General features: G+C 66.4%; 57 protein-coding genes (1 of these 57 only partly in view). 38 read left to right on the forward strand and 19 right to left on the reverse strand.

Annotated elements, in window-relative coordinates; translation table 11 throughout:
- Positions 1-402: 402 nt before the first annotated feature.
- Both queD and norR read right to left on the reverse strand, forming a co-directional pair.
- A complete protein-coding gene (queD, locus tag WFQ67_RS23745; RefSeq protein ID WP_043247051.1) occupies positions 403-759 on the reverse strand; it encodes a 6-carboxytetrahydropterin synthase QueD in 357 nt (118 codons plus the stop codon).
- Between the two features lie 100 nt (positions 760-859).
- Positions 860-2413 (reverse strand): nitric oxide reductase transcriptional regulator NorR, encoded by a 1554-nt coding sequence (gene norR, locus WFQ67_RS23750; RefSeq protein WP_337058387.1) that lies wholly within the window; start codon positions 2411-2413, stop codon positions 860-862.
- Between the two features lie 154 nt (positions 2414-2567).
- Between norR and hmpA the strand changes: the two genes are divergently transcribed.
- From hmpA to WFQ67_RS23765, 3 genes are read left to right on the forward strand one after another with little or no spacing between them, the layout of a single operon-like run.
- Entirely contained in the window at positions 2568-3749 is a 1182-nt protein-coding gene (hmpA, locus tag WFQ67_RS23755) for an NO-inducible flavohemoprotein (RefSeq protein WP_337058388.1), read from the forward strand.
- 52 nt (positions 3750-3801) lie between these two features.
- Positions 3802-4047 carry a transmembrane sensor/regulator PpyR gene (locus WFQ67_RS23760; RefSeq protein WP_173180174.1) on the forward strand — a complete coding sequence of 82 codons (246 nt, stop codon included), beginning with the start codon at positions 3802-3804 and terminating at the stop codon, positions 4045-4047.
- The gene (locus tag WFQ67_RS23765) at positions 4034-5224 is read left to right on the forward strand and encodes an NnrS family protein (protein WP_337058389.1); all 1191 of its coding nucleotides are present in this window, start codon (positions 4034-4036) and stop codon (positions 5222-5224) included. Before WFQ67_RS23760 ends, WFQ67_RS23765 begins: the two co-directional genes overlap by 14 nt.
- A 3-nt stretch (positions 5225-5227) precedes the next feature.
- Here WFQ67_RS23765 and WFQ67_RS23770 read toward each other — a convergent pair whose 3' ends face one another.
- From WFQ67_RS23770 to WFQ67_RS23780, 3 genes are all read right to left on the reverse strand, one after another.
- A complete protein-coding gene (locus WFQ67_RS23770) occupies positions 5228-5485 on the reverse strand; it encodes a DUF5329 domain-containing protein (RefSeq protein WP_244863012.1) in 258 nt (85 codons plus the stop codon).
- Positions 5445-6371 (reverse strand): hypothetical protein, encoded by a 927-nt coding sequence (locus WFQ67_RS23775; RefSeq protein ID WP_337058390.1) that lies wholly within the window; start codon positions 6369-6371, stop codon positions 5445-5447. The genes WFQ67_RS23770 and WFQ67_RS23775 overlap by 41 nt, the downstream gene beginning before the upstream one ends.
- A 66-nt stretch (positions 6372-6437) precedes the next feature.
- Positions 6438-7517 (reverse strand): patatin-like phospholipase family protein, encoded by a 1080-nt coding sequence (locus tag WFQ67_RS23780; RefSeq protein ID WP_173180168.1) that lies wholly within the window; start codon positions 7515-7517, stop codon positions 6438-6440.
- A 223-nt stretch (positions 7518-7740) separates the two neighbouring features.
- Between WFQ67_RS23780 and WFQ67_RS23785 the strand changes: the two genes are divergently transcribed.
- From WFQ67_RS23785 to WFQ67_RS23805, 5 genes are all read left to right on the forward strand, one after another.
- Positions 7741-8049: a PepSY domain-containing protein gene (locus WFQ67_RS23785; protein WP_213629189.1), complete on the forward strand. Its 309-nt coding sequence runs from the start codon at positions 7741-7743 to the stop codon at positions 8047-8049.
- A complete protein-coding gene (locus WFQ67_RS23790; protein ID WP_173180166.1) occupies positions 8049-8363 on the forward strand; it encodes a PepSY domain-containing protein in 315 nt (104 codons plus the stop codon). Before WFQ67_RS23785 ends, WFQ67_RS23790 begins: the two co-directional genes overlap by 1 nt.
- Positions 8363-9031 (forward strand): response regulator transcription factor, encoded by a 669-nt coding sequence (locus WFQ67_RS23795; protein ID WP_337058391.1) that lies wholly within the window; start codon positions 8363-8365, stop codon positions 9029-9031. The genes WFQ67_RS23790 and WFQ67_RS23795 overlap by 1 nt, the downstream gene beginning before the upstream one ends.
- Positions 9028-10347, forward strand: a complete 1320-nt coding sequence (locus WFQ67_RS23800; protein WP_213629190.1) for a sensor histidine kinase — start codon at positions 9028-9030, stop codon at positions 10345-10347. The genes WFQ67_RS23795 and WFQ67_RS23800 overlap by 4 nt, the downstream gene beginning before the upstream one ends.
- Positions 10348-10412: 65 nt before the next feature.
- Entirely contained in the window at positions 10413-10889 is a 477-nt protein-coding gene (locus WFQ67_RS23805) for a DUF3429 domain-containing protein (protein ID WP_213629191.1), read from the forward strand.
- Here WFQ67_RS23805 and WFQ67_RS23810 read toward each other — a convergent pair.
- The 5 genes from WFQ67_RS23810 to WFQ67_RS23830 all read right to left on the reverse strand — a co-directional run bounded on the left by WFQ67_RS23810 (position 10869) and on the right by WFQ67_RS23830 (position 14887).
- Positions 10869-11393: an AAA family ATPase gene (locus tag WFQ67_RS23810; protein WP_337058469.1), complete on the reverse strand. Its 525-nt coding sequence runs from the start codon at positions 11391-11393 to the stop codon at positions 10869-10871. The two genes, WFQ67_RS23805 and WFQ67_RS23810, sit on opposite strands and share 21 nt — an antisense overlap.
- Complete coding sequence (gene pnuC / locus WFQ67_RS23815; protein WP_337058392.1) at positions 11390-11953, reverse strand: nicotinamide riboside transporter PnuC; 564 nt, start codon at positions 11951-11953, stop codon at positions 11390-11392. The genes WFQ67_RS23810 and pnuC overlap by 4 nt, the downstream gene beginning before the upstream one ends.
- A 39-nt stretch (positions 11954-11992) precedes the next feature.
- Positions 11993-12532 (reverse strand): hypothetical protein, encoded by a 540-nt coding sequence (locus WFQ67_RS23820; RefSeq protein WP_337058393.1) that lies wholly within the window; start codon positions 12530-12532, stop codon positions 11993-11995.
- A 100-nt stretch (positions 12533-12632) separates the two neighbouring features.
- Positions 12633-13247: a hypothetical protein gene (locus WFQ67_RS23825; protein ID WP_213629194.1), complete on the reverse strand. Its 615-nt coding sequence runs from the start codon at positions 13245-13247 to the stop codon at positions 12633-12635.
- 8 nt (positions 13248-13255) lie between these two features.
- Positions 13256-14887: a methyl-accepting chemotaxis protein gene (locus tag WFQ67_RS23830; RefSeq protein WP_337058394.1), complete on the reverse strand. Its 1632-nt coding sequence runs from the start codon at positions 14885-14887 to the stop codon at positions 13256-13258.
- Between the two features lie 243 nt (positions 14888-15130).
- Here WFQ67_RS23830 and WFQ67_RS23835 point away from each other — a divergent pair, with 243 nt between their 5' ends.
- Together WFQ67_RS23835 and WFQ67_RS23840 are read left to right on the forward strand one after the other, a co-directional pair.
- Complete coding sequence (locus tag WFQ67_RS23835; protein WP_337058395.1) at positions 15131-15961, forward strand: undecaprenyl-diphosphate phosphatase; 831 nt, start codon at positions 15131-15133, stop codon at positions 15959-15961.
- A gap of 95 nt (positions 15962-16056) precedes the next feature.
- A complete protein-coding gene (locus WFQ67_RS23840) occupies positions 16057-17031 on the forward strand; it encodes an alpha/beta fold hydrolase (RefSeq protein ID WP_337058396.1) in 975 nt (324 codons plus the stop codon).
- Between the two features lie 188 nt (positions 17032-17219).
- On the opposite strand, the gene acnA is transcribed toward WFQ67_RS23840, so the two are convergent.
- On the reverse strand, positions 17220-19961 hold the full coding sequence (gene acnA, locus WFQ67_RS23845) for an aconitate hydratase AcnA (RefSeq protein WP_337058397.1): 2742 nt from the start codon (positions 19959-19961) through the stop codon (positions 17220-17222).
- Positions 19962-20175: 214 nt separating this feature from the next.
- On the opposite strand from acnA, the gene rlmM reads away from it, so the two are divergent.
- The gene (rlmM, locus tag WFQ67_RS23850) at positions 20176-21231 is read left to right on the forward strand and encodes a 23S rRNA (cytidine(2498)-2'-O)-methyltransferase RlmM (protein ID WP_213629199.1); all 1056 of its coding nucleotides are present in this window, start codon (positions 20176-20178) and stop codon (positions 21229-21231) included.
- Positions 21232-21320: 89 nt separating this feature from the next.
- Complete coding sequence (gene tusA, locus WFQ67_RS23855; RefSeq protein ID WP_021216828.1) at positions 21321-21560, forward strand: sulfurtransferase TusA; 240 nt, start codon at positions 21321-21323, stop codon at positions 21558-21560.
- Positions 21561-21720: 160 nt separating this feature from the next.
- Here the strand turns inward: tusA and WFQ67_RS23860 are convergent, their stop codons facing one another.
- Positions 21721-23118, reverse strand: coding sequence for an MATE family efflux transporter (locus WFQ67_RS23860; protein ID WP_244863014.1), 1398 nt, complete (start codon positions 23116-23118; stop codon positions 21721-21723).
- Positions 23119-23398: 280 nt separating this feature from the next.
- Between WFQ67_RS23860 and pdxB the strand changes: the two genes are divergently transcribed.
- Positions 23399-24541, forward strand: coding sequence for a 4-phosphoerythronate dehydrogenase PdxB (gene pdxB / locus WFQ67_RS23865; RefSeq protein ID WP_337058398.1), 1143 nt, complete (start codon positions 23399-23401; stop codon positions 24539-24541).
- A gap of 71 nt (positions 24542-24612) precedes the next feature.
- Here pdxB and WFQ67_RS23870 read toward each other — a convergent pair whose 3' ends face one another.
- Positions 24613-24789 carry a PA1571 family protein gene (locus WFQ67_RS23870; RefSeq protein ID WP_213629201.1) on the reverse strand — a complete coding sequence of 59 codons (177 nt, stop codon included), beginning with the start codon at positions 24787-24789 and terminating at the stop codon, positions 24613-24615.
- 194 nt (positions 24790-24983) lie between these two features.
- Here WFQ67_RS23870 and WFQ67_RS23875 point away from each other — a divergent pair, with 194 nt between their 5' ends.
- The 6 genes from WFQ67_RS23875 to WFQ67_RS23900 all read left to right on the forward strand — a co-directional run bounded on the left by WFQ67_RS23875 (position 24984) and on the right by WFQ67_RS23900 (position 30863).
- Entirely contained in the window at positions 24984-26123 is a 1140-nt protein-coding gene (locus tag WFQ67_RS23875) for an ATP-NAD kinase family protein (protein ID WP_337058399.1), read from the forward strand.
- Between the two features lie 292 nt (positions 26124-26415).
- Positions 26416-26814, forward strand: coding sequence for a GFA family protein (locus WFQ67_RS23880; RefSeq protein ID WP_337058400.1), 399 nt, complete (start codon positions 26416-26418; stop codon positions 26812-26814).
- Positions 26815-26816: 2 nt separating this feature from the next.
- Positions 26817-27395, forward strand: a complete 579-nt coding sequence (locus WFQ67_RS23885) for a DUF1287 domain-containing protein (RefSeq protein ID WP_337058401.1) — start codon at positions 26817-26819, stop codon at positions 27393-27395.
- A gap of 50 nt (positions 27396-27445) precedes the next feature.
- Complete coding sequence (locus tag WFQ67_RS23890; RefSeq protein ID WP_337058402.1) at positions 27446-27886, forward strand: thiol-disulfide oxidoreductase DCC family protein; 441 nt, start codon at positions 27446-27448, stop codon at positions 27884-27886.
- A 72-nt stretch (positions 27887-27958) separates the two neighbouring features.
- Positions 27959-29731 carry an ABC transporter transmembrane domain-containing protein gene (locus WFQ67_RS23895; RefSeq protein ID WP_337058403.1) on the forward strand — a complete coding sequence of 591 codons (1773 nt, stop codon included), beginning with the start codon at positions 27959-27961 and terminating at the stop codon, positions 29729-29731.
- A gap of 22 nt (positions 29732-29753) precedes the next feature.
- The gene (locus WFQ67_RS23900; protein ID WP_337058404.1) at positions 29754-30863 is read left to right on the forward strand and encodes a saccharopine dehydrogenase family protein; all 1110 of its coding nucleotides are present in this window, start codon (positions 29754-29756) and stop codon (positions 30861-30863) included.
- 153 nt (positions 30864-31016) lie between these two features.
- Here WFQ67_RS23900 and ppnP read toward each other — a convergent pair whose 3' ends face one another.
- Entirely contained in the window at positions 31017-31298 is a 282-nt protein-coding gene (gene ppnP, locus WFQ67_RS23905) for a pyrimidine/purine nucleoside phosphorylase (RefSeq protein WP_111262861.1), read from the reverse strand.
- Positions 31299-31387: 89 nt separating this feature from the next.
- Complete coding sequence (locus WFQ67_RS23910; protein ID WP_173179534.1) at positions 31388-31936, reverse strand: exonuclease domain-containing protein; 549 nt, start codon at positions 31934-31936, stop codon at positions 31388-31390.
- Positions 31937-32056: 120 nt separating this feature from the next.
- Here WFQ67_RS23910 and WFQ67_RS23915 point away from each other — a divergent pair, with 120 nt between their 5' ends.
- On the forward strand, positions 32057-32929 hold the full coding sequence (locus tag WFQ67_RS23915) for an NAD(P)-dependent oxidoreductase (protein WP_213629208.1): 873 nt from the start codon (positions 32057-32059) through the stop codon (positions 32927-32929).
- A 48-nt stretch (positions 32930-32977) separates the two neighbouring features.
- Here the strand turns inward: WFQ67_RS23915 and WFQ67_RS23920 are convergent, their stop codons facing one another.
- Complete coding sequence (locus tag WFQ67_RS23920; RefSeq protein WP_043247147.1) at positions 32978-33319, reverse strand: DMT family protein; 342 nt, start codon at positions 33317-33319, stop codon at positions 32978-32980.
- 151 nt (positions 33320-33470) lie between these two features.
- Between WFQ67_RS23920 and WFQ67_RS23925 the strand changes: the two genes are divergently transcribed.
- The 3 genes from WFQ67_RS23925 to WFQ67_RS23935 all read left to right on the forward strand — a co-directional run bounded on the left by WFQ67_RS23925 (position 33471) and on the right by WFQ67_RS23935 (position 36717).
- Positions 33471-35636, forward strand: coding sequence for an alpha-glucosidase (locus WFQ67_RS23925; RefSeq protein WP_337058405.1), 2166 nt, complete (start codon positions 33471-33473; stop codon positions 35634-35636).
- Positions 35637-35780: 144 nt separating this feature from the next.
- On the forward strand, positions 35781-36056 hold the full coding sequence (locus WFQ67_RS23930; RefSeq protein ID WP_213629210.1) for a YkgJ family cysteine cluster protein: 276 nt from the start codon (positions 35781-35783) through the stop codon (positions 36054-36056).
- Between the two features lie 46 nt (positions 36057-36102).
- Positions 36103-36717, forward strand: a complete 615-nt coding sequence (locus tag WFQ67_RS23935; RefSeq protein ID WP_337058406.1) for an START domain-containing protein — start codon at positions 36103-36105, stop codon at positions 36715-36717.
- Between the two features lie 215 nt (positions 36718-36932).
- Here the strand turns inward: WFQ67_RS23935 and gltA are convergent, their stop codons facing one another.
- Positions 36933-38222 carry a citrate synthase gene (gene gltA, locus WFQ67_RS23940; RefSeq protein ID WP_111262869.1) on the reverse strand — a complete coding sequence of 430 codons (1290 nt, stop codon included), beginning with the start codon at positions 38220-38222 and terminating at the stop codon, positions 36933-36935.
- A gap of 361 nt (positions 38223-38583) precedes the next feature.
- On the opposite strand from gltA, the gene sdhC reads away from it, so the two are divergent.
- The 12 genes from sdhC to WFQ67_RS24000 all read left to right on the forward strand — a co-directional run bounded on the left by sdhC (position 38584) and on the right by WFQ67_RS24000 (position 52855).
- Positions 38584-38958 (forward strand): succinate dehydrogenase, cytochrome b556 subunit, encoded by a 375-nt coding sequence (gene sdhC, locus WFQ67_RS23945; protein WP_111262870.1) that lies wholly within the window; start codon positions 38584-38586, stop codon positions 38956-38958.
- Positions 38952-39320 carry a succinate dehydrogenase, hydrophobic membrane anchor protein gene (gene sdhD, locus WFQ67_RS23950; RefSeq protein WP_111262871.1) on the forward strand — a complete coding sequence of 123 codons (369 nt, stop codon included), beginning with the start codon at positions 38952-38954 and terminating at the stop codon, positions 39318-39320. The genes sdhC and sdhD overlap by 7 nt, the downstream gene beginning before the upstream one ends.
- A gap of 3 nt (positions 39321-39323) precedes the next feature.
- Positions 39324-41096, forward strand: coding sequence for a succinate dehydrogenase flavoprotein subunit (sdhA, locus tag WFQ67_RS23955; RefSeq protein WP_213629212.1), 1773 nt, complete (start codon positions 39324-39326; stop codon positions 41094-41096).
- Positions 41097-41122: 26 nt separating this feature from the next.
- A complete protein-coding gene (locus WFQ67_RS23960; protein WP_111262889.1) occupies positions 41123-41830 on the forward strand; it encodes a succinate dehydrogenase iron-sulfur subunit in 708 nt (235 codons plus the stop codon).
- A gap of 248 nt (positions 41831-42078) precedes the next feature.
- Complete coding sequence (locus WFQ67_RS23965; RefSeq protein WP_173179517.1) at positions 42079-44910, forward strand: 2-oxoglutarate dehydrogenase E1 component; 2832 nt, start codon at positions 42079-42081, stop codon at positions 44908-44910.
- A gap of 44 nt (positions 44911-44954) precedes the next feature.
- Positions 44955-46184 (forward strand): 2-oxoglutarate dehydrogenase complex dihydrolipoyllysine-residue succinyltransferase, encoded by a 1230-nt coding sequence (gene odhB, locus WFQ67_RS23970; RefSeq protein ID WP_173179515.1) that lies wholly within the window; start codon positions 44955-44957, stop codon positions 46182-46184.
- An 89-nt stretch (positions 46185-46273) separates the two neighbouring features.
- Positions 46274-47710: a dihydrolipoyl dehydrogenase gene (gene lpdA / locus WFQ67_RS23975; RefSeq protein WP_111262875.1), complete on the forward strand. Its 1437-nt coding sequence runs from the start codon at positions 46274-46276 to the stop codon at positions 47708-47710.
- Positions 47711-47914: 204 nt separating this feature from the next.
- Positions 47915-49081: an ADP-forming succinate--CoA ligase subunit beta gene (gene sucC, locus WFQ67_RS23980; RefSeq protein ID WP_111262876.1), complete on the forward strand. Its 1167-nt coding sequence runs from the start codon at positions 47915-47917 to the stop codon at positions 49079-49081.
- Positions 49081-49968, forward strand: a complete 888-nt coding sequence (gene sucD / locus WFQ67_RS23985) for a succinate--CoA ligase subunit alpha (protein ID WP_111262877.1) — start codon at positions 49081-49083, stop codon at positions 49966-49968. Before sucC ends, sucD begins: the two co-directional genes overlap by 1 nt.
- Before the next feature lie 277 nt (positions 49969-50245).
- Positions 50246-51559 carry a branched-chain amino acid transport system II carrier protein gene (gene brnQ, locus WFQ67_RS23990; RefSeq protein WP_337058407.1) on the forward strand — a complete coding sequence of 438 codons (1314 nt, stop codon included), beginning with the start codon at positions 50246-50248 and terminating at the stop codon, positions 51557-51559.
- 157 nt (positions 51560-51716) lie between these two features.
- On the forward strand, positions 51717-52469 hold the full coding sequence (locus WFQ67_RS23995; protein ID WP_173179511.1) for a DUF599 domain-containing protein: 753 nt from the start codon (positions 51717-51719) through the stop codon (positions 52467-52469).
- On the forward strand, positions 52466-52855 hold the full coding sequence (locus tag WFQ67_RS24000) for an MAPEG family protein (protein ID WP_173179509.1): 390 nt from the start codon (positions 52466-52468) through the stop codon (positions 52853-52855). The genes WFQ67_RS23995 and WFQ67_RS24000 overlap by 4 nt, the downstream gene beginning before the upstream one ends.
- Before the next feature lie 103 nt (positions 52856-52958).
- Here WFQ67_RS24000 and WFQ67_RS24005 read toward each other — a convergent pair whose 3' ends face one another.
- Positions 52959-53249: a hypothetical protein gene (locus tag WFQ67_RS24005; protein WP_213629215.1), complete on the reverse strand. Its 291-nt coding sequence runs from the start codon at positions 53247-53249 to the stop codon at positions 52959-52961.
- A gap of 130 nt (positions 53250-53379) precedes the next feature.
- On the reverse strand, positions 53380-53613 hold the full coding sequence (locus WFQ67_RS24010; RefSeq protein ID WP_337058408.1) for a hypothetical protein: 234 nt from the start codon (positions 53611-53613) through the stop codon (positions 53380-53382).
- A 137-nt stretch (positions 53614-53750) separates the two neighbouring features.
- Between WFQ67_RS24010 and WFQ67_RS24015 the strand changes: the two genes are divergently transcribed.
- The 3 genes in view from WFQ67_RS24015 to WFQ67_RS24025 are tightly spaced (at most 47 nt apart) and all read left to right on the forward strand, a layout consistent with a single transcriptional unit that may run on beyond the window.
- Positions 53751-54206, forward strand: a complete 456-nt coding sequence (locus WFQ67_RS24015; RefSeq protein ID WP_173179504.1) for a PaaI family thioesterase — start codon at positions 53751-53753, stop codon at positions 54204-54206.
- Entirely contained in the window at positions 54203-54646 is a 444-nt protein-coding gene (locus WFQ67_RS24020; RefSeq protein ID WP_111262884.1) for a PaaI family thioesterase, read from the forward strand. The genes WFQ67_RS24015 and WFQ67_RS24020 overlap by 4 nt, the downstream gene beginning before the upstream one ends.
- 47 nt (positions 54647-54693) lie before the next feature.
- Positions 54694-55341 carry the 5' portion of an MFS transporter gene (locus WFQ67_RS24025; protein ID WP_337058409.1) on the forward strand. It continues 600 nt past the right edge of the window, so the window shows 648 of its 1248 coding nt (coding positions 1-648); the start codon lies at positions 54694-54696; its stop codon lies off the right edge, out of view.

Raw genomic sequence — 55341 nt, forward strand, 5'->3', positions numbered from 1 at the left:
GATGCATCGCCGATGGTAGTGTGGAGTTTCTCCATGTGAGAGTAGGTCATCGTCAAGCACCTATACCAAACCCCCGATCTTCGCAAGAAGGTCGGGGGTTTGACTTTGCGCCCAAGAAAAATCCGCCGGGCGATGTGAGGTGTCTGCGGCGCTGGCTTGGAACAACCCTTGATCTAGCCAGGTGCAGCGGCACAGCTCGCCGGGGCGACTGTAGGGGCGACTTCAGTCGCCAGGCAGACCGTAGGGCTGCTATTTCAATGGACCCACATGGTTAACCTTGGAGCAGCCCCCGAACTGAAGTCCGGGCTACGTCCAGGCTATACAGCCAGTGTGATCGACAGGAACTGCGCGCAACAAAAAGGCCACCCTAGGGTGGCCTTTTGCATTTATGCAGCAGAAGAATCAGTCGCCCCGGTATTCGCAGCCACTGGTGCAGGTCTCATGGATGCGCACCCGGGAGAGCTCCGGAAGCAGCGGCTTGAGCTGTTGCCAGATCCACTTGGCCAGCACTTCGCTGGTGGGGTTCTCCAGCCCAGGGATGTCGTTCAGGTAGTTGTGATCGAGCTGCTCATAGAGCGGCTTGAAGATCGCCTTGATCTCCGAGAAATCGCGTATCCAGCCGGTATAGGGATCGACTTCGCCTTCGATGTAGATGGCGACGCGGAAGGAGTGGCCGTGCAGTCGCCCGCACTTGTGGCCGGCGGGGACATGGGGGAGGCGGTGAGCCGCCTCGAAGATGAATTCCTTGAACAGTTCCACGAATGACGCTCTGAAGATGACGGCCCGGTACCGGCCTGGAAGGGGCGGGAGTTTATCAGTTCCCCCCGCCCTTTACCGCTGACCGGACGAGCCGCCCCTGTCACTTGATGCCCAGACGCTTGGCCAGGCGTAGCAGGTTGGCGCGATCCAGCCCCAGCTCCCGGGCCGCTGCCGCCCAGTTGCCCTCATTGCGTTCCAGTGCCGCGTTCACCAGGCGCTGTTGATAATGATCCACTGCCGTACGCAGATCGCCGATCGAGACCGGCTGCTCTTCCTCGATCTCCTCATCCGCCTGAACGTGGGCCCCTGCTCGTGGCAAAGCCAGGTCTGCCGCCGTCAGGGTCAGGATCCTTGGCCTATCCGGCTGCGCCACCCTTGCCTTGAGCCCGGCCCGTCCGATCAGGTGTTCCAGCTCACGCACGTTCCCGGGCCAGTCGTAGCCGAGGAGGGCGGCTTGCGCATCCTGGCTCAGCCTCAGGCTGCGCAGCCCCAACTGGGCACGGTTGTTCTCGAGGAAATAGCCCGCAAGCAACAGCACATCGCGGCCACGGTCGCGCAATGGCGGCACGCGCATGGGATAGACGCTGAGACGGTGATAGAGGTCGGCGCGGAATCGGCCATGGCGCACCTCCTCGGCCAGGTCCCGGTTGGTGGCGGCGATCACACGCACATTGACCCGATGCTCCCGATCCGATCCCACCCGTTGCAACTGGCCGCTCTGCAATACCCGCAGCAGCTTGGCCTGGATCGCCAGAGGCAGCTCGCCCACTTCATCCAGGAACAGGCTGCCGCCATCGGCCAGCTCGAACTTGCCACGCCTGTCACCCACGGCGCCGGAGAAGGCGCCACGCACATGGCCGAACAGTTCGCTCTCCACCAGGGTGTCCGGCAGGGCCGCGCAGTTGAGGCTGATGAGCGGCTGGTTGCTGCGGGGAGACCTGGCATGGATCGCCTGGGCCACCAGCTCCTTGCCGACGCCCGTCTCACCGCTGATCAGCACCGTCAGCTCGCTGCCACCGACCACGGCGATCTCCTCCACCAGCGCCTTGTGCGCGGCGCTCTGGCCGATCATTTCCTGCGGCCGCGCCTGCCCGGCGGCCTGGCGATAGACCTCCGCACGCTGCTGTTCATCCGCCGCCAGGCGCTCCAGGCCATGCATGCGCTCGGCGGCCTTCACCGTCGCCGCCGCCAGTACGGCGAAGTTCTCCAGGGTCTGCAGGTCCTCGCTGGAGAAGCGCGCCGGGTTCAGCGCGTCCAGCGTCAGCAGGCCCCAGGGGCGATCATCGAGGAACAGCGGGCAGCCCAGGCAGTCGTGCACCTCCAGGTGTTCCAAATGCCCTTCCACCAGGCCGTCATACGGGTCGGGCAGATCGCAGTCGGCAGGGAAGCGCGTCGGTCCACGATTCTCCAGGAGTGCCCGTAGGCGTGGGTGCTCGCTGACCTTGAAGCGCCGCCCCAAGGTGTCCGCGCTCAAGCCGTCCACCGCAAGGGGCACCAGTTGCTCGCCTTCCAGTCGCAGCAGCGCGGTCGCGTCGCATGGCAGCAGATCCCGCAGCGCGCCGAGAAGGCGGCGATAGCGCTCCGGCTCCGGTAGATCGCGGGACAGGTCGGTGACCAGCGGGATGAGCGTCTGCAGCAAAGAGGGAGTTGTCATATTGACTTCTTGATGTCGGATTGACTCGGGGAGGATTGTAGTCAGAAAAACTCGTAAATTAATAAGTGACTGATTCATAAGAAATAAAAATGTGGCACGGGAAATGAAATACCCAGGACGAGATCCAGACCACCTAGAAAAACGGAGTCCAACCATGCTGTCCAGCCACGTGCGTGCCATCGTCAAGTCCACTGTCCCCCTGCTGGAGACGGGGGGCGAAGCCCTGACCACCCATTTCTACAAGATGATGCTCACCGAATACCCGCAGGTCCGCCCGCTGTTCAACCAGGCTCACCAGGCCAGCGGCGACCAGGCCCGCGCCCTCGCCAACGGCGTGCTGATGTACGCCCGCCACATCGACCAGCTCGAGGTCCTGGGCCCGCTGGTCAGCCGCATCGTCGCCAAGCACGTCGCCTTGCAGATCCTTCCCGAGCACTACCCGATCGTGGGGGACTGCCTGCTGCGCTCCATCCGCGAGGTCCTGGGCGAGGACATCGCGACGGACGAGGTGATCGACGCCTGGGCCCAGGCCTATGAGCTGCTGGCCGGCCTGCTGATCGGCTCGGAAGAGGAGGTCTACGCCGCCAGTGCCGAGGCCCCCGGCGGCTGGCGCGGCGCACGTGGCTTCATCGTCGAGCGCAAGGTCGCGGAAAGCGAGGAGATCACCTCCTTCCACCTGGTGCCTGAAGATGGCGGCGCGGTGCTGGACTTCGCCCCCGGCCAGTTCATCGGCCTGCGCCTGGACATCGATGGCGAGGAGGCACGCCGCAACTACTCCCTCTCCGCAGCCGCCAACGGCCGCTCCTACCGCATCAGCGTCAAACGCGAGCCAGGCGGCAAGGTTTCCAACTTCCTCCACGATCGTGTCGGCGAAGGTGACCGCATCGAACTGTTCGCGCCGGCCGGCGACTTCGTGTTGCGCCCCGGCAGGAAGCCTCTGGTGCTGATCACCGCCGGCGTCGGTATCACCCCTGCGCTGGCCATGCTCGAAGTGGCGCAACACAGCGATCGGCCGATCCACTTCATCCACTGCGCGCGTAACGGCGCGGTCCACGCCTTCCGTGACTGGGTGGAGAACATCGCCGCCCAGCGCCAGAACTTCCACCACTTCGTCTGCTACAGCGAGCCGTCCCGGAGCGATCGTGCCGACGCCACCGGCTTCCTCACCCTCGATCGCCTGTCGGGCTGGCTACCCGCCGAGCGTGACCTGGACGCCTACTTCCTCGGGCCCAAGCCCTTCATGGCCCAGGTGAAGAAGCACCTGAAGACCCTGGGCGTACCCGACGGGCAATGCCACTACGAGTTCTTCGGCCCTGCCAGTGCCCTGGACAGCTGATCGACCCCGCCCGGCGCTCACGAGGCGCCGGGCCTTGAACGAGGAAACCACCATGACCTTCTTCAACTCCCCCGATGCTCTTCTGCGCTTCGCCAACCAGGTGCTCTGGATCGGCCTGGTCATGCTGCTGGTCGGCATCCTCTGCGGCTATCTGCTCGACCAGTTCTTCGGGCTGCTGCCGCTGATCGCCTTCCACGGCATGGTCATCTTCGGGCCGACCCTGCTGAAGCTCGGCTATGTCATGCGCCTCACCGCCCAATACCAGCTGCGCAAGGAGGCGCTCCATGCAGTTGCGTGACCGTCAACGGGAACTGGCCATCGCGCCGCTCTGGCGCCTTGGCTTCCGTCCTTTCTTCCTGGCTGGCGGGCTCTTCGCGCTGATCGCCATGGCGTTCTGGATCGTGGCGCTGACCGGCCACCTCGGCACCTGGCAACCGGCTGGTGGCTGGCTGGCCTGGCATCGTCACGAAATGCCTTTCGGCTTCGGCATCGCCATCATCGCCGGCTTCCTGCTCACTGCCGTGCAGAACTGGACGGGCAGGGCCGGGCTCTCCGGGCGCCCGTTGATGGGGCTCGCAGCCCTCTGGCTCGCCGCGCGCCTGGCCTGGTTGCTGCAGGCGCCGCTGCTCGTGCTGATTCCCCTGCAGGTCGCCTTCCTGCCGCTGCTGGCCTTCGTCATCGGCCGCAGCCTCTGGCAGGTGCGCCAGCGCAACAATTATCCCGTGGTGGCCGTGCTGCTCCTGCTCGGCAGTGCCGATGCCCTGGTGCTGGCCGGCCTGGCAGGGGGCGAGGAGGGTATGCAACGCCAGGGCGTGCTCGCGGCGATGTGGTTGATCGCGGCACTGATGGGCCTGATCGGCGGACGGGTGATTCCCTTCTTCACCCAGCGCGGGCTGGGGCGCACCCAGCAGGTGAAGGCCGTGCCCTGGCTGGACCGCGCCACCCTCGGTTGCGCGTTGCTGGTGGCGGTGCTGACCGCCTCGGGCGTTGCCCTGGAAGCCAGAGCCTGGATCGCGTTGCCATTTGCCTGCCTGGCCCTGGGCAACGCCGTTCGCCTGGCGCGCTGGTACGACGCGGGCATCTGGCGCGTGCCGCTGCTCTGGTCCTTGTACCTGGCCTTCGCCTGGCTGGTGGTGGCGCCCCTCGGCCAGGCGCTCTGGCACCTGGGGCTCACGGGCAACCCGAGCCTGCCGTTGCACGCGCTGGCGGTCGGGGCGATGGGTGGGTTGATCCTGGCGATGCTGGCCCGCGTCAGCCTGGGCCACACCGGCCGGCCGTTGTCACCGCCTAAGACGATGGGCATCGCCTTCGCACTGGTCAACTGCGGAGCGCTGGCGCGGGTGTTCCTGCCGGGGCTGCTGCCCAGCGTGGCGCTGCCCCTGGCGGGCGTCTGCTGGCTGGGCGCCTTTGCGCTGTTCCTCGGGCACTACGCGCCGATGTTCTGCCATGCGCGGGTCGACGGCCAGCCTGGTTGAGGTTCAGGGCCGGGCGGTGCGCAGGCGCGCCAGCTCGGCCTTCAGCCATTCCGCGGAGAGCTGTTCCTGGCCGTTGCAGCGCACCTTGTAGGGCTTGCCGCTCATGCTGCTCTCGGTGGCGGCGCGGGCGATGAAGTCCTCGCTGGAGTCGACCAGGCCCTTCTTCTCCAGGTAGTCGAGCTTCTTCTGCAGGTGATCGCGGGCTTCGGTCGCCGGGTACTCACTGCCGTTGCGGATGAACAGGCAGCCACTCGACGCCACGAACCTCAGCAGCCCCTCGATCTCCTGCTGGCTGCGTGCGTCCGGCGCCGCCTGGCTCGGGTTCATCGCAAGCAACAAGCAACTGGCGCAGATGGCCTGCCAGGTAACGGTGAAAACGCGCATCTTCCCAATACTCCATATGGCTCAGGGGGGTGTGCCGCTTGTACCAGGGGCCGACCGGCATGGCACGGTCCTCCTGCACGACGGCGGTGTAGTTCTGCAGGGGCCGCAGCGGGTAGCCGAGTGGGTCCGCCGGGGCGTAGACGTTCAGCCAGCGCGCCTGTTCGCGCACCCGCTCCTCCAGGCAGTGGCCGGGGAAGCGGATGGGCTGGACGGGGTCGTAGGCGAAGGTGAACAGCGGGATGTTGCAGCCGAAGGTGACCAGCCCGGCGAGGGTCTCCAGCGCGATGAAGGGGTCGCGCGGGCAGCTCGGGGTGTCGTTGAGTTTCTGCTGGTCCCAGACGAAGTTGGAGAAGATGTGCCCGCCGAGGGAGTGCGCGAGCACCACCAGCGGCGTACTCGGGCCCACCCGGGCGCGCAGGGCGTTGAGGCCGTTGCGCAGGCACTGGTGCACTTCTTCATAGGTGGTGTCGTAGGCCTGGCTGACCTTGCGATAGCCGCTGGCGTCGCCGAGGAACAGCGTCACCGCCTCGCGCAGCCAGCGCCAGGTAACCGGTTCGCGCTCCAGGCGGTCCAGGTAGGCCTGCTCGCGCTTGTCCAGCACGCTGGCCCAGTAGAGGCTCTGGAAGGCGATCTGTTCGGCGTCGCTGCCCAGGCGCTTGCGCAGGCCGCGGATCAGGCCCTGGGCGAAGCCGTGCTGGCCGTCGTCGTCGCGCAGGTCCTGCTGGTTGCCAATGCCATGGATGATGGCGACGGCGAGCTTCATCGGTTCTCTCCCTGAATCGTCGCGCGGCAGCCTACCCCGAGGCAGGCCGCGCGGCAATCGGGCCGATCAGAGCGGCTGCAGGCGTTCGGCCAGGCGGCCGCCATCCACCAATTCGAGGAATTCGTCACCGAGGCGCTGGCTCTCGCTCATCGCCTTGCGCCAGTAGCGCTCGCGGCCGGCGTCGTCACCCAGGTAGCGGGTGAAGTCCTTGCGGTCCGGCAGCTTGCCGTGGGGCAGGGTGGCCAGGTACTCCCGCGAGGGGGCGAGCAGCAGCACGTCCTGCAGGCGCACTGCATCGCCACGGCGCCAGGGCAGGCCCTTGTCGAACCAGCCGGGGATCACCTTGTCGGTGAAGTGCGGGTAGAGCACCACGCCGTCGCCGCTGTAGGGCAGGTCGAGGTGGTAGTCGAGCAGGCCGCCGTCGCGGTAGGTGCCGGGGCCGGCGCCCGGGATGTCGCGCACGCCTTCCATCACCATGGGGATGGAGCCGGAGGCCAGCAGGGCGTGGCGGAGGTTGCCGGCGTCCAGGGCCAGGCAGCGCGAGGGGAAGTCCTCCAGCGCGGCCAGGGGCGGGGCCAGGCGGCTGTCATGCAGGATCACCCGCTCGAAGTGCCGGGCCAGGCGCGGGCGCCCCAGCAGGTTGGAGCCGATCACCGAGCCCAGGCCGAGCCCCAGCGCACCACGGCGGTCATGGGCGAGCAGGCCGTGGCTCTTCACCACCACCACGTTGAGGCGGTAGTGCGGGTTGCTCAGTACATGGGCGTCCTGGCCTTCCAGCAGGTGGTCGAGCATCTGCGCGCAGAGGCGGCTGACCTCGGCCATGGTCACGCCCTTGGGGAAGCGTTGCGCGGTGTACAGCTCGCCCAGGCGGCTGATGCCCTTGGCGGCGTCCGGCAGGCAGGCGCTGGCGAAGCGCCAGGAGCCGATGGAGGCGCCGATCAGCGAGCGCTCCTGGGGCGCGCGGGGCAGCCAGTCGCCGAACAGCGCCAGGTCCAGTCCCTGGATGCCCAGCGCCTTGGGGCCGCCGGCAGCGCCGGGGAGGATCTTCACGTCGGCCGGCTGCAGGCCGCGCTCGCGGATGCGTGCCAGGGCACGGCTGCCTGCGCGCAGGGTCAGGGCGGGCGACTTGATGTGGATGGCGCTCATGGGGGCCTCCGAAAAAAGCGAGGCAGCGATTATAGTGGCCCGCGCCGCCAGTCCAAGCGCCTTCATCCTGTGAATGATGCATCCATGCCGAGTCCGGGGAGTGATTGGCGGGATTCGGGGTATCGATGGCACCGACCGGAGCGGCCGGAAATTCAGCTTGAGTTAATTGGCCTTCGCTAAGGTGTACCCATCCAAGACAGATATCCCCACAAGGAGATGCACCATGAAAAAACTCACTGCCCTGCTCGCCGTCGCCACCCTCGCTGCCACCGCCGGTATCGCCCAGGCCCGTGACCTCGGCCCGGACGAAGCCCTGAAGCTGCGTGACGCCGGCACCATCCAGTCGTTCGAGAAGCTCAACGCCGCCGCCATCGCCAAGCACCCCGGCTCCACCGTCAACGAGACCGAGCTGGAAGAGGAATACGGCCGCTACATCTACCAGGTCGAACTGCGTGATCCCCAGGGCGTGCAGTGGGACCTGGAGCTGGACGCCACCAATGGCCAGATCCTCAAGGATCACCAGGACGACTGATGCGACTGATCATGCGCTACAGCGGCATCCTCGCCCTGGTCCTGGCGGTCTTCGCCCTCGAGGCGGTGGCCCGTGACCTGGACCAGGACGAAGCCCTGAAGCTCCGCGAGGAAGGGGTGATCATGCCCCTCGAACAACTGCTGCACCGGGCCCTGGGGTTGTACCCCGGGGCTCGCCTGCTGGAGGCGGAGCTGGAAGAGGAAGACGATGTCTATGTCTACGAAGTCGAACTGCTGACCACCGAAGGCGTGGTGCGGGAGCTGGAACTGGACGCCCGCGACGGGCGCATCCTGAAGGACGAGGAGGATGACTGATGCGCCTGCTGCTGGTTGAGGATCATGTGCCCCTGGCGGACGAGTTGCTGGCCGGGCTCGGCCGCCAGGGCTACGCCGTGGACTGGCTGGCCGACGGCCGCGATGCTGCCCACCAGGGCGCCAGCGAACCCTATGACCTGATCGTGCTGGACCTCGGCCTGCCCGGTCGCCCGGGCCTCGACGTGCTCCGCGAATGGCGCGCGGGCGGGCTGGCGACGCCGGTGCTGATCCTCACCGCGAGGGATTCCTGGGCCGGGCGCATCGAGGGCCTCAAGGCCGGTGCCGACGACTACCTGACCAAACCCTTCCACCCGGAGGAACTGGCCCTGCGCATCCAGTCGCTGCTGCGCCGCGCCCGGGGCCTGGCCAACCAGCCGCACCTCGAAGCGGCTGGCCTGCAGCTGGACGAAGGCCGCCAATGCGTCACCCGTGGCGGTGAGGAAGTGGACCTGACCGCTGCCGAGTTCCGCCTCCTGCGCTACTTCATGCTCCACCCGGGCCAGCTACTGTCCAAGAGCCACCTGGCCGAGCACCTCTATGACGGCGAGACCGAGCGCGACTCCAACGTCATCGAGGTCCACGTCAACCACCTGCGGCGCAAGCTCGGGCGCAGCGTGATCGAGACCCGCCGTGGCCAGGGCTACCGCTTCACCGGTGCCACCGAGTGAGGTCCATCCAGCGGCAGCTCAGCATCGGCCTGGTGACCCTGTTGCTGGTGGTCGGGCTCTTGCTCGCCCAGGTGAGCCTGTGGCTGTTCGATGACGGCCTGCGCCGCCACCTCGAGGGCAACCTGCGCAGCGAGGCGGAAAGCCTGCTGGCCGCCCTGGTGCGCGGCCCGAAGGGCATCCAGCTGGACGAGCAGAAGCTCAACCCGGCGCATCAGCAGCCCTATTCGGGGCGCTATTTCCTGATCCGCATCGATGACACCCCCTGGCGCTCCCGCTCCCTGTGGGACGCCGAGTTCGCCATGCCCGAGCGCCCGGGCCTGACCGCCGAGCTGCTGCCCGGGCCCAACGACCAGCAGTTGCTCACCTACCGGGGCGACTACCGCCGCTTCGGCCGCCAGGTGAGCATTGCCGTGGCCCAGGACTACACGCCGGTACTGGACAGCTTCCGCCGCGTGCAGTGGACCGGCGTCGCCCTGGGTGTAGCCGCGCTCCTGCTGGTGCTCGCCCTGCAGCGCTACACGGTGCGCCGTGCGCTGCGCCCGCTGGAACGGGTGCGTCGACAGATCGCCCAGCTGCAGCAGGGCCAGCGCAGCGAGCTGGATGCCCGCGTGCCCCTGGAACTGGAGCCGCTGGTGGGCCAGATCAACCACCTGCTGGCCCATACCGAAGACACCCTGCGCCGTTCGCGCAATGCCCTGGGCAACCTTGGCCACGCACTGAAGACGCCCCTGGCGGTGCTGGTCAGCCTGGAGTCCCGCGACGAGTTGCGTGAGCACCCGGAGCTGCGCGCCGCCCTGGCCGAGCAACTGGAGCAGATCCAGCAGCGCTTGTCCCGCGAGCTGGGCCGCGCGCGCCTGGCCGGCGAAGCCTTGCCAGGGGCGCATTTCGATTGCGATGCGGAGTTGCCGGGGCTGTTCAACACCCTGTCGATGATCCATGACAGCGGGCTCGACCTGGACTGGGATGTCGCCCCCGGCCTGCGCCTGCCCTGGGATCGCGAGGACCTGCTGGAGCTGTTGGGCAACCTGCTGGACAACGCCTGCAAGTGGGCGGAAACCCAGGTGTTGCTGTCCATCTCCCTGCAGGCCGGCGGTTATCGCCTGAGCGTCGACGACGACGGCCCCGGCATCGCCGAGGAGCAGCGCGAGACGGTGCTCGACCGGGGCTCGCGGCTGGACGAGCAGGTTGCCGGCCATGGCCTGGGCCTGGGCATCGTGCGGGACATCGTCGACGCCTGGGGCGGCCGTCTCAGCCTGGACAGCAGCCCCCTCGGCGGCCTGCGGGTGCGCATCGACCTGCCCGTGCCTCGCCGTTGACGGCGCACAATGCGGTTGGTATCAGGCCTGTCTAGTCTGAAGGCAACCCAACAAGGACCCGCCCCATGCATGCATTCGATGCTCCCCATCCGCCGCAACTGGCCCGGCTGCTCGGCTACGCCGGGCTGGTGCCCTTCGTCACCGGTGCACTCGGTATCTGGCTGACCCCGATCGGTTGGCGCCCCCTGGTACTGGCGGCGTTGCTGGACTACGCCGCCGTCATCCTCGCGTTCATGGGTGCCATTCACTGGGGGCTGGCCATGCGCGCCGGCCAGGACGACACTCGCGCGCGCCTGCAACTGGGCCTTTCGGTGATTCCCGCATTGTTCGGCTGGGTCGCCATCGCCGCCGGGCTGCCCACCGGCCTGGCGGTGGCCGTGTTCATCCCGGCTTTCATCGGCCTTTACCTGGCCGACCTGCGTGCCGTGCGCCTGGGCCTCGCACCGGGCTGGTACCCGGCCCTGCGCCGGCCTCTGACCATCGGCGTCGTCACCAGCCTGCTGGTGGCCTGGGGCGGCCTGCTATTCGGCCAGCCAGGCTGACACCGTGGCCAGCGCCGCGTCGCGGCGCTCGGCCCAATTCCCCGTCACCACCACGTAACGCTGCCCCTGTGCCTTCAGCCACGCCTCGCTGGCGTGGAAGAACGCCAACCGCTCGTCCAGCGCCGGCTGGCAGCGCTGCCCATCGCCCACCCAGGGCACGCCTTCCGGGCTCAGCAGCAGGTGCAGGTCGTAGCGGCGTTCGGCCAGGGCCGTCTCCAACCAGGCCGGGCAGTCGCCGAACAGCGTGCGGCTCCACAGGATGTTGCTCAGCAGGTGGGTATCCAGCACCAGCAGCGCCGGCCGCTCGGCCCGCGCCGCGTCCTCGCGCTGCAATTGCCCCCGGGCGATCAGGGGGATGTCGGCGTAGCAGGTGTCGCGCTGCTGCTCGTCGATGAACTCGCGCACGTACTCCCCCACCACCTGGCCGCCGAAGCGCGTAGCGATCTCGCCGGCCAGCCAGCTCTTGCCACTGGATTCGGGCCCCGCCAGCACCACCACCTTCATGCCGGGCTCGCCTGCGGTTGCCGCCATTGCCGCCAGCCGTGCACGGCCAGCAGCGTGAACAGCGCGTAGAGCGCGGCGGTCAGGTACAGCGCCTTGCTGAGGAACAGGCCGACGAAGATCACGTCCACCACTATCCACAGTGCCCAGCATTCCAGGCGCTTCTGCGCCATCCACACCTGGGCCACCAGGCTGAACGCGGTGAGGGCGGCGTCCAGCCAGGGCGCGGCGGCGTCGGTGTGGGTAGCCATCAGGTAGCCCAGGCTCAGGCTGCCGGCGGTGCCGAGCGCCAGGCCCAGCAGCAGCCCGCTGCGTGCCAGGCGCGTCACCTCGCGGCCCTCGTGGCGCTCGCCGCCCCGGGTCCACTGCCACCAGCCGTAGAGCTGCAGCACGGCGTAGACCACCTGCAGCAGCATGTCGGAGTAGAGCTTCACCTCGAAGAAGATCCAGGCGTAGATCAGCACCATGCCCAGGCCGATGGGCCAGCACCAGCGGTTCTGCCGGGTGGTGAGCCAGACGGCGAGCACGCCGAGCGCGGCGGCGAAGAGTTCAAGTGGCGACACGGGCGACCCTCGTGGAAAGAGCCGCCGATTGTAGCGGCTTCAGCCGGCGGCGGGCGCCCTGGCCGCCAGGCGTTGCCGGTCCTGGCGCTCGCGCTCGGTGCCCAGGTACGGCTCGCGGGTGCCCAGCAGGTGGTCGAACCAGGGCCGGGTCACGCACCAGTTGGCGTGGGGGTTGGGGCCCATGTGGTGGTCGTAGTGCCAGGGCAGGTGGTGGCGCGCCCAGTCCGGGTCCTCGTGCGAGCGGCGGTGGGTGCGGTAGTAGTTTGCCGCGCCGTACCAGAGGGTCGCGGTGAACCAGGGCGCCACCAGCCACAGCGGGCTGGCGGCCAGGCTCGCCAGCAGCAGCGCCCAGGCTTCCTTGCCCTGGGCGTGCCAGCCCAGCGGGAAGCGCTCGTAGCAGGGGTCGCGGAAGGCGTGGCGGCGGGCTTTGCCGTGGTGTTCGTGGAAATGGAAGCTCCAGAAGCGCCCGCGCACCCGGCCCAGACCGTGGAGCACGTACTTGTGGAAGAACCATTCGATGAAGTTGGCCAGGAGCAGGCCGGCGATGATGCTCAGCGGGGCTTCGAGGTACCAGGGCATGGCAACGGAATCCTTGGCGGGTCGTGATCCGACTCTAGCCAGGAGGAGGGCGCCCGGTCTTGTCCGTGCTGCCCGGTTCGCCGGGCATCCGGGACAAGCCTCAGCAGACTAGGCTGTCGGCCTGGCGGTAGAGGATCAGCAACTTGCGGGTGATGCTCTGCTGGATGTCGTCGCGCTCGAAGGTGGAGAGGTGTGGCAGCTTCTGCACCTGCAGGCGGTGCAGGTGGATGTAGGGCATCTGCTGGTCGAACTCGCGCAGGTCGCCCTTCATCAGGATCGGCAGGAAGACGTCGCCGCGCTTGCGCTGATTGCTGATGATCTGCGCCAGTGCCGGCTTGAAGGGCATGGTCTTGGGCTTCGGGCCGCCTTCCTCGATGCGCGTGCTGAGCAGCAACCCCGGCTTGCCGAGGACCACGCCGGGCAGCACGAAGAGGCCGGTCTTGAGCACCGCGGCGGCCTCGATCCCGTGCAGGGTGTCGTGGAAGGCGTAGGGGTTGGGCAGCACCACCATCTTGCGCCCGAGGTCGGCGGGGAAGTGCAGGCTGTAGTTGGTGTACAGCTGGCGCGTGGACTCGGAGTACACGCACAGGCGGTTCTCGAACAGGCGGATGAAACGCTCGGCCAGCTCGCGACGGGCGATGCTGTCCAGGTCCCAGATCAGGTCCTGGTTCTGCTGCTGGCCGAGGTCGACCTCCTGGTGTTCCATGTTGCCCATGCCGGTCCTCAAACGCGGAATTGTCTCAGCAAGCGGTTCAACTGCTCTGCCAGTTGGCTGAGCTGCTGGCTGGCGGCGCTAGTCTGCTCTGAAGCCATCGCGTTGTCATGGGCCAAGCTGGCTGCCTGGGTCACATTCTGGTTGATGTCCTCCACCACGTGGGACTGCTGCAGGGTGGCACTGGCGATGGAGGCGTTGAGCCCGGTGAGGTTGCGCAACGACTGGGCGATCTGCCCGAGGCTCTCGCCGGCCTGGCTGGCCTGCTCCACGGTCAGCTGCGAGGCGCGGCTGCTTTCGTTGATCACCTTCACCGCCGCTTCGGAGTTGCCTTGCAGGCGCTCGATCATGCCGTGGATCTCGGCGGTGGATTTCTGCGTGCGCTGGGCCAGCAGGCGCACCTCGTCGGCGACCACGGCGAAGCCGCGGCCCTGCTCGCCGGCGCGGGCGGCCTCGATGGCGGCGTTGAGCGCCAGCAGGTTGGTCTGCTCGGCGATGGAGCGGATCACTTCCAGGACGGTGCCGATCTGCGAGCTTTCCTCGGCCAGCGAGCGGATCACCTCCACGGCCTGGGCGATGGTGTCGGAGAGCTGGCCGATCTGCCGCAGGCTGGCGTCGATGTTGCTCTGGCCGAGGCGCGCCTGGTCTTCGGCGGTGCGCACCTCGCTGGCGGCGTGCTCGGCGTTCTTCGCCACGTCCTGCACGCCGTAGGTGACCTCGTTGATGGCGGTGGCCACCAGCTCCATCTGCTGGGATTGCTGCTCGCTGTGGCGCTGGCCATTGCTGGCGATGCCGCCCAGGGAACCGGCGGCCTGGTCCAGCGCGCCGGCAGCGTCCAGGGATTGGCGGATGACCCCGCGCAGCTTGCTGGTGAAGGCGTTGAAGTGCCCGGAAAGCGCGGTGATCTCGTCGCGACCCTGGCCATCCAGCGAGCTGGTCAGGTCACCTTCGCCGCTGGCGATGTTGGCCATGGCCGCCACCACGTCCTGCAGCGGGCGGGTGATGCTGCGGGCGATCACCACCACCAGCACCGCCATGATCAGGGCGATCACCAGGCCGATGAAGGAGGCGCGCAGGGCCTGGGACCAGAATTCCTCCTGCATGTCGTCGATGTAGATGCCCGAGCCGATCACCCAGCCCCAGGGCTGGAACAGTTGCACGTAGGACACCTTGGGCACCGGGTCGCTGGCGCCCGGCTTCGGCCAGCGGTAGTCGACGAAGCCCGCGCCCTTGCTGCGGGCCACGGCCACCATGTCGTTGAACAGCGGCTTGCCATCCGGGTCCTTGTAGCCGGAGAGGTCCTGCCCCTCCAGCTTCGGGTTGGTCGGGTGCATGACCATGCGCGGGGTCAGGTCGTTGATCCAGAAGTAGTCGTTCTTGTCATAGCGCAGCGCGCGGATGGCCTGCATGGCCTGCTTCTGCGCCTCTTCGCGGGGCAGGGTGCCGGCCGCTTCCTGGGCCTGGAAGTGCTGCAGCACGCCGGCGGCGGTCTGCACCACGTGCTGGGTCTTGAGTTCCTTGCCATGCAGCAGGTCGCTGTGGATCTGCTGGAGCATCGCCATCCCGAGAACCACCAGCATCGACACCGCGACGACGAGGATCAGCCAGAGACGGCGGCTGATGGGCAGACTGCGAAGGTTCATGGTCGGGGGCTCCTGACTCGTTATTGTTCTGCGGCCGGATTTCGCGCTCCTGCGCGGTCGTTGCCGCGCGCGAATCCACAGCATGTCTGATAGCATTTCGGCATTCGGCCGGCAAACCTGATGCAGATCGTCGGCCGGGAACCCGCGTCCTTGCGGCTGGTCTCAGCCGCGCACGGTACCCGCCCGGGCCACACCACACACTTTTGCGAGCAGGCCGCCACTGGGCGAGCCTTGGGAGAACCAATGGATTTTTGGACGGCCTTTCAGGCTCTGATTCTGGGCGTAGTCGAAGGCCTCACGGAGTTCCTGCCGATCTCCAGCACCGGCCACCAGATCATCGTGGCCGACCTGATCGGCTTCGGTGGCGAGCGCTTCCAGGCGTTCAACATCATCATCCAGCTCGGCGCCATCCTCGCCGTGGTCTGGGAGTACCGGCGCAAGATCTTCGACGTGGTGGTGGGCCTGCCCCGCGAGCGCAGCGCCCAGCGCTTCACCGGCAACCTGCTGGTGGCCTTCTTCCCGGCGGTGATCCTGGGCGTGGCCTTCGCCGACCTGATCCACCACTACCTGTTCAACCCCATCACCGTGGCCACGGCGCTGGTCATCGGCGGGGTGATCATGCTCTGGGCCGAGCGTCGCGATCACCTGATCAAGGCCGAGACGGTGGACGACATGAACTGGAAGCAGGCGCTCAAGGTGGGCCTCGCCCAGTGCCTGGCGCTGGTGCCCGGCACCTCGCGCTCCGGCGCCACCATCATCGGCGGGCTGCTGTTCGGCCTGTCGCGCAAGGCGGCCACCGAGTTCTCCTTCTTCCTCGCCATGCCCACCATGGTCGGCGCGGCGGTGTACTCGGGCTACAAGTACCGCCACCTGTTCCAGCCCTCCGACCTGCCGGTGTTCGCCCTGGGCTTCGTGGTCTCCTTCATCTTCGCGATGATCGCCGTTCGCGCGCTTCTCAAGTTCATCGGCAACCACAGCTACGCGGCCTTCGCCTGGTACCGCATCGGTTTCGGCCTGCTGATCCTCGCCACCTGGCAGTTCGGGCTTATCGACTGGGCCATCGCCCAGGGCTGATGAGTCCCGGGCATTCGCGGCATCGATAAAGGCACGCCCCCGGGCGTGCCTTTGTCATAGTGGGCGCCTGTACCGCTACGGATTGAGGAAGGCCCATGAGCGCGCTCGAACATCGCCTGCTGGAGGTCAATGGCATCCGCCTCGGCGTCCATTGCGCCGGTCCGGAAAACGGACGGCCGCTTTGGCTGCTGCACGGCTTCCCCGAGTGCTGGCATTCCTGGCGCAACCAGATCGAGCCGTTGCTGGCCGCTGGCTACCGCGTACTGGTGCCGGAGATGCGTGGCTATGGCAGCAGCAGTGCCCCGGACGATCCGGCGGCCTATGACCTGATCACCCTTTGCGGCGACATCCAGGCCGCCATGGATGCCCTTGGCCAGCACGAGGTTTGCGTCATCGGCCACGACTGGGGCGCTCCGGTGGCCTGGCACCTGGCGCTGCTGGAGCCGTTGCGGGTCAAGGCGGTGGTCGGCATGGCGGTGCCTTTCGGCGGCCGCCCGAAGCAACCGGCGACCGAGGCGATGCGCCAGCACTTCGCCGGGCGCTTCAACTACATCCTCTATTTCCAGGAGCCGGGCGTCGCCGAGCGCGAACTGGATGCCGACATCCCGCGCACCCTGCGGATGATGATGCACAACAGCTCCGCCGCGGTGCCCCGGGACTTCTTCCTCCAGGACAAGCCCGCCGGCTCGACCCTGTTCGACGGCATGCAGGACCCCGGCCAGCTGCCGGCCTGGTGCGACGAGACAGCCTTCGCCGAGTACCTTAGGACCTTCGAGGGGCGCGGCTTCCACGGTGCGCTCAACTGGTACCGCAACTTCGAGCGCAACTGGCAGCGCACCGAGCCGCTGCAGGGCAGGCAGGTGCTGCAGCCCGCCCTGTTCCTGATCGGCGACAAGGACCCGGTCGGCACCCTGGAGGCATACGGCATCAAGGCCATGCCGCGCAGCGTGCCCGGCCTGGAGCAGCACGTGATCGCCGAGTGCGGGCACTGGCTGCAGAACGAAAAGCCGCGCGAGGTGAACGCCCATCTGCTGGGCTTCCTGGCGCGGCACTATCCGAATGGCAACTGATCTGCGGGGGGGGATGGGTGGGGGCGAATTCATTCGCGATTCTTCTGCACCGAGCCCATCGCGGTTGAAACCGCTCCCACAGGAGGGAGCGGTCTTGGGGCGACTGATGTCGTCCCTGCAGGATTGAGGAGGCTGTAGGGGCGAATTCATTCGCCCGCTTCTGAATGCGCCCCTACAGGACTCCCAGGTCAGCTGGCCAGCAACTGGCGCAGCACATAGTGGAGGATGCCGCCGGCCTTGAAGTACTCGACCTCGTTGAGGGTGTCGATGCGGCAGAGCACCTCGACCCTCTCGAGCGAGGCGTCCTCGCGGGTGATCTCCAGGGTCAGCGGCATGCGCGGGCGCAGTTCCACGCCGCTGAGGCCATGGATGCCGATCGTCTCCTTGCCGGTCAGGCCCAGGCTCTTGCGGTCGGTGCCGTCCTTGAACTGCAGCGGCAGCACACCCATGCCCACCAGGTTGGAGCGGTGGATGCGCTCGAAGCTCTCGGCGATCACTGCCTTGACCCCCAGCAGGTTGGTGCCCTTGGCAGCCCAGTCACGGGAGGAGCCGGTGCCGTACTCCTTGCCGGCGAAGATCACCAGCGGCGTGCCTTCGGCCTGGTAGCGCATGGCGGCGTCGTAGATGGCCAGTTTCTCGCCACTGGGCACGTGCAGCGTGTTACCGCCTTCCTCGCCGCCGAGCATCTCGTTGCGGATGCGGATGTTGGCGAAGGTGCCGCGCATCATCACTTCGTGGTTGCCGCGGCGCGAGCCATAGGAGTTGAAGTCCCGGGGCTCCACGCCCTTTTCCCGCAGGTAGCGACCGGCGGGGCTGTCGGCCTTGATGTTGCCGGCCGGGGAGATGTGGTCGGTGGTCACCGAATCCCCCAGCAGGGCGAGGACACGCGCCTGGTGCACATCTTCCACCCGGGGCGGCGCACCGGCGATATCGGCGAAGAAGGGCGGGTGCTGGATGTAGGTGGAATCGGCCTGCCAGGCGTAGGTATCCGATTCGGGCACCTGGATGGCGCGCCATTTCTCGTCGCCAGCGAAGACTTCGGCGTATTCCTTGCGGAACATCGCGGTGTCGACCTTGGCGATGGCCTCGTTGATCTCCTGCTGGCTCGGCCAGATGTCCTTCAGGTACACCGGCTGGCCGTCCTTGCCTTCACCCAGCGGTTCGCGGCTGATATCCAGGCGCACGCTGCCGGCCAGGGCGTAGGCGACCACCAGCGGCGGGGAGGCCAGCCAGTTGGTCTTCACCAGCGGGTGCACGCGGCCTTCGAAGTTGCGGTTGCCGGAGAGCACCGAGGCCACGGTCAGGTCGCCCTGCTGGATGGCCTTCTCGATGGGCTCCAGCAGCGGGCCGGAGTTGCCGATGCAGGTGGTGCAGCCATAGCCCACCAGGTCGAAGCCCAGTTCGTCGAGGTACTTCGTCAGCCCGGCGGCGGCGAAGTACTCGGTCACCACCTTGGAGCCGGGCGCCAGGGAGCTCTTCACCCAGGGCTTGCGCGTCAGGCCCTTCTCCACGGCCTTCTTCGCCACCAGGCCGGCGGCCATCATCACGCTGGGGTTGGAGGTGTTGGTGCAGGAGGTGATGGCGGCGATCACCACGGCGCCGTCGCTGAGGCGGTGGGTGCGGCCCTCGTATTCGTAGTCCACCACGCCGCTCTGCACGCTGCCGCCCACGGCGGTGCCGCCGCCGCCCTCGCTGAGCAGGCGGCTGTCCTCCTTGGCGCTGGGCTTGAGTTGCAGGGTGATGAGGTCGTCGAAGGTACTGGCCACCTGGGTCAGCGGCACCCGGTCCTGCGGGCGCTTGGGCCCGGCCAGGCTGGCTTCTACCGTGCCCATGTCCAGGGACAGGCTGTCGGTGAACACCGGTTCCTCGCCGGCGCTGCGCCACAGGCCCTGGGCCTTGCAGTAGGCCTCCACCAGCTTGACCGTGGATTCCGGACGGCCGGAGAGGCGCAGGTAGCCCAGGGTGATCTCGTCCACCGGGAAGAAGCCGCAGGTGGCGCCGTATTCCGGTGCCATATTGGCGATGGTGGCGCGGTCGGCCAGGGGCAGGTCGGCCAGGCCGTCGCCGTAGAACTCGACGAATTTCCCCACCACGCCCTTCTTGCGCAGCATCTGGGTGACGGTTAGCACCAGGTCGGTGGCGGTGATGCCTTCCTTGAGCTTGCCGCTGAGTTTGAAGCCGATCACCTCGGGGATCAGCATCGACACCGGCTGGCCGAGCATGGCCGCTTCCGCCTCGATGCCGCCCACGCCCCAGCCGAGTACGCCGAGGCCGTTGATCATGGTGGTATGTGAGTCGGTGCCCACCAGGGTGTCGGGGAAGGCGTAGGTCCTGCCGTCCTCTTCGCGGGTCCAGACGGTGCGGCCCAGGTACTCGAGGTTGACCTGGTGGCAGATGCCGGTGCCCGGCGGCACCACGCTGAAGTTGTCGAAGGCGTTCTGGCCCCAGCGCAGGAAGGCGTAGCGCTCGCCGTTGCGCTCCATCTCGATCTCGACGTTCTGCTCGAAAGCCTGGGGGCTGGCGAAGCGGTCGACCATCACCGAGTGGTCGATCACCAGGTCCACCGGCGAGAGTGGGTTGATCTTCTGTGGGTCACCCCCGGCCTTGGCCACGGCGTCGCGCATGGCGGCCAGGTCGACCACGGCAGGCACGCCGGTGAAGTCCTGCATCAGTACCCGCGCCGGGCGGTACTGGATCTCGCGCTCGGAGCTGCGGGTCTTCTGCCAGGCCACCAGGGCTTCGAGGTCCTCGCGGCCGACGGTCTCGTTGTCCTCCCAGCGCAGCAGGTTCTCCAGCAGCACTTTCAGAGACAGGGGCAACTTGTCGATGTTGCCGAGGCTCTTGGCGGCCTCTGGCAGGCTGAAGTAGTGATAGGTCTTGCCGTCCACCTCGAGGGTGCGGCGGCTGTTCAGGCTATCCAAGGAAGGCATTGGCATCTCCTTTGGGCCCATACGGCATGGGCCGATACAGGGGGCGGAACCCTGGAAAGCTAGCTCTACTTACCGGGTCTCGCCATGTTCTGGACCCCCGCTTCCGTGTGAGGGTTCCTTCTGTCGAATCACTCTTGGCGTAGGATTTTTCCATCGATCACTGTGTGAAATCGGGCGCTTCGGCTCTATAGTGCGCGGCCAAGGAGACACCCCGATGAATAGCCTGTTCCTGCACTGCCGCCCCGGTTTCGAGGGCGAGGTGTGTGCCGAGATATCCGACCTGGCCGCCCGACTGGACGTGCCCGGCTATGCCAAGGGCAAGGCCAACAGTGCCTGTGCCGAGTTCATCTGCCAGGATGCCGACGGCGCCGAGCGCCTGATGCGCGGGCAGCGTTTCTCGCGCCTGATCTTCCCGCGCCAGTGGGCCCGTGGCGGCTTCCTGGCACTGCCGGAGACCGATCGCATCAGCGTGCTGCTGGCGCACCTGGTCGACTACCCGGTGTGCGGCAGCCTGTGGCTGGAGGTGCTGGATACCAACGAAGGGAAGGAGCTGTCGAATTTCTGCAAGAAATTCGAGGGGCCCCTGCGCAAGGCGCTGGAGAAGGCCGGGCGCCTGGTGGATGACCCGTCCAGGCCGCGCCTGTTGCTGACCTTCCGCAGCGGTCGCGAGGTGTTCGCCGGCATTGCCGAGGCGGACAACTCCGCGCTCTGGCCCATGGGCATCCCGCGCCTGAAGTTCCCCCGCGAGGCGCCGAGCCGCTCCACGCTGAAGCTGGAGGAGGCCTGGCACACCTTCATCCCCCGCGAGCAGTGGGAGACACGGCTCTCCGAGGACATGACGGGCGTCGACCTCGGCGCATCCCCCGGTGGCTGGACCTACCAGCTGGTGCGTCGCGGCATGCTGGTCACCGCCATCGACAATGGCCCCATGGCCGAAAGCCTGATGGATACCGGGCTGGTGCAGCACCTGATGGTCGACGGCTTCACCTTCAAGCCGAAGCAGCCGGTGGACTGGATGGTCTGCGACATTGTCGAGAAGCCGGCGCGCAACGCCGCGCTGCTGGAGACCTGGATAGGCGAGGGGCTGTGCCGCGAGGCGGTGGTCAACCTCAAACTGCCGATGAAGCAGCGCTACGCCGAGGTACAGCGCCTGCTGCAGCGTCTGGAAGACAGCTTCCGCGAGCGCAGGATCAAGGTGTCCATCGCCTGCAAGCAGCTCTATCACGACCGCGAGGAAGTGACCTGCCACCTGCGTCGCCTGGACCGCTGAGGCTCATCGCCTAGCCACACCGGGTATCGGCCGGGCTGGGCGCGCCTGGCGCTTTACGCCACAATGGCGACCTGTTCCTGGAGTACCCCATGTCCGATCAGCCTGATGCCATTCTCGACGCCACCGGCCTCAATTGCCCTGAGCCGGTGATGATGTTGCACAACAAGGTGCGCGACCTGCCGTCCGGCGGCCTGCTCAAGGTCATCGCCACCGACCCGTCGACCCGGCGGGATATCCCCAAGTTCTGCATGTTCCTCGGCCACGAGCTGGTGGAGCAGGGCGAAGAGGCCGGTACCTATCTGTACTGGATCCGCAAGAAAGCCGAATGAGGCCCGCCCCGAATGCGAAGAAGCCCGCCTGATGCGGGCTTCTTGCTGTCTGGAGGCATGTCGGTGCGGTTGTCGGGCGGAGCCCCGCCTGCGCGGAGGGTGACGGGGCCCTGGGCGCGCGCCCGTTCCCCCCGTCACCCTCGCGGGGGCTCACTGGACCTCAGGCCGGCTCCGCCACGCCCAGACGCTCGCCCATGCGGATGCGCGAGCGTGCGCTGCGGGCGACGCGGAACGACAGCATCACCGCCGCCACCGTCAGGCCGACGATCAGCCCCTGCCACAGGCCGCGCGGGCCGGTGGGTTCGCCCAGCCAGTCGGTGAGCCCCAGCAGGTAGCCGACGGGCAGGCCGATGCCCCAGTAGGAGAACAGCGTCAGGACCATGGTCACCCGTGTGTCCTGGTAGCCGCGCAGGGCGCCGGCGGCGGTGACCTGGATGGCATCGGAGAACTGGAACAGCGCGGCGAACACGATCAGCGACGCGGCCACGGCGATCACCTGCGCATCCGGCGTATAGATGGCGGCGATCTGTTCGCGCAATAGCAGCATCAGGCTGGCCGAGAGGCAGGCGTAGGTCAGCGCCACGGCCATGCCCATGCCGGCGGAGAAGCGCGCATCACGCGGGGTGCCGCGGCCCAGGGAGTGGCCGACACGCACGGTCACGGCCATCGCCAGGGAATAGGGGATCATGAACACCAGCGAACTGAAGTTCAGCGCGATCTGGTGCCCGGCCACCACGTTGGCGCCGAGGCCGCCGATGAGCAGGGCGATCACCGCGAAGATGCTCGACTCGGCGAAGATCGCGATGCCGATGGGCAGGCCCACGCTCAGCAGGCGGCGGATCACCGCCCAGCGCGGTATCTCGAAGTGGGTGAACAGGCCGCTCGGCTTGTAGACCTTGGCGATGTTCACCCAGGCCAGCATGCCGAAGAACATCAACCACATGACGGTGCCGCTGGCCCAGCCACAGCCGACGCCGCCCATGGCCGGGAAGCCCAGGTGGCCGTAGATCAGCACGTAGTTCAGGGGGATGTTCAGCAGCAGCCCGCAGATGCCCAGCACCATGCTCGGGCGAGTGCGTCCGAGGCCGTCGCTGTAGCAGCGCAGCACCTGGTAGAGGGCCACCGCCGGCAGGCCGAAGGCGATGCCGTGGAGGTAGCCCATGCTCGGGATCACCAGGTCTTCTTCCACGCCCATCAGGTGCAGCACGGGCTCGGCAAACAGCAGCAGGCCGGCGCCGGCGATGCCGACCACCACGGCCAGCCACAGGGCCTGGCGCACCAGCGGGCCGATCTCGGCGTCCTGGCCGGCGCCATGGCGCTGGGCGACTTTCGCGGTGGTGGCCAGGAGGGTGCCGGTCATCAACAGGAACACCGGCACCCAGATGGAGTTGCCCAGGGCCACGGCGGCCAGGTCGCGGGGGCTGACGCGCCCTGCCATCACGGCGTCGACGAAACCCATGGCCGAGTGGGAGAGCTGGGCGATCATGATCGGCAGGGCGAGGGTGAATAGGGCACGCAATTCGCGACGGATACGGTCGAGGCGAGTCTGGATTGTCACGGGGGGTCTTTCCCTGGCTGTGAAGCGTTCACCGGTACGGCGGTGGCGTCCGTATTGCTTGTGGCCCACGGGGTGGGCATGCCTGGCTGCGATGGGCTCGCAACGGGCGCTGGCCTGGCCGTGGCAGGGGGAATGCCGGCGATAGAGGGCAGCGGAGGCGAAAGACCGCGTAGTCTACGCCTTGACGGCGCAGTCAGGAAAGAGGGGGCGATGCCTACCCGCGAGGCGACGCCGGGTGGGTGGATTCCGTAGAATGGCCGCCTTGCCCCCGGAGAGCGCCATGCGAATCCTTGCTGACGAAAACATCCCCCTGGTCGACGCCTTCTTCGGCGCCTTCGGCCCCATCCGCCGCCTGCCGGGGCGGGCCATCGACCGGGCCGCCCTGGGCGATGCCGAGGTGTTGCTGGTGCGCTCGGTGACCCGTGTCGACCGCGCCCTGCTGGAAGGCAGCGCGGTGCGCTTCGTCGGCACCTGCACCATCGGCACCGATCACCTCGATCTGGACGGGTTCGCCGAGGCCGGCATCGCCTGGTCCAGTGCCCCCGGCTGCAACGCACGTGGGGTGGTGGATTTCGTGCTGGGCAGCCTGCTGACTTTGGCCGAGGACGAGGGCGTGTCGCCGACGACCCGTACCTACGGTGTGGTCGGTGCCGGCCAGGTGGGCGGGCGCCTGGTGGAGGTGCTGCGCGGCCTGGGCTGGCGGGTGCTGGTCTGCGACCCGCCGCGCCAGGCGGCCGAAGGCGGAGACTATGTCGACCTGGAGACCCTGCTGGAGCATTGCGACGCCATCAGCCTGCATACGCCGCTGGACAAGGGCGGCGCCCACCCCACCCACCATCTGCTGGGCGCCGCTGAACTGGCGCGACTGAAGCCCGGCTGCTGGCTGATCAACGCCAGCCGGGGCGCGGTGGTGGACAACCCGGCACTGCGCGATGCGCTGCGCAGCCGGCCGGACCTGCGCGCGGTACTGGACGTCTGGGAAGGCGAGCCTGAGGTCGACCCGGAACTGGCCGCGCTGTGCCGCATCGCCACGCCGCACATCGCCGGCTACAGCCTGGACGGCAAGCTGCGCGGCACCGCGCAGATCTACCAGGCGTTCTGCCGTGCCCAGGGCCTCGAGGAAAGCGTGCATCTGGATGAGCTGCTGCCCGCATCCTGGCTGCCTGAATTGACCCTGGACGCCAGCGCCGACCCGGTCTGGGCCCTGGCCATGCTGTGCCGCGCGGTGTACGACCCGCGCCGCGACGACGCCGACTTCCGCCGCAGCCTGGTGGGCGATGCCGCGCAGCGCCGCCTGGCCTTCGATACCCTGCGCAAGCACTACCCGGTGCGCCGGGAAATCGACGGCCTGCGGGTCCGGCTACGGGGCGAGGCGCCGCAACTGGCGCAGTGGGTGAGGGCGCTGGGCGCCGAGCTGGCCTGATCGCGGGCCTGGACGCTGGAATGAAAAGGCCCGGGCAGGTGCCCGGGCCTTCGGAGTGGAGCGAAGCGGGGTCAGGCCTGTTTGCGGGTGCTGACCGACTGCCTGTCCAGTTCCTTGCAGGCATGCTGGATCATGCCTTCGGTGATCGGAATCTCGCGACCTTGCGCGTCGATGATCGCGCCGCCAACGGGCTGCTGCGGTTGAAGTGGAACGACCCGGCGGGTGGTAGTGCTGTTCTGCAAGCTCATGGCCTGTCTCCTCATCAGGTGGTGCGCGCAGTCTAGGTCCCATAGATGAACGCGCAGTGACAGTCAGGCGCCAGTATTACGCCGTAAAGCAATGGGACCGGAGGGTATCTGCAGCGATTGTGCCAATCGCGCTGACCGTCCGGCCCCACAGGTTGACCCGCAGCGCGGGCCGAGAGTTCAGCGAAGAGGTTGGCATGTCGACATTCCGTATGGGCCTGATCATCAATCCCCTGGCCGGGCTGGGCGGCACGGCTGCACTCAAGGGCAGCGACGGTGTCGCCGCCGAGGCCCAGGCGCGGGGCGCCCTGCCTCGTGCCGAGGAGCGCACGCGCCTGGCGCTGGAGTCCCTGCTGCCCCTGGCGGAGCGCCTCGAATTCCTCACCTTCCCCGGCTCCATGGGCGCTGACCTTCTGGCGCGCATGGGTTTCCGTCATCGCCTGGTCGGAGCCCTGGAGGGTGCCACCAGCAGCGCCGCCGACACCCGCCATGCCGTGGTGGCGCTGCAGGAGGCGGGGGTGTCGCTGATCCTCTTCGCCGGGGGCGACGGCACGGCCCGGGACGTCAGCGCGGCTGCCCGTGAAGACCAGCCGGTGCTGGGCATCCCGGCGGGGGTGAAGATCCATTCCGGGGTCTATGCCATCAGCCCGCGCGCCGCTGGCGAGCTGGCGCGACGCCTGGTGGAGGGCGGGCTGGTGCGCCTGGCCAGCGGCGAGGTGCGCGACCTCGACGAGGCCGCCCTGCGCGACGGCAAGGTGGCGGCGCGCTGGTACGGCGAGCTGACGGTGCCGGTGGAGGGCCACTTCATGCAGCAGGTGAAGCAGGCGGGCATGGAGTCCGAGGAGCTGGTGCTGGTCGAACTCGCCGATTGGCTGGCGGACAGCTGGGAGGCAGGCGTGCGCTATGTCTTCGGCCCCGGCTCGACCCTGCATGGCCTGGCGGGCAACCTCGGCCTGGAGACCACCCTGCTGGGCGTGGACGTGATCGAGAACGGGCAGGTGATCGCCCGTGACGTCACCGAGGCCCAGCTGTTCGCGCTCGTGGATGGCCATCCGGCCTTCCTTCTGGTCACCGCCATCGGCGGCCAGGGCCACATCATCGGCCGCGGCAACCAGCAGATCAGCCCGCGCGTGCTGCGCGCCATCGGCCTCGAACGCCTGCGGGTGGTCGCCACCAAACGCAAGCTCGGCACCCTCGAAGGCCGGCCCCTGCTGGTGGACAGCGGTGATCCCCAGCTGGACGACGCCTTCCCCGATGCGGTGCGCGTCTGGGCGGGCTACAAGGAAGAGCTGCTGTACCCGCTGGGCTGGGGCGGCGAAGTCGACCCGGAGGCCTGACCGGCAGATGACTACAGCGCGCTGGGAACCGACCTAAAGCGCAAGCGGCGGGCGCCCCTGGCAATGCACCAGGCCGATCCTTAAGGTTGGCCGGGCCTGCCGATCCGGTGCTTCCACCCCCGGCGCATTCTCCTCAGGGCTTATGGTTGGGGCGTCGGGGGTGGAATCCCGGATCGGCAGGCTCCTTTGCACAGCTGAATACCCTTGGCCCGATGGCTCACACCATCGGGCATTTTCCGTTGCCTTCCGCTCCGCTACTCTTGCCGCTGCACACCTGTCCGAGGAGGGAAACATGGTCCAGGGTGGTTGCCTGTGCGGCGGAGTCCGCTTCGAAATCGAGGGTGAGCTGGCGCCGATCCAGATCTGTCACTGCAGCCAGTGCCGCAAGGCGCAGGGCACGCCCTTCGTCACCAATATCCCGGTGGACGAGACGCGCTTCCGCCTGCTCGCGGGAGCAGGGCTGCTGCGCGCCTTCAGTTCCTCGCCAGGCAAGCAGCGGGTGTTCTGCGGGCAGTGTGGCTCGCCCCTCTACAGCATGAGCGAGAGGACCCCCGGGGTACTGCGCGTCCGCGCCGGCCTGCTGGAAGGCGAGCTGGCAACGCGCCCCGCGAACCACGCCTACGTGGCTTCCAAGGCCAACTGGTGGGACATCGACGATGCCCTGCCGCAATTCCCACAAGGGCGAGGTTGATCATGTTCAAGCGACTGTTCTGCCTGTGCCTGCTGCTGGCCAGCCTGGGGGCCGAGGCAGCGGTGGATGCCGGGCGTCTGGTGGATTCGGCGCGTGCCCAGATCGGCGTGACCCTTAGCTACGACGCGGTCTACCGGCGCATCGCCTACCCCGGTGGCGACGTACCGCTGGCCACCGGGGTGTGCACCGATGTGGTGATCCGCGCATTGCGCGAGCAGGGCCTGGACCTGCAGAAAGTGGTGCACGAGGACATGCGCAGTCACTTTTCCGCCTACCCGCGCAACTGGGGCCTGAAGCGCCCCGACCCGAACATCGACCATCGCCGCGTGCCCAACCTGATGACCTGGTTCAAGCGCCAGGGCATGGTGCTGACCCCCAGCGACCAGGCCGCCAGCTACCGCCCTGGCGACATCGTCACCTGGGACCTGGGGCGCGGCCTGCAGCACATCGGCATCCTGTCCGACCGCACCGGTGCCGATGGCGCGCCGCTGGCGCTGCACAACATCGGGCGGGGCACACAGGAGGAGGACATCCTCTTCCGCTACCGGATCATCGGGCACTACCGCTTCGCAGAACGTTGAATCGGCGCCTGCTAGTATCCGCACCATCCTTTCCTGAGCGGGAGCGCGTGATGAGCGCCGATTCCTTTCCTCCCCACATCCAGCCCGGCGAACGGGTGGTGCTCTTCGATGGCGTGTGCAAGCTGTGCAACGGCTGGGCGCGCTTCCTGATCCGTCATGACCGCGAGCGCCTGTTCAAGCTGGCCTCGGTGCAATCCCCCGAAGGCCAGGCGATCCTGCGCTGGTATGGCATGCCCACCGACCACTTCGACACCATGGCCTACATCGAGGGGCGTGATCTGTTCGTGCGCTCCGACGCGGTGCTGCGCATCGCCCGCCAGCTGCCGTGGCCATGGCGCCTGGCCTCGGTGGCGCGCGTAGTGCCGGCGTTCCTGCGCGACTGGCTCTACGACCGCATCGCGCTGAACCGCTACCGGCTGTTCGGTCGCCACCAGGTCTGCCTGTTGCCGGACCCCGACCACGAACGACGCTTTCTCCACGCGGACCACTGAGCGGTTCCATGCCGCTGGCGCCGCGCCGGGAAAAACCGCAGAGTGGCGCCTCCTCCCGAACGAGTCCTCGCAATGGGTCTGCTTTCCTCTCGCCAGCGCAACGCCCTGCGCATGGCCGCGCGCTTCGTCGCTCCCTATCGCTGGCGGGTGATCGGCGCGCTGCTGGCATTGCTGTTCACCGCCGCCATCACGCTGTCGATGGGGCAGGGCATCCGCCTGCTGGTGGACCAGGGGCTGGCGACCCAGTCACCGCAAGCGCTGAACCATTCGATCCTGCTGTTCTTCGTCCTCGTGGTGGCCCTGGCGCTGGGTACCTTCAGCCGCTTCTACCTGGTGTCCTGGGTGGGCGAGCGCTTCGTCGCCGATATCCGCAAGCGGGTGTTCAACCACCTGATCGAGCTGCACCCCGGCTTCTTCGAAACCAACCGCGCCTCGGAGATCCAGTCGCGCCTGACCGCCGACACCACGCTGCTGCAATCGGTGATCGGCTCCTCGCTGTCCCTGGCGCTGCGCAACGGCATCATGCTGATCGGCGGCATCGCCCTGTTGTTCGTCACCAACCCCAAGCTGACCGGCATCGTGGTCGTCGCGCTGCCACTGGTGGTGGCGCCGATCCTCATTTTCGGCCGCCGCGTGCGCAACCTCTCGCGGCAGAGCCAGGACCGCATCGCCGATGTCGGCAGCTACGTCGGCGAGACCCTGGGGCAGATCAAGACGGTGCAGGCCTACAACCACCAGGCCCAGGACCGCGAGCGCTTCGGCCACACGGTGGAAGGCGCCTTCGACACCGCGCGCAAGCGCATCGCCCAGCGCGCCTGGCTGATCACCGTGGTCATCGTGCTGGTGCTCGGCGCGGTGGGGGTGATGCTCTGGGTCGGCGGCATGGACGTGATCGCCGGGCGCATCTCCGGCGGTGACCTGGCGGCCTTCGTGTTCTACAGCCTGATCGTCGGTTCCGCCTTCGGTGCCATCAGCGAGGTGATCGGCGAGCTGCAGAGTGCCGCCGGTGCCGCCGAGCGCATCGCCGAACTGTTGCAGACCCGCAGCACCATCAAGGCGCCCGAGAGCGACCTGCTGCGCCTGCCCGAGCGGGTCGAGGGCGAGCTGGAGTTGCGTGGCCTGCGGTTCGCCTATCCGACGCGGCCGCAGAGCCTGGCCATCGACGGCATCGACCTGCGCGTGCGCCCTGGCGAGACCCTGGCGCTGGTCGGGCCCTCGGGAGCCGGCAAGTCCACGCTCTTCGACCTGCTGCTGCGTTTCTTCGATCCCACCGAGGGCGAGGTGCGGGTGGACGGCCTGCCGATCCAGCGCCTGGACCCGACCGACCTGCGTCGCTGCTTCGCCCTGGTGTCGCAGAGCCCGGCGCTGTTCTTCGGCAGCGTCGAGGACAACATCCGCTACGGCCGGCCCGCTGCCAGCCAGGCCGAAGTCGAGGCCGCGGCACGGGCGGCCCACGCCCACGAATTCATCCAGCGCATGCCCCAGGGCTACCAGACGCACCTGGGCGACGGCGGCATCGGTCTCTCCGGTGGCCAGCGGCAGCGCCTGGCCATCGCCCGCGCATTGCTGGCGGATGCCCCGATCCTGCTCCTCGATGAAGCCACCAGTGCGCTGGACGCCGAGAGCGAGCACCTGATCCAGCAGGCCCTGCCCGAGGTGATGAGCGGGCGCACCACGCTGGTGATCGCCCACCGCCTGGCCACGGTGCAGAGTGCCGATCGCATCGCGGTCATCGACCAGGGCCGACTGGTCGCCATCGGCCGCCACCAGGAGCTGGTGCTGAGCAGCCCGCTCTATGCGCGCCTGGCAGAGTTGCAGTTTTCCACGTCGAGAGAAACGGCCTGAGCGGCCTCACAGGGAGTCAGTGGTGAAGGATGGATTGAGGGTGCTGGTGCTGGGAGGCTACGGCAATTTCGGCCGGTTGATCGTGCGGCGCTTGCGCAGTATCGAAGGCCTCGGCGTGATCGCCGCCGGGCGTGACCTGGCCAAGGCCCGGGCGCTGGCGGTGGAAACTGGTTGCGAGGCGGCACGCCTGGACATAGACCAGCCCGGGTTGGACCAGGCCTTCGTCGAGCTGGGGGCTCAGGTGGTGATTTCCACGGTCGGGCCCTTCCAGGGGCAGGACTATCGGGTCGCCGAGGCGGCGCTGGAGGCGGGCTGCCATTACATCGACCTGGCCGATGCGCGGGCCTTCGTCTGCGGCATCGGCCGACTGGACGCCGCTGCCCGCGAGCGCGACCTGCTGGTCTGTGCCGGCGCCAGCTCGGTTCCGGGGCTGAGCGCGGCCGTGGTGGACGAGCTGCTGCCGCGCTTCAGCCGGCTGGACAGCATCGAGCACGGCATCAGTTCCTCGGAGAAGACGCCGGGGCTGTCGACCCTCGAAGCGGTGCTCGGCTACTGCGGCCGGCCGGTGCGAATCTGGCAGGACGGCGCCTGGGGCTTGCTCCACGGCTGGCAGGGCCTGCGTCGGCATGCCTTCCGCGCGCCGATGGGGCCGCGCTGGGTAGGCGTTTGCGACATTCCCGACCTCGAACTCTTCCCCGCGCGCTACCCGGGTGTGCGCGACGTCAGCTTCCGCGCCGGCGTCGGCCTGCGTCTCACCCAGTTCGGCACCTGGGCGCTGTCCTGGCTGGTGCGCGGCGGGCTGGTGCGCAACGCCGTCGGCCTGGCGTCGCTGCTGCGCCGGGGGGCGGTGCTGGTGGAGCCCCTGGGCGACGGCCTCAGCGGCATGTTCGTGACGCTGCGCGGGCTGGATGGCGAGGGCCGGCCGCTGGTGCTCACCTGGGAACTGGTCGCCTACGACAACGATGGCCCCAACATCCCCTGCATGGCCGCCGTGGCGCTGGTGCGCAAGCTCGCCACGGGCACCCTGGCGGCGCGCGGCGCGATGCCCTGCATCGGCCTGTTCAGCCGCGCCGAGTACATGGCGGAGCTGGAAGGCATGCGCATCAAGGTGGCGATCCGGGAAGGGGAGTAGCCGCGCTGGCTACGGCTCTCCGCAGGATGGGTCGGGCGGCGTTCCGCGAGCGAAGCGAAACCCATCAATGCGAAGCCCAGCCTCGTCTCTTGGGACCCGCATCGCACCCATAAAAAACCGGCCACTCGGGCCGGTTCTTCACCACATCACAACTCAGCGGTATTCGCAGAGGTACGCGGTGTCCTGGGCGACTTTCAACTGGAACTTGCTGTCGGCCGGCACGGTGAACTTGCTGCCGGCGGCGAAGGTTTCCCAGCTGTCGCTGCCCGGCAGTTTGACGGTCAGGGCGCCGGCGACGACGTGCATCACTTCCAGCTGGCTGGTGCCGAATTCGTATTCGCCGGGGGCCATCACGCCAATGGTGGCGGGGCCTTCGCTCATGCCGAAGGCGATGGATTTGACGGTGCCGTCGAAGTACTCGTTGACCTTGAACATGGCAGGGATCCTTGAGAGGGGTTGGAAAAAGGGCTCGCCAGTATGCCCAAGCCGCTTTGCAGCGTCACTAGGCAATGCGGCGGGGCGTTTCAGGAGGTCGCCGGGAGTACCAGGGGCAGCAGGCGCGCGGTGTTGCGTGCATCCTCCAGGGCCCGGTGCTGCTGGCCCTGGAAGCTGAGGCCGGCCAGTTGCAGCGCGGTGTGCAGGCCCACCGGCTGCTTGAGCTGGCGGACGCGGGCGAAGTGCTGCTTGAGGTTGAGATGGGGAATGGTGGCGAGGCGGCTGACCACCTGCTGCTGGCGCCACTCCTGCTCCAGCTGGCGGCGGTCGTAATCGCCCCAGCTGACCCAGTTGACCAGGCGCGGCTGGTAGTTCTGCAGCCAGCGTTCGAAGGCCGGCCAGACCTGCGCCAGCGGCGCGGCGCTGTCGACGCTGGCCTGGCTGATGTGGGTCAGCTGGCGGCAGAAGGTGGTCAGGCAGGGGCGACGCAATGGGCGCACGAAGCGCTGGAAATGATCCACCTCGCGACCGTCGGCGGCCACGATCGAGGCGCCGATCTCGATGATCTCCATGTCTTCCAGGGGCCAGCCGCCTTCCTCGGTCGTGGCCTCCAGGTCTATCACCAGCCAGTGCGGCATGGGGCTCTCCTTGGCGCTTGCGGGGTGTTGCGGCAACTTCCGGGCGAGTATGGAGGGGCTTTCGCGGCTCGGCAAACCGCGTGTTAGGCTTCCAGGGACTTGCACAGAGGAGGGTTTGAGATGGCGAAGGTGACCTTTATCGGGCTCGGCGTGATGGGCTTCCACATGGCCGGCCACCTGGCGTGCGAAGGGCACGAGGTACGCGTCTACAACCGCTCGCCGGAGAAGGCCTCGCTCTGGTGCGACGAATTCGGTGGCGACAGCTTCGCCACCCCGCGCGAGGCGGCGCAGGGCTCGGACCTGGTGATGACCTGCGTGGGCAACGACGATGACCTGCGCGCGGTGGTGCTGGGTGAGCACGGCGCCTTCGCCGGCATGCAGCCCGGCAGCGTGCTGGTGGATCACACCACCGCCTCGGCCGATGTGGCCCGGGAGCTGGCCGCCCTGGCCGCCGAGCGTGGGCTGGGCTTTCTCGATGCGCCGGTCTCCGGCGGCCAGGCGGGCGCCGAGAGCGGCATGCTGACGGTGATGGTCGGGGGGGAGCGCGAACTCTACGAGCGGGCGGCGCCGGTGATCGACAGCTACGCACGGATGACCCGGCTGATGGGCCCGGTGGGCAGCGGCCAACTGACCAAGATGGTCAACCAGATCTGCGTCGGCGGGCTGCTCCAGGGGCTTTCCGAGGCCCTGCATTTCGCCCGTCGCTCCGGGCTCGATGCGGCGGCGGCCATGGAGGTGATCGGCAAGGGCGCGGCGCAGTCCTGGCAACTGGAACACCGCCACCAGAGCATGCTCGAAGGCAAGTTCGACTTCGGCTTCGCCGTGGACCTGATGCGCAAGGACTTCGCCATCGTCTTCGCCGAGGCACAGCGCAACGGCGCGCAATTGCCGGTCACCGAACTGGTGGACCGCTTCTACGGCGAGATCCAGGCCGAGGGCGGCGGGCGCTGGGATACCTCCAGCCTGATCACCCGCCTCGAACCGCCGAAGTGAGCCTGGCGCGGTCGGTCGCAACGACCGCCGCGCCGCGCGTGAACGGCCTCAGGCGCGGAAGATGAAGTACACCGCGCCGAGCAGGCACAGGCCGGCCCAGAGGTAATCGAGCTTCAGCGGCTGCTGCATGAAGTAGACGCTGAAGGGCACGAACACCGCGAGGGTGATCACCTCCTGCATGATCTTCAACTGGCCGACCGACAGCGCCGTGTAGCCGATGCGGTTGGCCGGCACCTGCAGCAGGTACTCGAACAGCGCGATCCCCCAGCTGATCAGTGCGGCGATGATCCAGGGCTTGGTGTTCAGGGTCTTGAGATGGCCGTACCAGGCGAACGTCATGAAGACGTTGGACAGGGTGAGCAACAGGGCGGTTTGCAGCCAGACCGGCATGACGGTGACTCCGCGATTTAAGGGGGGGCGCGCCAGACTAAATGGCGGTGCAGGACAAGAAAAGGGGCGAGCGATGCGCAGGTGGGTGAAAGGGACGGTGGCCATATTGCTGGCTGCGGCGGCGGGGGTGGCGGGATGGCAGGGGCTGCAGATGTGGAAGCAGCGCGCCGTGCTGGCTGAACTGGTGGTGCCACCGGCCTTCGCCGTACCCCGTGATTTCGATTTCGGTGACTACCGACTGGCCTGGAGTGGACACGGTCTGGCGCTGAGCCCGAAGGGCAACCCAGGCAAGCGGCTGTGGGCCACCGAGGGTGGCTTTCTCGCGGCCGGTATCGGCGAGGCCACGGTCGAAGAGCACCGCGGTTCCTTGTTCGTAGACGAGCGCCGGAAGCTCCTCTGCCGCGAGCAGAGCCTGGACAGCTTCCAGGGGGCGGGCCAGCGGTTGGTGCTGCGGGGCCACCTGCGTTGCGCCGACGGTACCGTGAGCGGCTATGCCCTGGTGCTGGAGGCCGATGGCGGACGCGGTGTGCGCCTGGCCGTGGCCCTGGATGACCCGCGCCTCAACCGCCTCTACCTGAACTGGCAGCGGGACGCCGACGAACGCTTCTTCGGCTTCGGCGAGCCGTTCAGCGCCTTCGAGCTGGCTGGCCGCCGCCTGCCCATCCTGGTGCAGGAACAGGGCATCGGCCGTGGCCTGCAGCCCATCGCCCCGGCTGCGGACCTCACGGCACGGGCCGGTGGCGATTGGTCGAGCAGCTACGCGCCGGTGCCCTATTTCCTCACCTCGAAGTTGCGCGCCTTCTTCAGCGAATCCAGTGCCTACCAGGTGTTCGACCTGCGCGACCCGGCTCGGGTGGGCCTGGAGGTGCACGAGGGCAACCTGACCGCGCGCATCTACAACGGCGACAGCCCGGCCGCCCTGGTACGGGCTCACACCTCCGTGGTCGGGCGCATGGCGCCGCTGCCGGACTGGACCCAGCACGGCGCCATCCTCGGCCTGCAAGGCGGCACCGAGCGGGTGCGCGAGTTGCTGGCGCGCGTCGATGCGGCCGGTGTGCCGCTGGCCGGCGTCTGGCTGCAGGACTGGGTGGGCCAGCGCAGTACCACCTTCGGCAAGCAGCTCTGGTGGAACTGGACCCTCGACCCGCGCCACTACCCGCAGTGGCAGGCCCTGAGCGCCGAACTCGAGGCACGCGGCATTCGCACCCTGGCCTACGCCAATCCCTTCCTGGCGGACATCACCGAGAAGGGTGGCGAACAGCGCAATCTGTTCCGCGAGGCCCGTGAGCGCGGATTCCTGATGAAGGGGGCGGACGGCGCGCCGCTGGACCTGCTCAACACCAGCTTCAGTGCGGGGCTCGTCGACCTGAGCAGCCCCGAGGCGCGTCGCTGGCTCAAGGACGTGCTGCGCACGGAGATGCTCGGCCAGGGCTTTTCCGGCTGGATGGCCGACTTCGGCGAGGCGTTGCCCTTCGAGGCGCGCCCGGCCTCGGGCGAGGAGGCGGCCTTGCTGCACAACCGCTTCCCGGAAGAGTGGGCACGGCTCAACCGTGAACTGGTGGAGGAGGTTGGCGGGGAAGGGGAGCTGCTGTTCTTCACCCGCGCCGGCTACAGCCGCAGCCCGGGCCTGACCACCAGCATGTGGCTGGGTGACCAGTTGGTGACCTGGGGCGCCCACGATGGCCTGCATAGCGCGCTGCTGGGGCTGCTCTCCGGCGGGCTTTCCGGGTTCGCCCTGAATCACGGCGATGCTGGCGGCTACACCACCATCAGCAACCCGCTGAAGGATTACCACCGCAGCGAGGAACTGCTGCAGCGCTGGGCGGAGTTCTCCGCCTTCACCAGCCTGCTGCGCACCCATGAGGGCAACCGCCCGGCGGACAACTCCCAGGTCTACGACTCGCCGGCGAGCCTGGCCCACTTCGCCCGTTGCGCCCAGCTGTTCGCCGCGCTGGCGCCCTACCGCAAGACGTTGATGGAGGAGGCGGCAGGTAGCGGGCTGCCACTGGTGCGTCCGCTCTGGCTGCTGTATCCCGACGATCCGGCGAGCCAGGAGTCGCAGCCGCGCAGCTTCATGCTGGGCGATCAACTGCTGGTGGCGCCTGTATTGGAGGCGGGCGTTGGGCGGCTGCAAGTGGTATTGCCGGCCGGGAGCTGGGTGCATCTGTGGTCGCGGACCACCTACCGGGCAGTGCCGGGCACACGGATCGAGGTCGCGGCGCCCATCGGCCAGCCGGCGGTGTTCTACCCGAAGGGCTCGGCGGTGGGCGAAGCGTTGCGCCGGGCGCTGCGGGAGCGGGGGCTCACTGGCTCCTGAGGCCGGCGGGAGCGTACTGCGGGTTCGGTGGCGCCCATCAGGGTGAGGCTTTTGCTGGGCTGATTGGGGGATATCCCATTTATTCGGAGGCGCAGGTAGAATTCGCGCCCTTCATCGGCCGTGGCTTACAGAGAGGCCTCCGTCATGATCTGCCGTGCAGGCTGTGGCGCCTGTTGCATCGCGCCCTCCATCAGTTCTCCGATCCCCGGGATGCCCAATGGCAAGGCAGCGGGGGAGCGGTGTGTCCATCTTTCCGTCGAGCACCTTTGCGCGATCTTCGGCCAGCCAAGCCGCCCGAAGGTGTGCAGCGACTTCGATGCCGATCCTTTTGTCTGTGGCGACAGCCGGGAAGAGGCGATACGTTTGCTGGGCTGGTTGGAACAAGAGACGGCCGTGGCGGTCAGTCAATCTATCCAGTAGCCGTCCGGATGGACGACGGCTGGTCATCATAAGAAGGAGAACAAAGATGGTTTCGCTGCAACGAATCGCTATGATCTGCGGCTTCAGCGCGACGGCGCTGATGGTTGCTACTGCCCATGCCGAAGACTGGAAGTTGGCCAAGGACGAGGACGGCATCAAGGTGTACCTGAGCGAGGTGGCCGGTTCCAAGTACAAGGCCTATCGCGGGGTCGCCACCCTCAAGACCGACGTCGCCACCCTGCGTAAGCTGCAGGAAGACGTTTCCGGCTCCTGCGCCTGGATCCACGAGTGCGAGCAGCAGAAACTGCTCAAGTCGGAAGGCGCCGACAGCTGGACCTACACCCGCTTCAATACCCCCTGGCCGGTCACCCCGCGTGACTCGGTGATCCACGCCACCACCACCGAAGGTGCCGATGGCAGCCTGACCCGCACCCTCAAGGGTGAGCCCAAGTACCTGCCCGAAGAGAAGGGGTTCGTGCGCGTAGCGGCCGTGGAAGGGGTGTGGAAGTTCGTGCCCAAGGGCCCGGGCGAGGTGGAAGTGACCTATCAGGTGCACACCGAGCCGGGCGGCAGCGTGCCATCCTGGCTGGCCAACAGCTTCGTGGTCGATGCGCCGTTCAACACGATCAGCCACCTGCGTGAACGCGCCGAGAAGAAGTGAACGAACGGTCGTATTGAAAAGAGGCCCCGCGATGCGGGGCCTTTTCATTCGTGCGGCAGCCGGGGCGCGCCTTGCGGTGGCGAGAGGGAAGAGCCCGGTAGGCGCATCGGTGCGTGAACGGGGGACGTGGCGATAGTGGCCGCCAGCCTCGCATGCCTGGCTGGCGCCCATGAAAAAGCCCCGCAAGTGCGGGGCTTTTCTTGGAGCGGTACGTCTTACTTGCGCTTGTCGAGCGAGACGTAGTCGCGTTGCTCGTAGCCGGTGTACAGCTGGCGCGGACGGCCGATCTTGTACGGGCTGGAGAGCATCTCCTTCCAGTGGGAGATCCAGCCGACGGTGCGCGCCAGGGCGAAGATCACGGTGAACATGCTGGTCGGGATGCCGATCGCCTTGAGGATGATCCCCGAGTAGAAGTCGACGTTCGGGTACAGGTTGCGTTCCTTGAAGTACGGATCAGTCAGGGCGATCTCTTCGAGACGCATGGCCAGTTCCAGTTGCGGATCGTTCGTGATCCCCAGTTCCTTCAGGACTTCGTCGCAGGTCTGCTTCATCACGGTGGCGCGCGGGTCGCGGTTCTTGTAAACGCGATGGCCGAAGCCCATGAGCTTGAACGGATCGTTCTTGTCCTTGGCCTTGGCGATGAACTTGTCGATGTTCGAGACATCGCCGATCTCATCGAGCATGGTCAGTACCGCTTCGTTGGCACCGCCGTGCGCCGGGCCCCACAGGGCGGCGATGCCGGCTGCGATGCAGGCGAACGGGTTGGCACCGGAGGAACCGGCCAGACGTACGGTGGAGGTGGAGGCGTTCTGCTCGTGGTCCGCATGCAGGATGAAGATGCGATCCATGGCCTTGGCCAGTACCGGGCTGATCGGTTTGATCTCGCACGGGGTGTTGAACATCATGTGCAGGAAGTTTTCCGCGTAGTTCAGGTCGTTGCGCGGATACATCATCGGCTGGCCCATGGAGTACTTGTAGACCATGGCAGCGATGGTGGGCATCTTGGCGACCAGGCGGATCGCGGAGATTTCGCGATGGTGCGGGTCGTTGATGTCCAGGGAGTCGTGATAGAAGGCGGAGAGGGCGCCTACTACACCGCACATGATCGCCATCGGATGGGCGTCGCGGCGGAAACCGTTGAAGAAGCTCTTCAGCTGTTCGTGAACCATGGTGTGGTTCTTGACGGTGCTGACGAACTTGGCCTTTTCCTCGGCGCTGGGCAGTTCGCCATTCAGCAGCAGGTAGCAGGTTTCCAGGTAGTCGGATTCTTCGGCCAGTTGTTCGATGGGGTAGCCGCGATGAAGCAGCACGCCCTTGTCGCCGTCGATGTAGGTGATCTTCGACTCGCAAGAGGCGGTAGACATAAAGCCAGGATCAAAAGTGAAGCGACCCGTGGAGGTCAGGCCCCGCACATCGATTACATCGGGACCTACGGTACCGGACAGAACGGGCAGCTCGACGGGGGCAATGCCCTCGATGATCAACTGCGCTTTTTTGTCAGCCATAGCGGCCTCCTATTTATGCTTGAAATCATCAGACAGCCCCCCACGCAGGGCCCGCACCACTATAGTGAGATAAATGCGAATGTCAATTTGAAGAAACCCATGTAGGAGAGGGGTTTGCGGGGTGTTTTTCGCTGAAAAAGGGCGCTATTTACGCCTTTTATATAAGGAGCGCAATCCGCTCTTAGGGGGAGGCCTTTCCGTTGTCATTAGTCAGCTAACTGTCTATACTCAGCGCCCGACTGCCAGGGGCCCTGAAGCCCGTATTCTGGAGGTCGGCACTCCCTTGGTGAGGGGTACCTGACCAGTGCACTTCCCGACAACTTGCCCTGATTGTTAGGGGCCTCAGTGTGAAAAAAAAGCCGTGAATAGCCAACGACCTGTAAACCTAGATCTCAGGACCATCAAACTCCCAATCACTGCTTACACGTCCATTCTCCACCGTATCTCTGGCGTCATCCTCTTCGTCGGCATCGCTGTGCTGCTTTACGCACTCGGCAAGTCGCTGGCATCCGAGGAAGGCTTCGAGCAGGTGAAGGCGTGCCTGACCAGTCCGCTGGCCAAGTTTGTGATTTGGGGCCTGCTGTCCGCATTGCTTTATCACCTGGTCGCCGGTGTGCGCCACCTGGTGATGGATGCGGGTATCGGCGAGACGCTCGAGGGCGGCAAGCTGGGCTCGAAAATCGTCATCGCGATTTCCGCGGTGCTGATCGTGCTGGCGGGGGTGTGGGTATGGTAACCAATGTCACGAACTTCTCGCGTTCGGGCCTCTATGACTGGATGGCTCAGCGCGTTTCTGCGGTCGTTCTCGCGGCTTATTTCCTTTTCCTGCTGGGCTACCTCGTTGCGAATCCCGGCCTGACCTATGCTGACTGGCATGGTCTGTTCTCCCAGAACTGGATGCGCATCTTCAGCCTGCTCGGGCTGGTTGCTCTCGGTGTACATGCCTGGGTTGGCATGTGGACCATCTCCACTGACTACCTGACGCCGATGGCGCTGGGCAAGTGGGCAACCGTTGTGCGTTTCCTGTTCCAGGCAGTCTGCGGCATCGCCATGTTCGCGTACTTCGTCTGGGGCGTGCAGATTCTGTGGGGTATCTGATTCATGTCTAGCATTCGTACTCTTTCCTACGACGCCATCATCGTCGGCGGCGGTGGCGCTGGTATGCGCGCCGCGCTGCAATTGGCGCAGGGCGGCCACAAGACTGCTGTGGTCACCAAGGTCTTCCCGACCCGTTCTCACACCGTTTCCGCCCAGGGCGGCATCACCTGCGCCATCGCTTCGGCCGACCCGAACGACGATTGGCGCTGGCACATGTACGACACCGTCAAGGGCTCCGACTACATCGGTGACCAGGACGCGATCGAATACATGTGCTCCGTCGGCCCGGAAGCCGTGTTCGAGCTGGAACACATGGGCCTGCCGTTCTCCCGTACCGAGCAGGGCCGCATCTACCAGCGTCCGTTCGGTGGCCAGTCCAAGGACTTCGGCAAGGGTGGCCAGGCCGCCCGTACCTGCGCTGCCGCCGACCGTACCGGTCACGCGCTGCTGCACACTCTGTACCAGGCCAACCTGAAGAACGGCACCTCGTTCCTCAACGAGTGGTACGCCGTCGACTTGGTGAAGAACCAGGATGGCGCCGTGGTCGGCATCATCGCCATCTGCATCGAGACCGGCGAGACCGTCTACATCCGCTCCAAGGCCGTGGTGCTGGCCACGGGCGGCGCTGGCCGCATCTATGCGTCCACCACCAACGCCCTGATCAACACCGGTGACGGCATCGGCATGGCCCTGCGTGCAGGCGTGCCGGTCCAGGACATCGAAATGTGGCAGTTCCACCCGACCGGTATCGCCGGTGCCGGCGTGCTGGTGACCGAAGGTTGCCGTGGCGAGGGTGGCTACCTGATCAACGCCCATGGCGAGCGCTTCATGGAGCGTTACGCTCCGAACGCCAAGGACCTGGCCGGCCGCGACGTGGTCGCCCGTTCCATGGTCAAGGAAGTGCTGGCTGGCAACGGCTGTGGCCCGGACAAGGACCACGTGCTGCTGAAGCTCGACCATCTGGGCGAGGAAGTGCTGCACAGCCGCCTGCCGGGTATCTGCGAACTGTCGAAGACCTTCGCCCACGTCGACCCTGTCGTCGCGCCGGTGCCGGTGATCCCGACCTGCCACTACATGATGGGCGGCGTTGCCACCAACATCCATGGCCAGGCCATCACCCAGGATGCCAACGGCAAGGACACCATCATCGACGGCCTGTTCGCGGTCGGCGAAGTCGCCTGCGTATCCGTACACGGTGCCAACCGTCTCGGCGGCAACTCGCTGCTCGACCTGGTGGTATTCGGTCGTGCTGCCGGCCTGCACCTGGAAAAAGCCCTCAAGGAAGGTATCGAGCACCGCGGTGCTTCGGAAACCGACCTGGAGCTGTCGCTCAAGCGCCTGTCCGGCGTCAACGAGCGCAGCAGTGGCGAAGACGTGGCTCCGCTGCGTAAAGAACTGCAGAACTGCATGCAGAACTACTTCGGCGTATTCCGTACCGGCGAATACATGCAGAAAGGCATCGCTCAGCTGGCCGACCTGCGCGAGCGCATCGCCAACGTGAAGATCGCCGACAAGAGCCAGGCCTTCAACACCGCGCGTATCGAGGCGCTGGAACTGCAGAACCTTCTCGAAGTGGCCGAGGCTACCGCGATCGCAGCGGAGGTCCGCAAGGAATCCCGCGGCGCGCACGCCCGCGAAGACTTCGAAGATCGTGACGACGAGAACTGGCTGTGCCACACCCTGTATTTCCCGGGTGAGAAACGCGTTACCAAGCGCGACGTCAACTTCACGCCCAAGACCGTTCCGGCGTTTGAACCCAAAGTACGTACCTATTAAGGGTGGCTGATATGTCGCAAGCCAACATTCTGAAAGTCAGCGTTTATCGCTACAACCCGGACCAGGACGCTGCGCCCTTCATGCAGGACTTCCAGGTCGATACCGGCGGCAAGGACATCATGGTCCTGGACGTGCTGGCCCTGATCAAGGAGCAGGACGAGGGTTTCTCCTACCGTCGCTCCTGCCGTGAAGGCGTCTGCGGTTCCGACGGCATGAACATCAACGGCAAGAACGGCCTGGCCTGCATCACGCCGATCTCCGCTGCCGGCCTCAAGGGCGGCCAGCTGGTGATCCGCCCGCTGCCTGGCCTGCCGGTCATCCGTGACCTCGTCGTCGATATGAGCATCTTCTACAAGCAGTACGAGAAGGTGAAACCCTTCCTGCAGAACGACGCGCCCGCCCCGGCGATCGAGCGTCTGCAGTCCCCGGAAGAGCGCGAGAAGCTGGACGGTCTGTACGAGTGCATCCTGTGCGCCTGCTGCTCGACCTCCTGCCCCTCCTTCTGGTGGAACCCGGACAAGTTCCTCGGTCCCGCTGCACTGCTGCAGGCCTATCGCTTCCTGGCCGACAGCCGTGACACCAAGACCGAAGAGCGTCTGGCAGCGCTGGACGATCCGTTCAGCGTGTTTCGCTGCCGCGGCATCATGAACTGCGTGAGCGTCTGCCCCAAGGGTCTGAACCCGACGAAGGCGATCGGCCACGTACGTCACATGCTGCTGCAAAGCGGTACTTGATGCGCTTCATGCTTTACCCGTGACACCTGCGGCGCCGGTTTGCTTCCGGCGCCGCAGTAAAACCAGGACAGCAGCTCACAAAGCGGCGGTCCTTACTTGAAAATACATAGATGACCAGCAGGGGCAACCGGGCTGGTGCCCGGACTATCTGCGGGATCCTTGGTGGCTTTACCGAGTCGCTGTGCCAGGACTGTTGAAACCACGATGATTCCACGCCGGTGGTGTCCCCTTACCGAGGGTGACCAAGCATGCAAGAAAGCGTAATGCAGCGCATGTGGAACAGCGCCCACCTATCCGGTGGCAACGCTGCATATGTGGAAGAGCTCTATGAGCTTTACCTGCACGATCCCAACGCTGTGCCCGAAGAGTGGCGCACCTACTTCCAGAAGTTGCCGGCCGACGGCAACGCCGCCACCGACGTATCGCATTCTACTGTCCGCGACCATTTCGTCCTGCTCGCCAAGAACCAGCGCCGTGCCCAGCCCGTTTCGGCTGGCAGCGTCAGCAGCGAGCACGAGAAGAAGCAGGTCGAAGTCCTGCGCCTGATCCAGGCCTACCGCATGCGCGGCCATCAGGCGGCGACGCTCGACCCCCTCGGCCTCTGGCAGCGCAAGGTGCCGGCCGATCTGTCGATCAACCATTACGGCCTGACCGACGCCGACCTCGACACCACCTTCCGTACCGGTGAGCTCTACATCGGCAAGGAAGAGGCGACCCTGCGCGAGATCCATCAATCGCTGCAGCAGACCTACTGCCGCACCATCGGTGCCGAGTTCACCCACATCGTCGATTCCGACCAGCGCAAGTGGTTCCAGCAGCGCCTGGAAAGCGTGCGTGGCCGCCCGGCGTTCTCCGCCGAAGTGCAGAGCCACCTGCTCGAGCGCCTGACCGCAGCCGAAGGCCTGGAAAAGTACCTGGGCACCAAGTACCCGGGCACCAAGCGTTTCGGCCTGGAAGGTGGCGAAAGCCTGATTCCGATGCTGGACGAGATCATCCAACGCTCCGGCGCCTACGGCACTCAGGAAATCGTCATCGGCATGGCCCACCGCGGCCGTCTGAACGTCCTGGTCAACACCTTCGGCAAGAACCCGCGCGACCTGTTCGACGAGTTCGAGGGCAAGAAGGTCGAGGGCCTGTCCTCCGGTGACGTCAAGTACCACCAGGGCTTCTCCTCCAACGTCATGACCTCGGGCGGCGAAGTCCACCTGGCGCTGGCGTTTAACCCCTCCCACCTGGAAATCGTCTCCCCGGTGGTCGAGGGTTCCGTGCGCGCCCGTCAGGACCGCCGCAAGGACAAGGCCGGCGACAAGGTACTTCCGATCTCCATCCACGGCGACGCCGCCTTCGCGGGCCAGGGCGTGGTCATGGAAACCTTCCAGATGTCGCAGACCCGCGGCTACCGCACCGGCGGTACCGTGCACATCGTCATCAACAACCAGGTCGGCTTCACCACCAGCCGTCAGGACGACTCGCGCTCCACCGAGTACGCCACCGACGTCGCCAAGATGATCCAGGCGCCGATCTTCCACGTGAACGGCGACGATCCGGAAGCCGTGCTCTTCGTGACCCAGCTGGCCGTCGACTACCGCATGCAGTTCAAGCGTGACGTGGTCATCGACCTGGTCTGCTACCGCCGTCGCGGCCACAACGAGGCCGACGAGCCGAGCGGCACCCAGCCGCTGATGTACCAGCAGATCGCCAAGCAGCGCACCACGCGTGAGCTCTACGCCGATGCCCTGATCCAGTCCGGCGTGCTCGACAACGAGCGCGTGCAGACCAAGATCGACGAGTACCGCACCGCCCTGGACAACGGCCAGCACGTGGTCAAGAGCCTGGTGAAGGAGCCCAACAAGGAGCTCTTCGTCGACTGGCGCCCCTACCTGGGCCATGCCTGGACCGCTCGCCACGACACCCGTTTCGAGCTCAAGACCCTGCAGGATCTCTCCGCCAAGCTGCTGGAGATCCCGGAAGGCTTCGTCGTCCAGCGCCAGGTTTCGAAGATCCTCGAAGACCGCCAGAAGATGGGCGCCGGCGGCCTGCCGATCAACTGGGGCTACGCCGAGACCATGGCCTACGCCACCCTGCTGTTCGAAGGCCACCCGGTCCGCATCACCGGCCAGGACGTGGGTCGCGGTACCTTCTCGCACCGCCATGCGGCGCTGCACAACCAGAAGGACGCCGGCACCTACCTGCCGCTGCAGAACCTGTTCGACGGCCAGCCGAGCTTCGAACTATACGACTCCTACCTGTCCGAAGAGGCCGTGCTGGCCTTCGAATACGGCTACTCCACCACCACGCCCAACGCGCTGGTGATCTGGGAAGCCCAGTTCGGTGACTTCGCTAATGGCGCCCAGGTGGTGATCGACCAGTTCATCACCAGTGGCGAGCACAAGTGGGGTCGTCTCTGCGGCCTGACCATGCTGCTGCCGCACGGCTACGAAGGGCAGGGCCCGGAGCACTCCTCCGCACGCCTGGAGCGTTACCTGCAGCTGTGCGCCGAGCACAACATCCAGGTCTGCATGCCGACCACCCCGGCGCAGATCTACCACCTGCTGCGTCGCCAGGTGATCCGCCCGCTGCGCAAGCCGTTGGTCGTATTGACGCCCAAGTCCCTGCTGCGCCACAAACTCGCCATCTCCACCCTGGAAGATCTGGCCGAGGGTTCGTTCCAGACCGTCATCGGCGAGATCGACCCGATCGATCCGAAGAAGGTCGAGCGCCTGGTGCTGTGCAGCGGCAAGGTCTACTACGACCTGCTGGAAAAGCGTCGTGCCGAAGGCCGCGAAGACATCGCCATCGTGCGCATCGAGCAGCTCTATCCGTTCCCGGAAGACGACCTGGCCGAAGTTCTTGCCCAGTACAAGAACCTCAAGCACATCGTCTGGTGCCAGGAAGAGCCGATGAACCAGGGCGCATGGTACTGCAGCCAGCATCACATGCGTCGTGTCGCGGCGGCCCACAAGAAAGGGCTGTTCCTCGAGTACGCCGGTCGTGACGCGTCGGCCTCGCCGGCCTGCGGCTATGCCTCGATGCACGCCGAGCAGCAGGAAAAACTGCTGCAAGATGCCTTTACTGTTTAACGCCTTCGCGCAGATAAAACCGAATTAGATAGGAACCCATACAAATGGCTATCGAGATCAAAGCCCCTACATTCCCCGAGTCGGTTGCCGATGGCACCGTAGCCACCTGGCACAAGAAGCCGGGCGAGGCCGTGAAGCGTGACGAGCTGATCGTCGACATCGAAACCGACAAGGTGGTGATGGAAGTGCTGGCCGAGGCCGACGGCGTCCTGGCCGAGATCGTCAAGAACGAGGGCGACACCGTCCTCAGTGGCGAACTGCTGGGCAAACTGACCGAAGGTGGCGCTGCCGCCGCCGCTCCCGCCGCAGCAGCCCCGGCTGCCGCTCCCGCTGCCCAGGCCGCCGCTCCGGCTGCCGGTGGCGACGACGCCATCCTCTCGCCGGCCGCTCGCAAGCTGGCCGAAGAGAACGGCATCGACCCGAACAGCATCGCCGGCACCGGCAAGGGCGGTCGCGTGACCAAGGAAGACGTGGTCGCCGCCGTCGAAGCGAAGAAATCCGCTCCGGCCGCCGCCCCGGCTGCCAAGGCTGCCGCTCCGGCCGCCGAAGCCCCGGTCTTCGCCGCGGGTGATCGCGTCGAGAAGCGCGTCCCGATGACCCGCCTGCGTGCCAAGGTCGCCGAGCGCCTGGTCGAAGCCCAGTCCACCATGGCCATGCTGACCACCTTCAACGAAGTCGACATGACCGAAGTCATGGCCCTGCGTTCGAAGTACAAGGACCTGTTCGAGAAGACCCACAACGGCGTCCGCCTGGGCTTCATGTCCTTCTTCGTCAAGGCTTCCGTCGAGGCGCTGAAGCGTTTCCCGGCGGTCAACGCCTCGATCGACGGCAACGACATCGTCTACCACGGCTACCAGGACATCGGCGTTGCCGTTTCCAGTGACCGTGGCCTGGTGGTTCCGGTCCTGCGCAACGCCGAGCTGATGAGCCTGGCGGAAGTCGAGAACGGCATCGCCACCTTCGGCAAGAAGGCGCGCGAGGGCAAACTGTCCATCGACGAGATGACCGGTGGCACCTTCACCATCACCAACGGCGGTACCTTCGGTTCGATGATGTCGACCCCGATCGTCAACCCGCCGCAGGCCGCTATCCTCGGCATGCACAACATCATCCAGCGTCCCATGGCCGTGAACGGCCAAGTGGTCATCCGCCCGATGATGTACCTGGCTCTGTCCTACGATCACCGTCTGATCGATGGCAAGGAAGCCGTCAGCTTCCTGGTGACCATCAAGAACCTGCTGGAAGACCCGGCTCGTCTGCTGCTGGACATCTAAATCAGTTGCAAGCCACACGCCGCAAGCTGCAGAACATCGCAGCCCGGCCCGTGGCTTGCCGCTCGAAGCTCGAGGCTTAGGAGAACGTTATGACCCAGAAATTCGACGTGGTAGTGATTGGTGCGGGCCCCGGCGGTTACGTCGCGGCCATCAAGGCAGCCCAACTGGGCCTGAAGACCGCCTGCATCGAGAAGTACCAGGACAAGGACGGCAAGACCGCTCTGGGCGGTACCTGCCTGAACGTCGGCTGCATTCCGTCGAAGGCGCTGCTGGACAGCTCCTACAAGTACCACGAGGCCATCGATGGCTTCAAAATCCATGGCATCGAAGCCAAGGGCGTCAGCATCGACGTACCGGCCATGGTCGCGCGCAAGAACGGCATCGTTAAGAACCTGACCGGCGGCGTGAGCACCCTGTTCAAGGCCAACGGCGTCACCCTGCTGGAAGGCCACGGCAAGCTGCTGGCCAACAAGCAGGTCGAAGTCACCGGTTCCGACGGCAAGACCCAGATCGTCCAGGCCGAGAACGTGATCCTGGCATCCGGCTCCCGCCCGGTGGAAATCCCCCCGGCTCCCATCGACCAGGACGTCATCGTCGACTCCACCGGCGCCCTGGACTTCCAGGCCGTGCCGAAGAAGCTCGGCGTGATCGGCGCTGGCGTGATCGGTCTGGAGCTGGGCTCCGTATGGGCCCGCCTGGGTGCCGAAGTCACCGTGCTGGAAGCCCTGGACAAGTTCCTCCCGGCCGCTGACGAGCAGATCGCCAAGGAAGCCCTCAAGGTCCTCACCAAGCAGGGCCTGAAGATCCGCCTGGGCGCCCGTGTCACCGGTACCGAAGTGAAGAAGAAGCAGGTCACCGTCAGCTTCACCGACGCCGAAGGCGAGCAGAAGCAGGTGTTCGACAAGCTGATCGTTGCCGTTGGTCGTCGTCCGGTCACCACCGACCTGCTGGCTGCCGACAGCGGCGTTACCCTTGACGAGCGCGGCTACATCTACGTCGACGACCACTGCAAGACCTCCGTTCCCGGCGTCTTCGCCATCGGCGACGTGGTGCGTGGTGCGATGCTGGCCCACAAGGCATCGGAAGAGGGCATCATGGTCGCCGAGCGCATCGCCGGCCACAAAGCCCAGATGAACTACGACCTGATCCCATCGGTGATCTACACCCACCCGGAAATCGCGTGGGTCGGCAAGACCGAGCAGTCCCTGAAGGCCGAAGGCGTCGAAGTCAACGTCGGCACCTTCCCCTTCGCGGCCAGCGGTCGCGCCATGGCTGCCAACGACACCACCGGCCTGGTCAAGGTCATCGCCGATGCCAAGACCGACCGCGTCCTGGGCGTCCACGTGATCGGCCCGAGCGCTGCGGAGCTGGTACAGCAAGGCGCGATCGGCATGGAGTTCGGCACCAGCGCCGAAGACCTGGGCATGATGGTCTTCTCGCACCCGACCCTGTCCGAGGCGCTGCACGAAGCGGCCCTGGCCGTGAACGGCCACGCGATCCACATCGCCAACCGCAAGAAGCGTTGAGAAATCAGCCGGGGATGCCGCGCCCTGTTGCGGCCTCCCCAGCGGATTCCTGACAGAAGAACCACGGCGGGCCACCCGTCGTGAGTCCCTCAGGGGCTCACCGCGGAAAGCCCGCCGGACTGCCTTCAGAAGCAGTCACAGGTGGCGCGGCACCACGAATGCAGCGCCGAATGGGCAATACCCAAACGAAGACGGTAGACAAGCATGAATCTCCACGAATATCAGGGTAAGCAGCTGTTCGCTGAGTACGGCCTGCCCGTATCCAAGGGCTTCGCCGTGGATACCCCGGAAGAAGCCGCAGAAGCCTGCGAAAAAATCGGTGGCAGCGAGTGGGTCGTCAAGGCCCAGGTCCACGCCGGCGGCCGCGGTAAAGCGGGCGGCGTGAAGCTGGTCAAGAGCAAGGACGACGCCAAGGCGTTCGCCGCCAACTGGCTCGGCAAGCGCCTGGTGACCTACCAGACCGACGCCAACGGCCAGCCGGTCAGCAAGATCCTGGTCGAGTCCTGCACCGATATCGCCAAGGAACTGTACCTGGGCGCCGTGGTAGACCGTTCCAGCCGCCGCATCGTGTTCATGGCCTCCACCGAGGGTGGCGTGGACATCGAGAAAGTAGCCCACGAGACTCCCGAGAAGATCCTCAAGGCCACCGTTGACCCGCTGGTCGGCGCTCAGCCCTACCAGGGTCGTGAACTGGCCTTCCAACTGGGCCTGCAAGGCGACCAGATCAAGCAGTTCACCCACATCTTCGTGAACCTGGCCAAGCTGTTCCAGGACTACGACCTGGCCCTGCTGGAAGTGAACCCGCTGGTGATCAAGGCCGACGGCAACCTGCACTGCCTGGACGCCAAGATCAACATCGACAGCAACGCCATGTACCGCCAGCCCAAGCTGCGCGCCATGCACGACCCGTCCCAGGACGACGCGCGTGAAGCCCATGCGCAGAAGTGGGAACTGAACTACGTCGCGCTGGAAGGCAACATCGGCTGCATGGTCAACGGCGCTGGCCTGGCCATGGGCACCATGGACATCGTCAACCTGCACGGTGGCAAGCCTGCCAACTTCCTCGACGTCGGCGGCGGCGCTACCAAGGAGCGCGTGACCGAAGCCTTCAAGATCATCCTGTCCGACAGCAACGTAGCTGCCGTACTGGTGAACATCTTCGGCGGTATCGTTCGTTGCGACATGATTGCCGAAGGCATCATCGGTGCAGTGAAGGAAGTCGGCGTGAAGATCCCGGTGGTCGTCCGCCTGGAAGGCAACAACGCCGAACTCGGCGCCAAGGTACTGGCCGAAAGCGGTCTGAACATCATCGCTGCGACCAGCCTGACCGACGCTGCCCAGCAGGTCGTCAAGGCCGCGGAGGGTAAGTAATGAGCGTCCTGATCAATAAAGACACCAAAGTAATCTGCCAGGGCTTCACCGGCTCGCAGGGCACCTTCCACTCCGAGCAAGCCATCGCCTACGGCACCAAGATGGTTGGCGGCGTGACCCCCGGCAAGGGTGGCACCACCCACCTCGGCCTGCCGGTGTTCAACACCGTCAAGGAAGCCGTGGAAGCCACCGGCGCCGACGCATCGGTGATCTACGTTCCGGCTCCGTTCTGCAAGGATTCCATCCTCGAAGCGGCTTTCGGCGGCATCAAGCTGATCGTCTGCATCACCGAAGGCATCCCGACCATCGACATGCTGGAAGCCAAGGTCAAGTGCGACGAGCTGGGCGTACGCCTGATCGGCCCGAACTGCCCGGGTGTGATCACTCCTGGCGAGTGCAAGATCGGCATCATGCCGGGTCACATCCACCTGCCGGGCAAGGTAGGCATCGTGTCGCGTTCCGGCACCCTGACCTATGAAGCCGTGAAGCAGACCACCGACGCCGGCTTCGGCCAGTCCACCTGCGTGGGCATCGGTGGCGACCCGATCCCGGGCTCCAACTTCATCGACATCCTGAAGCTGTTCCAGGAAGACCCGAAGACCGAAGCGATCGTCATGATCGGTGAGATCGGCGGTTCCGCTGAAGAAGAAGCCGCTGCCTTCATCAAGGCCAACGTGACCAAGCCGGTGGTGTCCTACATCGCCGGTGTCACCGCACCGCCCGGCAAGCGCATGGGCCACGCCGGCGCCATCATCTCCGGCGGCAAGGGCACTGCGGACGAGAAGTTCGCCGCCCTGCAGGACGCGGGTGTGAAGACCGTGCGTTCCCTGGCCGACATCGGCAAGGCCCTGGCCGAGCTGACCGGCTGGGAAGTGAAGAAGGCCTAAGGCTTTCCGATCTGAGCAAAGGCCACCTTCGGGTGGCCTTTGTGTTTTTTCGCGCCTGTTGTTCAGGCGACAGATAGTTAAGTCCAGTCGACAGGCTGATGCATGTCAGTGCCGGTAGGCTGAACAAATCGCTAGTCTTGCACCCCTCAAGCTCGCCAGGCTCCACAAGGGCAGGGAACGGGCACCCATGGTCGATCCCAAAACGGATGGATGACGTTTCCCGTACCCCGGGGAAACCCTCTGAAACTATGAAATTCTGCCTGTGGTATTCCTCCCTATGACTCGTTTGAAAGGCTCGGACCTCCTGGCCCTCGGCTTCATGACATTCGCGCTGTTCCTTGGCGCCGGCAACATCATTTTTCCGCCCAGCGCCGGCATGGCTGCGGGTGAAAACGTCTGGCGCGCCGCGCTCGGCTTCCTGCTCACCGGCGTCGGCCTGCCGCTGCTCACCGTGGTCGCCCTGGCACGTGTCGGGGGCGGCATGGACCGCCTCACCGCGCCGCTCGGCAAGGCTGCCGGCCTGGCCTTCGCGGTAGCCGTGTACCTGGCCATAGGGCCTCTTTTCGCCACCCCGCGTACCGCCGTGGTTTCCTTCGAGATGGGTGTTGCGCCATTCACCGGAGAAAGCGGCATCGCACTGTTCACCTACAGCGTGCTGTACTTCGGTGCCGTGCTGTTCCTGGCCCTGAATCCCGGCAAGCTGGTGGACAGCATCGGCAAGTTCATCACCCCTGTGCTGCTGGCAGCGCTGCTGGTTCTGGGCGGTGCCGCGATGAGCATGCCGGCCGGTCCCATCGGCAGCACCTCGCAGGCTTACCAGGCTGCGCCGCTGGTGGAAGGTTTCCTGCAGGGCTACCTGACCATGGACACCCTGGGTGCGCTGGTATTCGGCATCGTCATCGCCACGGCCATCCGCGACCACGGTGTCGAAGATGCCGGCCTGGTTACTCGCTACTCCGTCATAGCCGGGATCATCGCTGCTTCCGGACTGGCCGCCGTCTACCTCGCGCTCTTCTATCTGGGAGCCACCAGCCAGGGCATCGCCGGTGACGCACAGAACGGTGTACAGATCCTCACCGCCTACGTTCAGCACACCTTCGGCACCGTCGGCAGCCTGCTGCTGGCCGTGGTCATCACCCTGGCCTGCCTGACCACCGCCGTCGGCCTGCTGACCGCGTGCGGCGAGTTCTTCAGCCGCATCCTGCCGGTCTCCTACCGCACCGTGGTACTGGGGCTGGCCGCGTTCAGCCTGCTGGTGGCCAACCAGGGGCTGACCCAGCTGATCGCCTTCTCGGTGCCTGTGCTGGTGGGGCTGTATCCCCTGGCGATCGTCCTGGTGGCATTGAGCCTCTGCAATCGCCTGTGGCTGTCGTCGCGTCGCGTCTTCGTGCCCACGATGCTCGTTGCCCTCGTCTTCGGCCTCATCGACGGCCTGGGCGCTGCCGGCTTCAAGTCGTTGGTACCGTCCTTCATCGAGCACCTGCCGTTCTCCAGCCAGAGCCTGGCCTGGCTGCTGCCGGTGCTGCTGGTCCTGGTGCTGGCGGTTATCGCCGACCGCCTGGCGGGCCGCCCCGCCGTCGTGCCGGCCTGAGCCGCTTCGCACCCTTTGAGAGGCCACCTGCGGGTGGCCTTTTTCCTGCCACCGCGCCTGGTTGGAAGCGGGTGCGGTGTTGCGTCGGTGACCGGGTGTCTTCCCCGGCGGCGTTGACGTCTACAGGGCGGTTCCCCTTATCCGCACCAGGCCACCCATGAACGACATTTCCGAGCTGATCGACTTCCACTACCTGTGGAACCTGCTGGCCATCCTCTGGTTCATCCTCTGCTGGGGTGGCTACACCCGCTACGCCACCTGGAAGGGCAGGGACACCCCGTGCCTCGCCTCGGTCATGCACCTGTATCGCGAAGACTGGATGCGCCGCCTGCTGCTGCGCGACAACCGCATCGCCGACGCCAGCGTGATCGGCAACCTGGAGCGCAACGCCTCCTTCTTCGCCTCCAGCACCCTCATCATCCTCGCCGGCGTGCTCACCGTGCTCGGCTCCACCGACCGCGCCGTCTCCATCCTCGCCGACCTGCCGTACGTCGAGCCCGCCAGCCGGGGCATCTCCGAGGTCAAGCTGCTGGCCATCGCCGTGGTGTTCGTCTACTCCTTCTTCACCTTCAGCTGGTGCATGCGCCAGTACAACTTCGCCGCCGTACTGGTGGGGGCGGCGCCGATGATCGGCGAGCGCAACGTCGGCGACCAGGAACGCAAGGACTTCGCCGTGCGCACCGCGCGGGTCATCTCGCTCGCGGCCAACCAGTTCAACCTCGGCCTGCGCAGCTACTACTTCGGCCTGGCCATGCTGGCCTGGTTCATCAACCCCTGGTTCTTCATGCTGATCACCGCAGGCGTGGTCCTGGTGCTGTATCGACGCGAATTCCACTCCGCTGTGCTAGAGGTGATGGTGTACACCCCGACGACACAGGCGGCGGAGCCGCCGAAGGAGAAAAACGAATGAGTATTCCGTTCTGGTGCGTGTTCTTCGCTGCCCTGCTGATCTACATCGCCAAGATTCCCGTGGCCAGGGCCATGAAGGAGGAGGGCGGCGGCTACGACAACCACCACCCCCGGGCCCAGCAATCCCGCCTGACCGGCTTCGGCGGTCGTGCGCTGGGGGCGCACCTGAACAGCATCGAGATCTTCCCGCTGTTCGCCGCCGGCGTGCTGATGGCCCACACCACCGACACCCGTGGCTGGCTGATCGACCTGCTGGCGCTGGTGTTCATCGTCTCCAGGGTGATCTACCTGTTCCTCTACTGGAACGACATCCACCTGCTGCGCAGCCTGGTATGGGTGGTCGGGCTCGTGTGCTGCCTGCTGTTGATGCTCAGCCCGGTGCTCTGACTCATCGTCACCCCCTCGCAGGCGGGGGCGACCGAATGGCACCCGGCAGATACGAGAAGGCCCGCATGATGCGGGCCTTTGCGTTGGGAGATGGAGCCTGGGGTCACTTGCCGTCGATGGCGTCCTTGGCTTCGTCGCCGGCGCCTTCCACCGCATCGCCGATGTCATCGGCGGCCTCTTCGGCCTTCTCGCCGGCGGTGGGTTCGTGACCGGTGATCGGGTCGGCCTTCCGTTCGGCCGCCTCGCCGCTTTCCTTCGCCGCGTCGCCCAGGGATTCCATGGCTTCGGATGCCGATTCCTTGGCCGCTTCCATCTTGTCTTCCGGGGTCTTTTCGCAGGCTGCCAGGCCGAGGGTCACGGCCAGGATCAGGGCATAGGGAAGGGGATTGAGCACGGTATGTCTCCTGGTTCTCTAGGGGCGGGATGAGTGGCCTCATCGCGTGCCGTTTGGAGCCCAGGCGTTTCGCTTTAGTTCCTTGGGACGCCGCCAGCCCTCATGGCGCAAGGGCTGGCGGCTGCCGCTGTTACTGCTGGCCGCTGGGCTGGCCACCCTGCGGGGCGGCTTCCGGTGCGGTGCTCGGCGCAGCCGGGGTGGAGGGGGCCGGAGCCGGGGTCTGCGGGGCACCGCCAGGTGCCGGCTGGGTGGCGGCGGGCGGGGTTTCGCTCGGCTGGGCGGCCTTGTCGTCAGCGGGTTTGTCGCAGGCGGCGAGGCTCAGGCTCGCGGCGATCAGCAGGGCATAGGCATAGGACTTGTGCATGGGGGGTCTCCTTGGTCTCGGTTGTTGCACGACGAGCTTTCGAGTCCCCCTGTGCCCCGGAAGTTCAGCCGGATCGCCCCGGCGGCGGGCCGCGCGGTATCATGCGCGCCTTCACGCCAACGCCATGGAACCACCGGATGAGCGACAACCCCATTCTCGACAATGCCCAGCGCTTCCTGTCCGTGCTGCGCCACTGCCAGGTGCTCGGCCTGCGCGTGCACGATGCCGACAGCCGGGGCCTGACCCTGTGCCTGCCCTACAGCGAGCGGATCATCGGCAACCCGGAAACCGGCGTCATCCATGGCGGCGCCATCACCACCCTGATGGACACCACCTGCGGCATCTCCACCGTCTGCGTGCTCCCGGAGTTCGAGATCTGCCCGACCCTCGACCTGCGCATCGACTACATGCACCCGGCCGAGCCGAACAAGGACGTCTTTGGTTTCGCCGAGTGCTACCGCGTCACGCCCAACGTCATCTTCACCCGCGGCTATGCCTACCAGGACGACCCGGAGCAGCCCATCGCCCATGTGGTCGGTGCCTTCATGCGCATGGGCAAGCCCAGCCAGCTGAAGAAGGGGAGCGCGGCATGAAGCTCGATCTCGACGCCCTGGTACGAGAAGCCCACGAGAAGAACGACTACGACTCGCTGGTGTGCCTGATCCCCTACGCCAAGCTGCTGGGCATCGAATGCCTGCGCCTGGGGGAGGACATGGTGTTCCGCCTGCCGGCGAACAAGGACAACATCGGCAACCCGACCTTGCCGGCCATCCACGGCGGCGTGATCGCCGGCTTCATGGAGCACGCCGCGATGCTCCACCTGCTGATGTTCATGGGCATTCCACATTTGCCCAAAATCATCGACTTCTCGATAGATTACCTACGCGCCGGGCACTATCGTGACACCTTCGCCACCTGCCAGGTCTGGCGACAAGGCCGTCGCGTCGCCAACGTTGCCATCACCGCCTGGCAGACCAACCAGACCGAGCCCATCGCCACCGCCCGCGCCCACTTCAAGGTCGACGAACCCTGACCCGTGGCCGGGTGCGATACGCCCGGTCACGCACCAAGGAATCCTGGATGGATGCACTACTGATACTCGGCGGGCTGCTGCTGATCCTCGCCAGCCTCGTCTGGCTGGTCATGCTCGCCTTCGGTACCAGCCTGCTGTGGGGGATCGGCAGCCTGTTGCCGCCGCTCACCCTCGGCTACATCGCCGCGCACTGGCGCACCGCGCGCAAGGCGGTGATGCTTGCGGCCCTCGGCGTCATCCCGCTGATCGTCGGGCTGACCCTCCTGGCCAATCGCGACCCCGAGCGCCTGCACGCCCTGGTCAGCCTCGAATGGCTCAAGGGCGAGCGCAAGGCGCCGAGCGAACTGGCCATCGACCTGCGCGGCGAGCTCAACGGCCAGCCCTTCCAGCCCCAGCAGGCCGAGCTCATCGATGGCGTGCTCAGCCTGCGTGAAGGCCAGGACTTCTTCGCCCACCGCGAGGTGAGCATCCGCCTGGGCCAGCAACCCGGGGACGAACTGCGCCTGGACGTGCTGCCCGAAGATGCCGGCAGCAAGCCCGAGGTCGAGATCAGCTGGCTGCTGCCCGAGCAGGAGCTGCCCGAGGCGCGACGCCTGGGCAGGGGCTACACCCTGCACCTGGACCTCAAGCGGCGCGGCCCGAACACCCTCGCCGGTGCCTTCCACCTGGTGCTGCCGCCGCAGTTCCACACCACC

This window comes from Pseudomonas sp. USHLN015, from assembly GCF_037153275.1.
Taxonomy (GTDB): domain Bacteria; phylum Pseudomonadota; class Gammaproteobacteria; order Pseudomonadales; family Pseudomonadaceae; genus Metapseudomonas; species Metapseudomonas tohonis.

Coding starts and splice junctions, on each gene's coding strand:
- norR (WP_337058387.1), bottom strand. CDS start 2,413: ATGACAACTCCCTCTTTGCTGCAGACGCTCATCCCGCTGGTCACCGAC.
- hmpA (WP_337058388.1), top strand. CDS start 2,568: ATGCTGTCCAGCCACGTGCGTGCCATCGTCAAGTCCACTGTCCCCCTG.
- WFQ67_RS23760 (WP_173180174.1), top strand. CDS start 3,802: ATGACCTTCTTCAACTCCCCCGATGCTCTTCTGCGCTTCGCCAACCAG.
- WFQ67_RS23765 (WP_337058389.1), top strand. CDS start 4,034: ATGCAGTTGCGTGACCGTCAACGGGAACTGGCCATCGCGCCGCTCTGG.
- WFQ67_RS23775 (WP_337058390.1), bottom strand. CDS start 6,371: ATGAAGCTCGCCGTCGCCATCATCCATGGCATTGGCAACCAGCAGGAC.
- WFQ67_RS23780 (WP_173180168.1), bottom strand. CDS start 7,517: ATGAGCGCCATCCACATCAAGTCGCCCGCCCTGACCCTGCGCGCAGGC.
- WFQ67_RS23785 (WP_213629189.1), top strand. CDS start 7,741: ATGAAAAAACTCACTGCCCTGCTCGCCGTCGCCACCCTCGCTGCCACC.
- WFQ67_RS23790 (WP_173180166.1), top strand. CDS start 8,049: ATGCGACTGATCATGCGCTACAGCGGCATCCTCGCCCTGGTCCTGGCG.
- WFQ67_RS23795 (WP_337058391.1), top strand. CDS start 8,363: ATGCGCCTGCTGCTGGTTGAGGATCATGTGCCCCTGGCGGACGAGTTG.
- WFQ67_RS23805 (WP_213629191.1), top strand. CDS start 10,413: ATGCATGCATTCGATGCTCCCCATCCGCCGCAACTGGCCCGGCTGCTC.
- WFQ67_RS23810 (WP_337058469.1), bottom strand. CDS start 11,393: ATGAAGGTGGTGGTGCTGGCGGGGCCCGAATCCAGTGGCAAGAGCTGG.
- WFQ67_RS23820 (WP_337058393.1), bottom strand. CDS start 12,532: ATGCCCTGGTACCTCGAAGCCCCGCTGAGCATCATCGCCGGCCTGCTC.
- WFQ67_RS23825 (WP_213629194.1), bottom strand. CDS start 13,247: ATGGGCAACATGGAACACCAGGAGGTCGACCTCGGCCAGCAGCAGAAC.
- WFQ67_RS23830 (WP_337058394.1), bottom strand. CDS start 14,887: ATGAACCTTCGCAGTCTGCCCATCAGCCGCCGTCTCTGGCTGATCCTC.
- WFQ67_RS23835 (WP_337058395.1), top strand. CDS start 15,131: ATGGATTTTTGGACGGCCTTTCAGGCTCTGATTCTGGGCGTAGTCGAA.
- WFQ67_RS23840 (WP_337058396.1), top strand. CDS start 16,057: ATGAGCGCGCTCGAACATCGCCTGCTGGAGGTCAATGGCATCCGCCTC.
- acnA (WP_337058397.1), bottom strand. CDS start 19,961: ATGCCTTCCTTGGATAGCCTGAACAGCCGCCGCACCCTCGAGGTGGAC.
- rlmM (WP_213629199.1), top strand. CDS start 20,176: ATGAATAGCCTGTTCCTGCACTGCCGCCCCGGTTTCGAGGGCGAGGTG.
- tusA (WP_021216828.1), top strand. CDS start 21,321: ATGTCCGATCAGCCTGATGCCATTCTCGACGCCACCGGCCTCAATTGC.
- pdxB (WP_337058398.1), top strand. CDS start 23,399: ATGCGAATCCTTGCTGACGAAAACATCCCCCTGGTCGACGCCTTCTTC.
- WFQ67_RS23870 (WP_213629201.1), bottom strand. CDS start 24,789: ATGAGCTTGCAGAACAGCACTACCACCCGCCGGGTCGTTCCACTTCAA.
- WFQ67_RS23875 (WP_337058399.1), top strand. CDS start 24,984: ATGTCGACATTCCGTATGGGCCTGATCATCAATCCCCTGGCCGGGCTG.
- WFQ67_RS23880 (WP_337058400.1), top strand. CDS start 26,416: ATGGTCCAGGGTGGTTGCCTGTGCGGCGGAGTCCGCTTCGAAATCGAG.
- WFQ67_RS23885 (WP_337058401.1), top strand. CDS start 26,817: ATGTTCAAGCGACTGTTCTGCCTGTGCCTGCTGCTGGCCAGCCTGGGG.
- WFQ67_RS23890 (WP_337058402.1), top strand. CDS start 27,446: ATGAGCGCCGATTCCTTTCCTCCCCACATCCAGCCCGGCGAACGGGTG.
- WFQ67_RS23895 (WP_337058403.1), top strand. CDS start 27,959: ATGGGTCTGCTTTCCTCTCGCCAGCGCAACGCCCTGCGCATGGCCGCG.
- ppnP (WP_111262861.1), bottom strand. CDS start 31,298: ATGTTCAAGGTCAACGAGTACTTCGACGGCACCGTCAAATCCATCGCC.
- WFQ67_RS23910 (WP_173179534.1), bottom strand. CDS start 31,936: ATGCCGCACTGGCTGGTGATAGACCTGGAGGCCACGACCGAGGAAGGC.
- WFQ67_RS23915 (WP_213629208.1), top strand. CDS start 32,057: ATGGCGAAGGTGACCTTTATCGGGCTCGGCGTGATGGGCTTCCACATG.
- WFQ67_RS23920 (WP_043247147.1), bottom strand. CDS start 33,319: ATGCCGGTCTGGCTGCAAACCGCCCTGTTGCTCACCCTGTCCAACGTC.
- WFQ67_RS23925 (WP_337058405.1), top strand. CDS start 33,471: ATGTGGAAGCAGCGCGCCGTGCTGGCTGAACTGGTGGTGCCACCGGCC.
- WFQ67_RS23930 (WP_213629210.1), top strand. CDS start 35,781: ATGATCTGCCGTGCAGGCTGTGGCGCCTGTTGCATCGCGCCCTCCATC.
- WFQ67_RS23935 (WP_337058406.1), top strand. CDS start 36,103: ATGGTTTCGCTGCAACGAATCGCTATGATCTGCGGCTTCAGCGCGACG.
- gltA (WP_111262869.1), bottom strand. CDS start 38,222: ATGGCTGACAAAAAAGCGCAGTTGATCATCGAGGGCATTGCCCCCGTC.
- sdhD (WP_111262871.1), top strand. CDS start 38,952: ATGGTAACCAATGTCACGAACTTCTCGCGTTCGGGCCTCTATGACTGG.
- sdhA (WP_213629212.1), top strand. CDS start 39,324: ATGTCTAGCATTCGTACTCTTTCCTACGACGCCATCATCGTCGGCGGC.
- WFQ67_RS23965 (WP_173179517.1), top strand. CDS start 42,079: ATGCAAGAAAGCGTAATGCAGCGCATGTGGAACAGCGCCCACCTATCC.
- odhB (WP_173179515.1), top strand. CDS start 44,955: ATGGCTATCGAGATCAAAGCCCCTACATTCCCCGAGTCGGTTGCCGAT.
- lpdA (WP_111262875.1), top strand. CDS start 46,274: ATGACCCAGAAATTCGACGTGGTAGTGATTGGTGCGGGCCCCGGCGGT.
- sucC (WP_111262876.1), top strand. CDS start 47,915: ATGAATCTCCACGAATATCAGGGTAAGCAGCTGTTCGCTGAGTACGGC.
- sucD (WP_111262877.1), top strand. CDS start 49,081: ATGAGCGTCCTGATCAATAAAGACACCAAAGTAATCTGCCAGGGCTTC.
- brnQ (WP_337058407.1), top strand. CDS start 50,246: ATGACTCGTTTGAAAGGCTCGGACCTCCTGGCCCTCGGCTTCATGACA.
- WFQ67_RS23995 (WP_173179511.1), top strand. CDS start 51,717: ATGAACGACATTTCCGAGCTGATCGACTTCCACTACCTGTGGAACCTG.
- WFQ67_RS24000 (WP_173179509.1), top strand. CDS start 52,466: ATGAGTATTCCGTTCTGGTGCGTGTTCTTCGCTGCCCTGCTGATCTAC.
- WFQ67_RS24010 (WP_337058408.1), bottom strand. CDS start 53,613: ATGCACAAGTCCTATGCCTATGCCCTGCTGATCGCCGCGAGCCTGAGC.
- WFQ67_RS24015 (WP_173179504.1), top strand. CDS start 53,751: ATGAGCGACAACCCCATTCTCGACAATGCCCAGCGCTTCCTGTCCGTG.
- WFQ67_RS24020 (WP_111262884.1), top strand. CDS start 54,203: ATGAAGCTCGATCTCGACGCCCTGGTACGAGAAGCCCACGAGAAGAAC.